This window comes from Streptomyces sp. NPDC048211, assembly GCF_043202315.1.
GTDB lineage: Bacteria > Actinomycetota > Actinomycetes > Streptomycetales > Streptomycetaceae > Streptomyces.
The window spans coordinates 1,073,552-1,129,743 of sequence record NZ_JBIDAD010000002.1 but is presented as its reverse complement, the minus strand read 5'-3'; the positions used below and the strand labels follow the sequence as shown (position 1 = coordinate 1,129,743).

Annotated in this window: 51 protein-coding genes (2 of these 51 running past the window's edge); 25 read left to right on the top strand and 26 right to left on the bottom strand. The window is 71.1% G+C overall.

Translation table 11 applies throughout. From position 1 onward, the window contains the following. The 7 genes from ACGFZA_RS11780 to ACGFZA_RS11750 all read right to left on the bottom strand — a co-directional run. On the bottom strand, nucleotides 1–359 hold the start of the coding sequence (locus ACGFZA_RS11780) for an MCE family protein (RefSeq protein ID WP_385280281.1). The gene continues 949 nt to the left of window position 1, outside the view; only the first 359 of its 1,308 coding nucleotides appear in the window; it begins with the start codon at nucleotides 357–359; its stop codon lies beyond the left edge, outside the window. After that, entirely contained in the window at nucleotides 359–1,162 is an 804-nt protein-coding gene (locus tag ACGFZA_RS11775) for an MlaE family ABC transporter permease (RefSeq protein ID WP_393678774.1), read from the bottom strand. The genes ACGFZA_RS11780 and ACGFZA_RS11775 overlap by 1 nt, the downstream gene beginning before the upstream one ends. A gap of 3 nt (nucleotides 1,163–1,165) precedes the next feature. Continuing rightward, nucleotides 1,166–2,032 (bottom strand): MlaE family ABC transporter permease, encoded by an 867-nt coding sequence (locus ACGFZA_RS11770; RefSeq protein WP_393678773.1) that lies wholly within the window; start codon nucleotides 2,030–2,032, stop codon nucleotides 1,166–1,168. Next, nucleotides 2,029–3,024, bottom strand: a complete 996-nt coding sequence (locus ACGFZA_RS11765; protein WP_385280272.1) for an ABC transporter ATP-binding protein — start codon at nucleotides 3,022–3,024, stop codon at nucleotides 2,029–2,031. The genes ACGFZA_RS11770 and ACGFZA_RS11765 overlap by 4 nt, the downstream gene beginning before the upstream one ends. A gap of 708 nt (nucleotides 3,025–3,732) precedes the next feature. Further along, nucleotides 3,733–4,689 (bottom strand): hypothetical protein, encoded by a 957-nt coding sequence (locus ACGFZA_RS11760; RefSeq protein WP_385280269.1) that lies wholly within the window; start codon nucleotides 4,687–4,689, stop codon nucleotides 3,733–3,735. Nucleotides 4,690–4,766: 77 nt separating this feature from the next. Further along, a complete protein-coding gene (locus tag ACGFZA_RS11755; RefSeq protein WP_385280266.1) occupies nucleotides 4,767–6,272 on the bottom strand; it encodes a DUF6801 domain-containing protein in 1,506 nt (501 codons plus the stop codon). Nucleotides 6,273–6,362: 90 nt separating this feature from the next. Further along, nucleotides 6,363–6,971 (bottom strand): hypothetical protein, encoded by a 609-nt coding sequence (locus tag ACGFZA_RS11750; RefSeq protein ID WP_385280263.1) that lies wholly within the window; start codon nucleotides 6,969–6,971, stop codon nucleotides 6,363–6,365. Nucleotides 6,972–7,976: 1,005 nt separating this feature from the next. Between ACGFZA_RS11750 and ACGFZA_RS11745 the strand changes: the two genes are divergently transcribed. From ACGFZA_RS11745 to ACGFZA_RS11730, 4 genes are all read left to right on the top strand, one after another. After that, nucleotides 7,977–9,194, top strand: coding sequence for a helix-turn-helix domain-containing protein (locus tag ACGFZA_RS11745; protein ID WP_385280260.1), 1,218 nt, complete (start codon nucleotides 7,977–7,979; stop codon nucleotides 9,192–9,194). Between the two features lie 217 nt (nucleotides 9,195–9,411). Then, the gene (locus ACGFZA_RS11740; protein WP_385280257.1) at nucleotides 9,412–9,675 is read left to right on the top strand and encodes a hypothetical protein; all 264 of its coding nucleotides are present in this window, start codon (nucleotides 9,412–9,414) and stop codon (nucleotides 9,673–9,675) included. 87 nt (nucleotides 9,676–9,762) lie between these two features. After that, nucleotides 9,763–10,236 carry an SCP2 sterol-binding domain-containing protein gene (locus ACGFZA_RS11735; protein WP_385280254.1) on the top strand — a complete coding sequence of 158 codons (474 nt, stop codon included), beginning with the start codon at nucleotides 9,763–9,765 and terminating at the stop codon, nucleotides 10,234–10,236. A gap of 5 nt (nucleotides 10,237–10,241) precedes the next feature. After that, entirely contained in the window at nucleotides 10,242–11,456 is a 1,215-nt protein-coding gene (locus ACGFZA_RS11730) for an acyl-CoA dehydrogenase family protein (RefSeq protein ID WP_219567128.1), read from the top strand. A 52-nt stretch (nucleotides 11,457–11,508) separates the two neighbouring features. Here the strand turns inward: ACGFZA_RS11730 and ACGFZA_RS11725 are convergent, their stop codons facing one another. Then, nucleotides 11,509–11,964, bottom strand: coding sequence for an SRPBCC family protein (locus tag ACGFZA_RS11725; RefSeq protein ID WP_393678772.1), 456 nt, complete (start codon nucleotides 11,962–11,964; stop codon nucleotides 11,509–11,511). A gap of 166 nt (nucleotides 11,965–12,130) precedes the next feature. Further along, a complete protein-coding gene (locus ACGFZA_RS11720) occupies nucleotides 12,131–13,384 on the bottom strand; it encodes a cytochrome P450 (RefSeq protein WP_393678771.1) in 1,254 nt (417 codons plus the stop codon). Between the two features lie 78 nt (nucleotides 13,385–13,462). Here ACGFZA_RS11720 and ACGFZA_RS11715 point away from each other — a divergent pair, with 78 nt between their 5' ends. Both ACGFZA_RS11715 and ACGFZA_RS11710 read left to right on the top strand, forming a co-directional pair. Next, nucleotides 13,463–14,290 (top strand): hypothetical protein, encoded by an 828-nt coding sequence (locus ACGFZA_RS11715; RefSeq protein ID WP_385280243.1) that lies wholly within the window; start codon nucleotides 13,463–13,465, stop codon nucleotides 14,288–14,290. A 55-nt stretch (nucleotides 14,291–14,345) separates the two neighbouring features. Continuing rightward, a complete protein-coding gene (locus ACGFZA_RS11710) occupies nucleotides 14,346–16,418 on the top strand; it encodes an MDR family MFS transporter (RefSeq protein WP_393678770.1) in 2,073 nt (690 codons plus the stop codon). Nucleotides 16,419–16,521: 103 nt separating this feature from the next. On the opposite strand, the gene ACGFZA_RS11705 is transcribed toward ACGFZA_RS11710, so the two are convergent. The 4 genes from ACGFZA_RS11705 to ACGFZA_RS11690 form a co-directional block, all read right to left on the bottom strand. Further along, nucleotides 16,522–16,962, bottom strand: a complete 441-nt coding sequence (locus tag ACGFZA_RS11705; RefSeq protein ID WP_385280240.1) for a YchJ family protein — start codon at nucleotides 16,960–16,962, stop codon at nucleotides 16,522–16,524. Between the two features lie 59 nt (nucleotides 16,963–17,021). Then, nucleotides 17,022–17,828: an SAM-dependent methyltransferase gene (locus ACGFZA_RS11700; RefSeq protein ID WP_393678769.1), complete on the bottom strand. Its 807-nt coding sequence runs from the start codon at nucleotides 17,826–17,828 to the stop codon at nucleotides 17,022–17,024. Nucleotides 17,829–17,940: 112 nt separating this feature from the next. Next, nucleotides 17,941–18,177, bottom strand: a complete 237-nt coding sequence (locus tag ACGFZA_RS11695; RefSeq protein WP_219567121.1) for a DUF397 domain-containing protein — start codon at nucleotides 18,175–18,177, stop codon at nucleotides 17,941–17,943. Continuing rightward, nucleotides 18,177–19,037 carry a helix-turn-helix domain-containing protein gene (locus ACGFZA_RS11690; RefSeq protein WP_385280233.1) on the bottom strand — a complete coding sequence of 287 codons (861 nt, stop codon included), beginning with the start codon at nucleotides 19,035–19,037 and terminating at the stop codon, nucleotides 18,177–18,179. The genes ACGFZA_RS11695 and ACGFZA_RS11690 overlap by 1 nt, the downstream gene beginning before the upstream one ends. Before the next feature lie 205 nt (nucleotides 19,038–19,242). On the opposite strand from ACGFZA_RS11690, the gene ACGFZA_RS11685 reads away from it, so the two are divergent. From ACGFZA_RS11685 to ACGFZA_RS11675, 3 genes are all read left to right on the top strand, one after another. Continuing rightward, nucleotides 19,243–19,701: an ATP-binding protein gene (locus ACGFZA_RS11685; protein ID WP_393678768.1), complete on the top strand. Its 459-nt coding sequence runs from the start codon at nucleotides 19,243–19,245 to the stop codon at nucleotides 19,699–19,701. Beyond that, entirely contained in the window at nucleotides 19,695–20,135 is a 441-nt protein-coding gene (locus ACGFZA_RS11680; RefSeq protein WP_393678767.1) for a hypothetical protein, read from the top strand. The genes ACGFZA_RS11685 and ACGFZA_RS11680 overlap by 7 nt, the downstream gene beginning before the upstream one ends. A 273-nt stretch (nucleotides 20,136–20,408) precedes the next feature. Further along, entirely contained in the window at nucleotides 20,409–24,086 is a 3,678-nt protein-coding gene (locus ACGFZA_RS11675; RefSeq protein WP_393678766.1) for a DUF4132 domain-containing protein, read from the top strand. Between the two features lie 278 nt (nucleotides 24,087–24,364). On the opposite strand, the gene ACGFZA_RS11670 is transcribed toward ACGFZA_RS11675, so the two are convergent. From ACGFZA_RS11670 to ACGFZA_RS11645, 6 genes are all read right to left on the bottom strand, one after another. Next, complete coding sequence (locus ACGFZA_RS11670) at nucleotides 24,365–25,705, bottom strand: 6-phospho-beta-glucosidase (RefSeq protein ID WP_393678765.1); 1,341 nt, start codon at nucleotides 25,703–25,705, stop codon at nucleotides 24,365–24,367. Between the two features lie 319 nt (nucleotides 25,706–26,024). Beyond that, the gene (locus tag ACGFZA_RS11665; protein WP_393678764.1) at nucleotides 26,025–27,602 is read right to left on the bottom strand and encodes a cytochrome P450; all 1,578 of its coding nucleotides are present in this window, start codon (nucleotides 27,600–27,602) and stop codon (nucleotides 26,025–26,027) included. A gap of 105 nt (nucleotides 27,603–27,707) precedes the next feature. Next, nucleotides 27,708–28,322: an ATP/GTP-binding protein gene (locus ACGFZA_RS11660; protein WP_385280216.1), complete on the bottom strand. Its 615-nt coding sequence runs from the start codon at nucleotides 28,320–28,322 to the stop codon at nucleotides 27,708–27,710. Beyond that, entirely contained in the window at nucleotides 28,303–28,674 is a 372-nt protein-coding gene (locus ACGFZA_RS11655) for a DUF742 domain-containing protein (protein WP_326740158.1), read from the bottom strand. The genes ACGFZA_RS11660 and ACGFZA_RS11655 overlap by 20 nt, the downstream gene beginning before the upstream one ends. Next, the gene (locus ACGFZA_RS11650) at nucleotides 28,671–29,078 is read right to left on the bottom strand and encodes a roadblock/LC7 domain-containing protein (RefSeq protein WP_385280212.1); all 408 of its coding nucleotides are present in this window, start codon (nucleotides 29,076–29,078) and stop codon (nucleotides 28,671–28,673) included. The genes ACGFZA_RS11655 and ACGFZA_RS11650 overlap by 4 nt, the downstream gene beginning before the upstream one ends. Then, entirely contained in the window at nucleotides 29,075–30,691 is a 1,617-nt protein-coding gene (locus ACGFZA_RS11645; protein ID WP_393678763.1) for a sensor histidine kinase, read from the bottom strand. The genes ACGFZA_RS11650 and ACGFZA_RS11645 overlap by 4 nt, the downstream gene beginning before the upstream one ends. A 493-nt stretch (nucleotides 30,692–31,184) precedes the next feature. Here ACGFZA_RS11645 and ACGFZA_RS11640 point away from each other — a divergent pair, with 493 nt between their 5' ends. Then, entirely contained in the window at nucleotides 31,185–31,943 is a 759-nt protein-coding gene (locus ACGFZA_RS11640) for an IclR family transcriptional regulator (protein ID WP_393678762.1), read from the top strand. Between the two features lie 97 nt (nucleotides 31,944–32,040). On the opposite strand, the gene ACGFZA_RS11635 is transcribed toward ACGFZA_RS11640, so the two are convergent. After that, entirely contained in the window at nucleotides 32,041–32,547 is a 507-nt protein-coding gene (locus ACGFZA_RS11635; protein WP_385280202.1) for a MarR family winged helix-turn-helix transcriptional regulator, read from the bottom strand. Continuing rightward, a complete protein-coding gene (locus ACGFZA_RS11630; protein WP_393678761.1) occupies nucleotides 32,544–34,220 on the bottom strand; it encodes an FUSC family protein in 1,677 nt (558 codons plus the stop codon). The genes ACGFZA_RS11635 and ACGFZA_RS11630 overlap by 4 nt, the downstream gene beginning before the upstream one ends. Before the next feature lie 142 nt (nucleotides 34,221–34,362). On the opposite strand from ACGFZA_RS11630, the gene ACGFZA_RS11625 reads away from it, so the two are divergent. Beyond that, nucleotides 34,363–35,127, top strand: coding sequence for a VOC family protein (locus tag ACGFZA_RS11625; protein WP_393678760.1), 765 nt, complete (start codon nucleotides 34,363–34,365; stop codon nucleotides 35,125–35,127). A gap of 43 nt (nucleotides 35,128–35,170) precedes the next feature. After that, the gene (locus ACGFZA_RS11620) at nucleotides 35,171–36,136 is read left to right on the top strand and encodes a phosphotransferase family protein (RefSeq protein ID WP_385280194.1); all 966 of its coding nucleotides are present in this window, start codon (nucleotides 35,171–35,173) and stop codon (nucleotides 36,134–36,136) included. A gap of 51 nt (nucleotides 36,137–36,187) precedes the next feature. Here the strand turns inward: ACGFZA_RS11620 and ACGFZA_RS11615 are convergent, their stop codons facing one another. Then, nucleotides 36,188–36,769: a helix-turn-helix domain-containing protein gene (locus ACGFZA_RS11615; protein ID WP_385280192.1), complete on the bottom strand. Its 582-nt coding sequence runs from the start codon at nucleotides 36,767–36,769 to the stop codon at nucleotides 36,188–36,190. 118 nt (nucleotides 36,770–36,887) lie between these two features. On the opposite strand from ACGFZA_RS11615, the gene ACGFZA_RS11610 reads away from it, so the two are divergent. Beyond that, nucleotides 36,888–38,012 carry an aryl-sulfate sulfotransferase gene (locus ACGFZA_RS11610; protein ID WP_385280189.1) on the top strand — a complete coding sequence of 375 codons (1,125 nt, stop codon included), beginning with the start codon at nucleotides 36,888–36,890 and terminating at the stop codon, nucleotides 38,010–38,012. 8 nt (nucleotides 38,013–38,020) lie between these two features. Further along, nucleotides 38,021–39,352, top strand: a complete 1,332-nt coding sequence (locus ACGFZA_RS11605) for a uracil-xanthine permease family protein (protein ID WP_393678759.1) — start codon at nucleotides 38,021–38,023, stop codon at nucleotides 39,350–39,352. 65 nt (nucleotides 39,353–39,417) lie between these two features. Here the strand turns inward: ACGFZA_RS11605 and ACGFZA_RS11600 are convergent, their stop codons facing one another. Further along, nucleotides 39,418–40,281 carry a phospholipid scramblase-related protein gene (locus tag ACGFZA_RS11600; protein ID WP_393678758.1) on the bottom strand — a complete coding sequence of 288 codons (864 nt, stop codon included), beginning with the start codon at nucleotides 40,279–40,281 and terminating at the stop codon, nucleotides 39,418–39,420. A 123-nt stretch (nucleotides 40,282–40,404) separates the two neighbouring features. On the opposite strand from ACGFZA_RS11600, the gene ACGFZA_RS11595 reads away from it, so the two are divergent. From ACGFZA_RS11595 to ACGFZA_RS11580, 4 genes are all read left to right on the top strand, one after another. Next, complete coding sequence (locus ACGFZA_RS11595; protein ID WP_385280180.1) at nucleotides 40,405–40,830, top strand: hypothetical protein; 426 nt, start codon at nucleotides 40,405–40,407, stop codon at nucleotides 40,828–40,830. Nucleotides 40,831–40,907: 77 nt separating this feature from the next. Next, nucleotides 40,908–41,558 (top strand): DUF3105 domain-containing protein, encoded by a 651-nt coding sequence (locus tag ACGFZA_RS11590; RefSeq protein WP_393678757.1) that lies wholly within the window; start codon nucleotides 40,908–40,910, stop codon nucleotides 41,556–41,558. Then, nucleotides 41,555–42,202, top strand: a complete 648-nt coding sequence (locus ACGFZA_RS11585) for a DUF305 domain-containing protein (RefSeq protein WP_393678756.1) — start codon at nucleotides 41,555–41,557, stop codon at nucleotides 42,200–42,202. The genes ACGFZA_RS11590 and ACGFZA_RS11585 overlap by 4 nt, the downstream gene beginning before the upstream one ends. A gap of 193 nt (nucleotides 42,203–42,395) precedes the next feature. Next, nucleotides 42,396–43,640, top strand: coding sequence for an ROK family protein (locus ACGFZA_RS11580; RefSeq protein ID WP_385280174.1), 1,245 nt, complete (start codon nucleotides 42,396–42,398; stop codon nucleotides 43,638–43,640). 82 nt (nucleotides 43,641–43,722) lie between these two features. On the opposite strand, the gene xylA is transcribed toward ACGFZA_RS11580, so the two are convergent. Beyond that, the gene (xylA, locus tag ACGFZA_RS11575) at nucleotides 43,723–44,892 is read right to left on the bottom strand and encodes a xylose isomerase (RefSeq protein WP_385280171.1); all 1,170 of its coding nucleotides are present in this window, start codon (nucleotides 44,890–44,892) and stop codon (nucleotides 43,723–43,725) included. A gap of 273 nt (nucleotides 44,893–45,165) precedes the next feature. On the opposite strand from xylA, the gene xylB reads away from it, so the two are divergent. From xylB to ACGFZA_RS11555, 4 genes are all read left to right on the top strand, one after another. After that, on the top strand, nucleotides 45,166–46,656 hold the full coding sequence (gene xylB / locus ACGFZA_RS11570) for a xylulokinase (RefSeq protein ID WP_393678755.1): 1,491 nt from the start codon (nucleotides 45,166–45,168) through the stop codon (nucleotides 46,654–46,656). A 93-nt stretch (nucleotides 46,657–46,749) separates the two neighbouring features. After that, a complete protein-coding gene (locus ACGFZA_RS11565) occupies nucleotides 46,750–48,024 on the top strand; it encodes a VWA domain-containing protein (RefSeq protein WP_393678754.1) in 1,275 nt (424 codons plus the stop codon). Continuing rightward, nucleotides 48,024–48,854 carry a hypothetical protein gene (locus tag ACGFZA_RS11560; protein WP_393678753.1) on the top strand — a complete coding sequence of 277 codons (831 nt, stop codon included), beginning with the start codon at nucleotides 48,024–48,026 and terminating at the stop codon, nucleotides 48,852–48,854. Before ACGFZA_RS11565 ends, ACGFZA_RS11560 begins: the two co-directional genes overlap by 1 nt. A gap of 199 nt (nucleotides 48,855–49,053) precedes the next feature. Then, a complete protein-coding gene (locus tag ACGFZA_RS11555; protein WP_393678752.1) occupies nucleotides 49,054–50,604 on the top strand; it encodes an aspartate:alanine exchanger family transporter in 1,551 nt (516 codons plus the stop codon). Here ACGFZA_RS11555 and ACGFZA_RS11550 read toward each other — a convergent pair. Continuing rightward, nucleotides 50,583–51,347 carry a GNAT family N-acetyltransferase gene (locus ACGFZA_RS11550; protein WP_393678902.1) on the bottom strand — a complete coding sequence of 255 codons (765 nt, stop codon included), beginning with the start codon at nucleotides 51,345–51,347 and terminating at the stop codon, nucleotides 50,583–50,585. The genes ACGFZA_RS11555 and ACGFZA_RS11550 overlap by 22 nt on opposite strands. A gap of 262 nt (nucleotides 51,348–51,609) precedes the next feature. Between ACGFZA_RS11550 and ACGFZA_RS11545 the strand changes: the two genes are divergently transcribed. The 3 genes from ACGFZA_RS11545 to ACGFZA_RS11535 all read left to right on the top strand — a co-directional run bounded on the left by ACGFZA_RS11545 (nucleotide 51,610) and on the right by ACGFZA_RS11535 (nucleotide 55,872). Further along, on the top strand, nucleotides 51,610–53,811 hold the full coding sequence (locus tag ACGFZA_RS11545; RefSeq protein ID WP_393678751.1) for an MMPL family transporter: 2,202 nt from the start codon (nucleotides 51,610–51,612) through the stop codon (nucleotides 53,809–53,811). A 117-nt stretch (nucleotides 53,812–53,928) separates the two neighbouring features. After that, a complete protein-coding gene (locus ACGFZA_RS11540) occupies nucleotides 53,929–55,155 on the top strand; it encodes a sensor histidine kinase (RefSeq protein WP_385280155.1) in 1,227 nt (408 codons plus the stop codon). Between the two features lie 33 nt (nucleotides 55,156–55,188). Next, a complete protein-coding gene (locus ACGFZA_RS11535; RefSeq protein WP_393678750.1) occupies nucleotides 55,189–55,872 on the top strand; it encodes a response regulator in 684 nt (227 codons plus the stop codon). Nucleotides 55,873–55,888: 16 nt separating this feature from the next. Here the strand turns inward: ACGFZA_RS11535 and ACGFZA_RS11530 are convergent, their stop codons facing one another. Further along, nucleotides 55,889–56,192, bottom strand: partial view of a GDSL-type esterase/lipase family protein gene (locus ACGFZA_RS11530; protein WP_393678749.1) — the final stretch only. It continues 881 nt past the right edge of the window; the window shows 304 of its 1,185 coding nt (coding positions 882–1,185); its start codon lies off the right edge, out of view; its stop codon occupies nucleotides 55,889–55,891.

Genomic DNA, 56,192 nt, shown 5'->3' with positions numbered 1-56,192 from the left:
ACGGCGGGCGGCACGAGGGCCACGAACCGTTCGCCGAACAGCGTGGTCGGCAGCATCTGGGCGGTGACGTCGGCCGGGATGCGGTCGAGCTTGTCCGGCTCGATCGCCAGCGTGAGGCGGGCGCCCTCGCCGTCGGCCGCGATGTCGCGGACCTGGCCGATGACGACACCGCGCAGCTTCACGTCGGCGTTGTCGTGCATCTCGTTGCCCACGCTCGACGTCCGTACGGTGACGGTCGCGTCGTGGACGAAGTCCTTCTCGTACACGGAGACCGACACCCAGATGAGGACGGCGGGTACGAGGAAGAAGGCGACCCCGGCGGTTCTGCGGCCGGCGGTCCTTGTGGTCCGGGAAGTCATCAGCCGGCCACCTTCACGGTCGTCGTGGCGCCCCAGATGGCGAGCGAGAGGAAGAAGTCGGTGACGCTGATCAGCACGATCGCGTTGCGCACCGAGCGGCCGACGGCCACGCCCACCCCGGCGGGTCCGCCGGTGGCGTGGTAGCCGTAGTAGCAGTGCGCGAGGATCACCATCACGCTGAAGATCAGCACTTTGAGCACCGACAGCAGGACGTCCTGCGGGGAGAGGAAGAGATTGAAGTAGTGGTCGTACGTGCCCGCCGACTGTCCGTTGAACAGGACGGTGACGTAGCGGGAGGCGACGTACGAGGAGAGCAGCCCGATCGCGTACAGCGGGACGATGGCGACGACCCCGGCGATGATGCGGGTGGTGACGAGGTAGGGCATGGAGCGCACGCCCATCGACTCCAGGCCGTCGATCTCCTCGTTGATCCGCATGGCGCCGAGCTGCGCGGTGAAACCGGCGCCGACGGTCGCGGAGAGCGCGAGGCCCGCGACGAGCGGGGCGATCTCACGGGTGTTGAAGTACGCGGAGATGAAGCCGGTGAAGGCGGCGGTGCCGATCTGGTTGAGGGCGGCGTACCCCTGGAGTCCGACGACCGTGCCGGTGGCCAGGGTCATCGCGATCATGACGCCGATGGTGCCGCCGACGACACCGAGGCCGCCGCTGCCGAAGGCCACCTCGGCGAGCAGGCGCTGCACCTCCTTGAGGTAGCGGCGCAGCGTCCGGGGAATCCAGACCAGGGCCCGTACGTAGAAGGCGAGTTGGTCACCTGATCGGTCGAGCCAGCTGAGTATCGGCATCGGTCAGCTCCCCTTCGCGGGGACGATCTGGAGGTAGATCGCCGTGAGGACCATGTTCACGAAGAACAGCAGCATGAAGGTGATGACGACGGACTGGTTGACCGCGTCGCCCACCCCCTTCGGACCACCGCGCGGGTTCAGTCCGCGGTAGGCGGCGACGATGCCGGCGATGAAGCCGAAGATCAGCGCCTTGATCTCGCTGACGTACAGGTCGGGCAGCTGGGCCAGGGCGGAGAAGCTGGAGAGATAGGCGCCCGGGGTGCCGTCCTGCATGATCACGTTGAAGAAGTAGCCGCCGAGCGTGCCGACGACGGAGACGAGGCCGTTCAGCAGGACGGCGACCAGCATGGTCGCCAGGACCCGCGGGACGACGAGGCGTTGCACGGGCGAGACGCCCATGACCTCCATCGCGTCGAGCTCCTCGCGGATCTTGCGCGATCCGAGGTCGGCGCAGATCGCCGAGCCCGCGGCGCCGGAGACCAGCAGCGCCACGATGATCGGACTGGCCTGCTGGATGACGGCGAGGACGCTGGCGCCGCCGGTGAAGGACTGGGCGCCGAGCTGCTGGGTGAGCGAGCCGACCTGAAGGGCGATGACCGCGCCGAACGGGATGGAGACGAGGGCGGCGGGCAGGATGGTGACGCTGGCGACGAACCAGAACTGCTCGATGAACTCCCGTACCTGGAAGGGCCGTCGGAAGGTCTCCCGGCACACGGTCCCGGCCAGCGCGAACAGCCGCCCGGTCTCGCGCAGCGGGGCCGTGAGCTTGCTGGGACGCGGCGCCTCGGGCGCCTTCCTCGGGACCTGGGCCGCAGCCGGGGGCCGGTCCTCCGGCGGCCCCGGGGGCATCACCGGCATGGGGGCCGTCACGGGCGCCCACCCCCCGCGGCCGGGCTGTAGCTGTTGAGGATGGCCGTACGGGCCGCCTCCGGCAGCTGCCCCATCATCGACATGACCCGCTCCCGGCGACGCAGGGCACCCTGGCGCACCGGCAGGCCCGGGGAGGGCTCCAGCTGCGGGACGACGGTGCGCGGGGCGTTGGCCGAACTGATGCCCCGCCCATAGCCGCCCCGCTCCTCGGCGGCGAGGGTGGCGGCGTCCTTCTCCTCGGACATGCCGATGGGGCCTTCGCAGCGTCCGGCGAGGAACTGGGAGACCACGGGCAGATCGCTGGTGAGCAGCACCTCGCGCGGTCCGAAGGTGACCAGGTTGCGGCAGAACAGCATCCCCATGTTGTCCGGGACCGTGGAGGCGATGTCGAGGTTGTGGGTGACGATGAGCATCGTCGCGTCGATCTGCGCGTTGAGGTCGACGAGCAGCTGCGAGATGTACGCGGTGCGGACCGGGTCGAGTCCCGAGTCCGGTTCGTCGCAGAGGATGATCTGCGGGTCCAGGACGAGGGCGCGGGCGAGGCCGGCGCGCTTGCGCATACCTCCCGAGATCTCGCCGGGCAGCTTGTCCTCGGCGCCCAGGAGGCCGACCACGTCGATCCGCTCCATGACGATGCGGCGGATCTCGGACTCCTTCTTGCGGGTGTGCTCCCGGAGCGGGAACGCGATGTTGTCGAAAAGCGACATCGAGCCGAAAAGCGCACCGTCCTGGAACATGAGGCCGAAGAGCTTTCGGGCTTCCATGATGTCCCGCTCGGAACCGTTCACCATGTCGACGCCATTGACGAGGACGCGGCCCTGTTCGGGCTTGAGCAGGCCGATGATGGATTTGAGGAAGACGGTCTTTCCGGTGCCGGAAGGACCGAGCATCACACTCACTTCGCCGGCGGGCAGGGTGAGGCTGACGTCTTGCCAGATGTTCTGCTTGCCGAAGGATTTCGTCAGGCCTTCCACGACTACTTCGATTCCCATCGGCCCTCCCTCGACGTATCGGTGAAAGAAGTCATCTGTCGGCGCTCCGGCTCTGAGAAATCCAATGGCGGCTCGTCACACATGCACCAGGAGGCGCACGTTATGTCCGCCGAAACCGCCAGGACAAGCCGTTGAACAGCGGAGATCGGCGAACCATGTACTCGATGTGGATCACTTGTCACCGAGTGACAAAACCGCTCACGGGCTTTGTCGCAATCTGCGCAAGATCTCCGGCGTGCGGATCGGGGCCCAAGTCCGTCAGGGGCTGGAGCCGTGGGGTCCCGACGGTGGGAGCGCCGCCCCAGGACAGAGGCTTCGGAGGCTGACACATTCCCGGTGCGGAATTCTGGCCAGGGGGGCATGGCCTGGACTCCGCAGGCATCGAACGAACAGCTTCGGATACATTTCCGCGCTGCTCACCTGGGACGCTACGGGTCAGTAACCTTTCTTCGCAATAGCGGTTCCCGAACTTTTTGCGCAGTGATTCGCGGGAAGGCGATTCTTGTCCCCGAGTGAGTATTCGGCGCGCGAAACCTATACGAACATGAGCCTTGCCGCCCGCACGCGGAACGGCCCCGTCATGCCCCGCGGCACGCCGAAGCCCGCCCCGACCAGGAGATCTCCCGGTCGGGGCGGGCTTCGGTCTGTGCAGCGGGGGCACGCACGGAGTGACAAGGACGGACGCGTCGCCCCGGCGGGCCGGCCGTGCTACTTCGCCGCGGAGTGCCAGTACTGGGAGAGCACCTTGCCCGCGTCGGGCAGGACGAGCCCGGGGGCGGTGAGCGCGGCGCTGTAGGTCGAGGCGTTGTTGAGCGTGAGGTGGTTGTCACCCGACAGGGACGGCAGCCCCTCCTTCAGGTTCACCGCCCAGCTGAGGACTCCGCCCAGACCGCAGCCCGTGGCCTTGGGCACGGCAAAGGTGGTGTCCTGCTGTGTGTTCCCCGTCAGGGCGAACCTCAGCATGGCGCCGCCGGTGGCGTTGCGCGTGCCGTCACCGTCGAAGCGCTGAATGGCGACGGCCGGCGCCGTGGCGTTCTGCGGGCGCAGAATCACGGGGGAGGACGTGCTCCCTATGTAGCAGTTGGAGCCGAGGAGCGAGTTCTCCAGATGGATGCGCACCGGCAGCTTCACGATCGGCTGACCGACGCTCAGACCTGCCGGGAGATTGAATTCCGTGGGCGCACCGGCTGACTCCACCGTCGCCGTCACCCTGTTCAGGCTGACGCTGGTTATCTGACCGCAGACCGCGCTGACGACGGGAATGTCACTGGGGCACATGAGACCCAGCAGCCCGCCGGGAATCTCCGTCGGCGCGCTCACGAGGGCCCCGCCCGCAGGGGGAATCACCTTGAAGGTCCCGGCCGCGGTGTCCTGGATGACGCCGAACTGCATGTCGTTGGAGCCGGTGGTCGCCTCCGTCGTGCCCAGTTTGAACTCACCGCTGGGTGAGTACGAGGAGACACAGGATGCGACGAAGTCCTGGCCGTCCGCCGCGAGCATGGCGGGATCGTCGACGGGACAGCGGGAGAAGGGCGCCCAGTCCCCGTTGAGGTTCGCGGCGGCTACGGCGGCGGAGGCGGGCAGCGGAGTCAGCGGAATCGCGACCACCGCAGCGGCGGCGGCAGCGAACAGTCCGTTACGCCACTTCTTCGGGACAGCTCTCATTACTCCCTCAATTCATGGTGGTCCGAGCGAATGTGATGATCTCGTGTCCGGATGGAGAGCGGCGGACGGCCGCGGCTTCAGCGTTGCGGCTTGGGAACCCGCACCGGCTGGCCGTCCTCCGTGCACACGTTCGGGTCGCCCTGCGCGGCCGCACAGGGCGCCGCCTGGATCTGTTTCACGTCACCGGGGACTCCGGAGATGGAGGCGGTGAACAGGTCGTCGAGGTCCTCGCCCACACCGCATCCCGAGAAGGGCGGAATGGTGACCTTGCCGGTGAGAGCGCCACCCGTGACCAGCGTGTAACCGGTCTGGACCCCGTCCTTCAGCAGCATCTCCCCCCGCAGCGGGAGCGCGAAGGGCTTCGCCGTACGGCAGTTGGGTCCCACGTCCAGCCGGACGCCGTTCACCTTCACGTCGTACAGCCGGAGCTGGAGCTGCATGTCGATGGTTGTCGTACCGACGCTGTTGCCGGGGCTGAGGATCGTCAGGTCGGAGTGGATGTTGGGCAGTGGCTGTCCGTCCGGGCCGGCCGCCGGAGGGATCTGGGTCATCTCCATGGTCGCGGTCGTCGGCATGAAGCCGAAGGTCAGGAACGTGCCGGTGGCGGGGGGCAGTTTCGGCTTTCCCTGATAGTCCAGGATCGCCGTCGACTCCTGGAACACATGCAGATGGCCGTCCTGGAACTTGATGGACGTCGCTCCCTGGTGGATCTGTGTACAGGCGACCGGGAACAGGGTGGCGCTGTTGAGCTTGGCGACGTTCGCGTACCCGGTGACATAGGCGTTGAGGCTGAACTGGTCCTCCGCGTCACCCACGCAGCGGGGCGCCTCACCGTCCTGGCGTGGCGCCTTCGACGGATCGCCCACCTCGGGCGTCGCACCGGCACTCCGGGCGCCGTCCGCGGTGGGTGCCTTCCCCTCCCGGGCCCCGGACGGCTCGGGCGAGGGCCAATCCGGTTCCCCGCCGACCGGCACCGCGGCAAGGGTCAGGTCCTGGTCCGGCGCAGGCGTACATGTCAGTTGCACGGCCAGCGGCTCGACCGAGGCGGTGTCCGGCTTCGGCGGAGTCAGCCGTGCGGTCAGCTTCGCCGCGGTGAAGGTGAGGTCACCGGAGGCTCCGGCGGTCACCGTGGGAACGTCACCCGTGGAGGCGAACGTGAGCTCCCCCGATTCCGGGACGGCCACCAGGTTCTCGGTGGTTCCGGCCCATGTGGCCACCGCGGACCGGTCGCCCTGGGCCACAGCCACGTTCAGCTCTGTCTCCACCTCGTAGCCGGCCGCTCCGCCGTCCGACAGATCGGCCAGCGCCTCCCCCGACAGGGTCATCTCGGTGCTCACGTCCGTGAGCTGGAGGGGTTGGCCGACCGTGCCCTTGTCCGGAACCGTCGCGGCCACACGCACCGCGACCTGTTGGGAGCCGGAAGGGAAGTCACAGCCGTACATCAGCTCGGCCCGGACCTCGCGGTCGCCGGCCGACGCCTGCGCGCCCGGAATGACTCCGGCCACGAGGACCGCGGCCAGAACGGCACCGCCCCGTGCTGCCAGGTGCCCACGGCTCCGCCCCGTCCTACCGAGCATCATCATCCCTCGCGATTCCCTTCTGTCGGGGCCGCAGGTCGCACGGCGGGACTCCCGCCGTGCGACCTGCCGAGCTCTCGGTTACCTGGCGGCTCGTCAGGTTCCGATGATGCTCGTGATTCCGGTGACGGAGTAGTCACCCGTGAAGGTCGGGTGGTCGCCGACGGCCACGATCCCGGCACATCCCGCGGTGGCGGTCGAGACGGTCAGCACGCGCGTGGAGTTGGAGACGGCGAGCTTCTTCGTGCTGTTGGTGAACTTGGCGTTGACCTCACCGGTGACGTTGAAGGTGCAGGTGAGGACGGTGAGCTTGGCCTGGATGTTCTTGATGTAGCCCGTCGTCACGCCGGAGGTGTAGTCCTGCGCCACGAGCTGCCAGGCCGGCGAGGTGGTGGCGACGGGCGTCACCGGACCGAGTGCGCTGGTGCAGGGGCTGGCCGTGGTACCGAAGGTGGCCGAGGTGATGGATCCGACCGTGGCGGGGTTGCCCGTCGCGCTGGCCGCGGAACCAGCCGCGCCTGCGGTGGGACACGTGAGCGGAAGGCCGTTCACCGACAGGACCGTGTTCGTCGACACGGCCGTGAAGGCCCCGCCCGTGACGGTCCACGTGGTGGCGGGAAAGGCCATCGCCTGGGTGGCGGTGAGTACGACAGCCGCAGAAGCGACGCCGGTTGCGACGGCGATCTTCTTGAGGGTATTACGCACAGTTAGTTCCTCCGATTCGACAATGCGGGTTGCACTGCTTGCGGGGACGCGCTTCACGGCTGCCCAACGGGCACGAAGCACGGCTACGAACCACTTCTCCGGGGGGAGACGTACACTCTCGGTCACATACAATCTGTGACAGGCCGTGACGTTACTTGCGGGAAACTTGGAGCACAATCCCGCCAGCCGAAATTGCTCGGACCGAGTTCTTTTCTCGTACCAGGCTTACTAACTACCCCAGGTCCACTTGTCACTTGCTGCGCAAAATCGCAGTCGGGCGAGAGGCACGGGAGAGGCGTCAGCAGCAGCGCCCGCACCGGTGACCCGTGACTCACCTGCGGCGGACTCGGCCGTTGGCGACCGCGGGGCGAACGCCCCCGCCAGGGGCGATCACCTGAAGCCCCTGTCGAGGCCCGGGTCCCGCCCCTTGTGGACGCCCCCTCAACGGAGCCCTCTCCGCCGCCGGGCGCCCGACACGGACGGCCGAATACCCGGCACGGAGCGAATTGGACTCCGTCACCGGATATCTCGACCGGACTCTCTGTCCTGTTTCGTGGACCGGACCTTGTCAGTTCCTGAGCAGGTGAATTCGCGCTGCCGTACACCCGATTCCGCCACCACGAACGGTTTCCCGCAGAAGCGGGAGATACGGCAGCCCGGACGTTTCCGGGTCGTCCACCGCGTGCCGGCGAGGGCGGCCTCGGCGAACGCCGCACGGCGCCCGGGCCCGAACGGGCGGACATCCGCTGCCGCCCCTCTCACCCGCGCAGGATCGAACGGCCGAAAATATTGTCCGGAAGTGAGCACTCCCGCCCTACCTGCACCGGAGCACCATGACAAGGCCACGATGTGTGGCCCTTGCACTTCGATCTTGCACAAATGGTGGGCATGGTCACTGACTTGGTCTATCTTCATCGCGAACTTGGTACGCACCTGTCGGTTCGTGGGAGCGCTTTCCCCCACTGCCTCACCCCCACCGGGCACCGGAGAGCGAGGGGACACGTCATGCCGAGAGTCATTTCGCCACTGGACACCGGGGACCCGCTGGGACCACTCCCCCAGGAATTCGCGGCCATCATGCGGCCCGAACTGCCGAGCCTGATCAAGGAGATAGGCGTCGAGGTCACCCGGGCCTATCCGGAGTACGCCCGCCTGCTCAGCGGCCCGAACGGCCAGGCCATTCGGGTCGGCGTCGAGCAGAGTCTCGCGTCGTTCGTGGATCTGGTCGCCGAGCCGTCCACCTCCACCTCGCTGCGCGACGACATGTGCCGCCGCTTCGGGCGGTTCGAGGCGTACGAGGGCCGCACCATGGAAACGCTCCAGGGCGCGTACCGGCTCGGCGCCCGGGTCGCACTGCGGCGAGCGAAGAAGGTCGGCCGGACCTACCACTTCTCCCCGACCCTGATGCTCAGCTTCGCCGACGCCCTCTTCACCTACATCGACGAACTCGAGTCCCTCTCACGTGAGGGGTTTCTCGAAGTGCAGTCCCAGAGCGGCCGACAGACCGAAGCCATGCGCCGACGCCTGCTGCATCTGATCCTGGCCGGACGTCCCGTGCCCCGTTCCGCCATCGCCGAACTGTGCGAGCAGACCGGGTGGACGCTCCCGGAGGAGGTCACCCTCGTCGCGGCGCGTGCCCCCGCGGGGCTCGACCGGGTCAGCGCCGACCGTGACATCCTGGTCGATCTCAGCGACCCCCAACCTCATTTACTCATCCCCGGGCCGCTCGACGACACACGAAGAGCCATGCTCGACCAGACGCTGCTCGGCACCCGCGCGGCGATCGGGCTGACCGTTCCCACCTCCCTGGCCGCGGACTCGATCCGCTGGGCCCGGCGGGTCCTCGAACTCGTCGACGCGGGCGTCATCGACGACGCGCCGGTCATCCTCTGCTCGGACCACCTCATCACCCTGTGGCTGCTCTCCGACCCGATCCTCCTCGACCAGCTCGCCCAGCGGGAACTCGCCCCCATCGCGGGCATCAGCACCACCCGGCGGGAACGGCTCATCGAGACGCTGCGCATCTGGCTCGACACCCGGGGCACGGCCGCCCACATGGGCGAACTGCTCGACGTCCACCCCCAGACGGTCCGTTATCGCATGCGTAACCTGGAGTCCATCTTCGGCGAGCAACTGAGTGACCCCGAGAGCCGGTTCTCCACCGAGGCGGTTCTGCGGGCGCTTCAGCTGCGGTCCCGCACCAGGGATTCCACCACCCCGTAGCCCACACAGAACGGCTTCCGGCCGGATCACGGCCTTCACGGCGCGTCAACTTACTTATGAGTAAAGGGAAATACCCGGTCACTCCCAAACGGTTGCCACACGGAGACGTTCTCAACGAGAAACCTGCAACTGCGTCCCGTACACATGGAGGAGTCGGCCGCCCACCCGGCGGCCGCGACGCCCCACCTCCTGGCCACCATTCGAGAGGGAACCCCCCATGACCGCCTCACACCTGCTCGTCCCCGTGCCGATCCCGGACCGCATCGCGGCGCTGATCGGCTCGTGCATCCCGCCGCACATCCTGGAGGCGGAGTTCGACGCCGAGTGCGCCGCGCGGGAGGTCCGCAGCTTCCGCGGCCCGCGGCTCGACATCGAGGACCAGGCCGACCGGGAGCAGGCCCTCTCCGAACTGGCCCGCGCCAACAAGGTGCTCGCCGCACACCATCCCCGACTGGCGGTGCGCCCCGGCAGCTCCTGGTGACTCCCTCGCCCCGCCTCCGTCTTGCGGAGGCGCCGCCCCGCGCTTACCTTACTCCGAAGTAAGTTTACTTCAGAGTAAGGAACTGGCGTGGCCGACAACAGCAGCGGCAACCTCACCGACGAACTGACCGCACTCGACTTCGCGGCCGTCTCCCCGCCGGAGTTCGCACGGATCGTGAAGGGCCTGTCCGCCAAGCAACTCGGCGAGGTCATGCACGGTGAACTGCGCACCCGGGTGCTCGGCGAGGTCTTCGGCCGGATGAAGCAGCAGTTCCGCCCGGAGGCGGCCGGGCAGCTCAAGGCACTGATCCGCTGGAAAATCACCGGTGACACCGACGAGGTGTACGAGACCGCGATCGACAACGGCGCCTGCACCGTCAGCGCGGGCCGCTCCGACGCCGAACCGCGCACCACGCTGGTGATGGCCGACGCGGAGTTCCTCAAGCTGGTCTCCGGCAACGGCAATCCCGTGACGATGTTCATGATGCGCAAGCTGAAGGTGGCCGGCGACGTCGGCCTCGCCTCGGGTCTCACGCGCTACTTCGACATCCCGAAGGCCTGAGGCCGATGAGCTACTTCTCCCTCGCGCTCACCGAGGAACAGCAGGACCTGCGTAACTGGGTGCACGGCTTCGCCGCCCAGGTGGTGCGCCCGGCGGCCGCCGAATGGGATGCCCGCGAGGAGACGCCCTGGCCGGTCATCCAGGAGGCGGCCCGGATCGGTCTCTACGGATTCGAGTCCCTCGCCGACATGTACGGCGACCCGTCGGGGCTCTCCCTCCAGATAGCCAACGAGGAGCTGTTCTGGGGCGACGCCGGAATCGGCATGGCGCTCTTCGGCACCTCCCTCGCCGTCGCCGGAATCTTCGCCTCCGGCACGCCGGACCAGCTCGCCGAGTGGGTGCCCCAGTGCTACGGCGACGAGGACGACCCGAAGGTGGCGGCGTTCTGCGTCTCCGAACCGCAGGCCGGCTCCGATGTCTCCGCGATGGCCACGAAGGCGCGTTACGACGAGGCCAAGGACGAGTGGGTGCTCTCCGGCCAGAAGGCGTGGATCACCAACGGGGGGATCGCCGAGATCCACGTGGTCGTCGCCTCGGTCGACCCGTCGCTCGGCGCACGGGGACAGGCCGCGTTCATCGTGCCGCCCGCCACGAAGGGTCTGGAGGCGAGCCGCACCATCAAGAAGCTGGGCCTGCGCGCCTCGCACACGGCGGATGTCTTCCTCGACGACGTACGCGTGCCGGGGCACTGTCTGCTCGGCGGAAAGGAGAAGCTGGACGCCCGGCTGGCCCGTGCCCGCGAGGGCGGCAACGCCAAGGGACAGGCGGCGATGGCGACCTTCGAGGTCAGCCGCCCGACCGTCGGCGCCCAGGCCCTGGGCATCGCGCGCGCGGCGTACGAGTACGCGCTGGAGTACGCCGGACAACGCGAGGCGTTCGGCCGCCCCATCATCGAGAACCAGTCGATCGCCTTCGCGCTGGCCGACATCCGTACCGAGATCGAGTCCGTCCGGCTGCTGATCTGGCAGGCGGCGTGGATGGCGCGCAACGACCGGACCTTCGACGCCGGCCAGGGCTCCATGTCCAAGCTGCGGGCGGGTGAACTCGCCGTGTCCGCCACGGAGAAGGCCGTCCAGATCCTCGGGGGCGCCGGATACAGCCGCGAGCATCCGGTGGAGCGGATGTACCGCGATGCAAAGATCTACACGATCTTCGAGGGAACCAGCGAGATCCAGCGCCTGGTCATCGCGCGGGCGATCTCGGGACGCCACATCCGCTGACCGGAGGCCGGCCCGCCCCGGTCTCCTTGTGCCGCGCGGCGGGAGGGGCGGCTCACGGGGCGACCGCCGCCTCCACCACGGCCTTGATGCGCTGCCCGAAGGCCGGGGCGTCCTTGCGGGCCGCGCTGCCCGCGAGGCCGACGAGGAGCTTGCCGACGCCGTGGCCCTCCAGGGTGTTGAAGAGGCGGACTTTCGTCGCGCCGCCGGCCGTGGGTTCGAGGTCGTAACCGCCGTCCGCCGCCGTGACGGCGTTCTTCGAACGCTCCTGCCAGCGGATCCGGTGCGGCGCCACCAGCTCGGTGATCTCGAACTCCCGCCGCGTCTTCATACCGGCGTCCTTCACCGTGCTGAGGAAGCGCGTGCCGACGGCGGTGGGACCGGGAGGCTGCTTCTCGATCCGCTGGACCCGCGGGCTGAACTCGGGATCGTGCGTCCCCTCGGCGAGGATGGCGAAGACGTCCTCGATCGGCCGGTCGATCTCCACCGTCGCGTCGAACCGCGTGGCCATGGCTGCTCCTCCTGATCAGCGTCGGCCCGCACCATGCCGGTCCGCACCGTACCGTGGCCCGATCGTAGGTCGGCCGGACGGATCCGGCCCGTCAGGGCCCGCGGGATCCCGGTGCGGGTCCTGCCCGCGCCGGGATCCGGCCCCGGGGCCGGATCCCGCCCTCGTCTCACCCCGCGACCGGGGTGAACCTCACCGGCAGCGACTGCGGCCCCCGGGTGAAGACGCCCCGCTCGGACGGGGTGAACCCGTCCGCGAGGCGTACGTCGGGCATCGCGTCGAGCAGCAGGTTCACCCCGGTCCGCACCTCGGCCCTGGCCAGCAGCGCGCCCACGCAGAAGTGACGGCCGAGGGCGAAGGCCAGATGGTCGGCGGCCGCGGAGAACGCCGAGGTACTGGTGAGGTCGGTGCGGAAGATGTCGAAACGGTCGGGGTCGCCGTACCGGGACGCGTCCCGGTTGGCCGAGCCGATCAGACAGGTGACGGTCGAGCCCGCGGGCACCCGGCCGCCGCCGAGCTCCACGTCGACGGCCGTCTGCCGCATGATCATGTGCACCGGCGGGGTGAGCCGCAGCGTCTCGGCGAAGGCCCGGTCGATGAGGGTGCGGTCCTCGCGGACGGCAGCGAGCTGCTCGGGGTGGGTCAGCAGGTTGGCGAAGATCGAGGCGATGGCCTTGTCGGTGGTCTCGCCGCCGGCGGCGAGCAGCAGGCTGCAGAACGCCTTGATGTCCTCGTCGCTCATCCGGACACCGTCGACCTCGGCGGCGCAGAGCGCGGAGAGCAGGTCGTCGCCGGGTGCCTTCCGCCGCTCCTGGATGACCGGGATCATGTACTCGGCGAATTCCTGCCGGGTCCGGTCTCCGGCCGCCGCCACCTCCGGGTCGCCCGCGAGGTTGCCGAGGAAGGCGATGACGGTGGTGTACCAGCCGTGGAAGCGGTCGTGGTCCGCCTTGTCGAGGCCGAGCATGTCGGCGATGACGAGGACGGGGAAGCGGGTCGCGAACGCGTCGACGAGGTCGGCCTCGCCGGTGTGCCGGAAGGTGTCGATCAGCTCGCGTGCGTTGCGTTCGATGACCGGGAGGAACTTCTCCTGGAGGTCGGTGCCCCGGAAGGCCGGGGCGACCAGGGCCCTGCGTACGGAGTGCTCGCGTCCGCTGAGCTGGAGGATGGTCCTGCCGTGGACGGGCTCGATCTGCCAGTCGTAGTTGTCGGTGGTGAACTCCCCGGCCTTGTCCTTGAAGACCCGCTCGACGTCCGCGTACCGGGAGACGATGTAACTGTTCGTGGCCTCGTGCCTGATCAGCGGGTGGCTCTCACGCATGATCCGGTAGGCCCCGTAGGGATCGGCGGCGAAGGCGGACGAGAGAATGTCGGGTACGGGCGGTGCTTGCGAGGCGAGTGACTCTTGTGGGGCAGATGTCATGACGCTCCAGGGTCGTTGACGGGCAACGCCGCCAAGGTAATTGACTTACCGTCCGACCTGACACCCCCAGGGGGAACCATGCCCGCCGGTCCGCGTCCGTCCGTTCTCTTCGTCACCGATCTCGCCTACGAGGCCCGCGGCCGCCGCTACTGCGACGAGGACATCCAGCTGACATCGCGGCTGCGCGAGGACTTCGACGTCGCTCTCTGTCACCCTCGCGACGCCGCCGCGCTGCTGGAGGGCTTCGACGCCGTCGTCGTGCGCAACAGCGGTCCGGTGTTGCACTACCAGGAGGCGTACGACGCGTTCTGCGCGCGGGCCCGGGAGCTGGGCACGCGGGTGTACAACCCGCTGACGGGCCGTGGCGACATGGCGGGCAAGCAGTATCTGGTCGACCTGAGCCGGGCCGGATACCCGGTGATCCCCACCGTGGACCGGGCGGCGGATCTGGGACTGCTGCCCGGGGCCGAGGGCTATGTGATCAAGCCGAAGCTGGGCGCCGACTCGGTGGGGCTGCAGTTCGTCCGTACCCCGGTCCTGTCTCCCGAGGCGGACGGCACACAGCTGGTCCAGCCGCGGATCGACTTCCGCTACGAGGTGTCCTTCTACTTCGTCGACCACGACTTCCAGTACGCGCTGAACGCGCCGCACCCGGAGCAGCGGTGGGTGCTGGAGCCGTACCGGGCGAGTGCGGCGGATCTGGCGTTCGCGCGTTCGTTCATCGACTGGAACACGCTCGACCACGGCATCCAGCGGGTCGACGCGTGCCGGACGGAGACGGGTGAGCTGCTGCTCGTCGAGCTGGAGGACCTCAATCCGTATCTCTCGCTGGACCGGGTGGGTGCCCCGGTGCGGGAGGCGTTCGTCGCGCGGATGAAGGCGTCGCTGAAGGATCTGCTGGGCTGACACGTCCGGCGGCCTCCCGCATGCGGGTGACATGGGGCGGTGTGAAGGTGCAAAGGTGACCACTGCCAGCGAGACCGCCCCCGCCGCGCAGGTTGCCGGCGCACCGCCTCTGCTCGATCCGCGCCGCCGGAACATCGTCTTCGCGACGATCGTTCTGGGCATTCTGCTGGCCGCCCTCGACCAGACGATCGTGGGCACCGCGCTGCCCACGATCGTCTCGGACCTCGGGGGCGCCGAGCACATGTCGTGGGTGGTGACGGCGTACCTGCTCGCGGAGACCGTGGCGACGGTGCTGGTCGGCAAGTTCGGCGACCTGTTCGGCCGGAAGATCGTCTTCCAGGTCTCGGCGATCATCTTCATCACGGGCTCGTTCCTCTGCGGGCTCGCGACGAACATGACGCTGCTGATCGTGTGGCGCGGTCTGCAGGGCATCGGCGCGGGCGGTCTGATGGTCACGTCGATGGCGCTGATCGCCGATGTGATCCCGCTGCGCGACCGCGGAAAGTACCAGGGGGCGATCGGCGCGGTCTTCGGCGTGTCGACCGTCATCGGACCGCTGCTCGGCGGCCTCTTCACCGACCATCTGACCTGGCGCTGGGCGTTCTACGTCAACGTGCCGATCGCGATCGTGGTGGTCATCGCGGCGGCCCGTACCATTCCGTCCGTGAAGGCGGCGGGACGTCCGGTGATCGACTACCTGGGCATCGCGATGGTCACGGTCGGGGCGAGCTCCCTGATCCTGGCGACGAGCTGGGGCGGCAACCAGTACGCCTGGGGCTCGTCCGTCATCATCGGTCTGTTCCTGCTCGGCCTGGTCGCCCTGGCGGCCTTCTGCCTCGTCGAGTTCCGGGCGAAGGAACCGATGCTGCCGATGCGGCTGTTCAGCAATCCGGTCTTCACGGTGTGCTCGATCCTCAGTTTCATCGTGGGCTTCGCGATGCTCGGCGCGATGATCTTCCTGCCGACGTATCTGCAGTACGTGGACGGGGACTCGGCGACGCTCTCGGGCGTCCGGACGCTGCCGATGGTCATCGGTCTGCTGGCAGCCTCGATCTTCAGCGGCAACGTGGTCAGCAAGACCGGCCGGTACCGGATCTTCCCCATCGTGGGCTCTCTGGTCATGGCGATCGGGCTGTTCCTGCTCTCCCGGATGGGTCCGGACAGCGGGGTGTGGCTGGAGTCGCTGTACATGCTGGTGCTCGGACTCGGCATCGGGCTGTCCATGCAGGTGCTGACGATCGCGGTACAGAACACCGTCGACTATGCGGACCTGGGTACGGCGACATCGGGCGTGACGTTCTTCCGTACGCTCGGCAGCTCCTTCGGCACCGCCGTGTTCGGCACGATCTACGCCAACTCGCTGGGCCCGAACCTACAGGAGGGGGTGGCGGCGGCCGTGCGGGCGGGCGGTGATCCGGCGGTGGTGGCGGCGGCGTCGCAGAGTCCGGAGCGGCTGCACGCCCTCCCCGGCGCCCAGTCGGCGCCGCTGGCCCAGGCCTATGCCGACACCCTGCACACGGTGTTCCTGTGGACGGTGCCGGTGGCGCTGATCGGGTTCGTCGTGGCGCTGTTCCTGAAGCAGGTGACGCTGCGGGACACGGCACGGGCCTCCTCGACCGACATGGGTGACGGGTTCGCCTCGCCGAGCGCCGGGGACTCGGCCCGGCTGCTGGAGTTCTCGGTGGCCAAGGTGCTGCGCCGGGTGGACCCGGACACGGCCCGGCGGATCGTGGCCTCGTCCGACACCCGGCTCGACATGGCGGGGGCCTGGGCGGTGATGCAGGTGGAGCTGTTCACCCGGATGGTCGGCCATGCGGGGCTCCGGCTGATCGCGGCCAGGCACCGGATCCCGCCGGAGGTCTTGGTGCCCGTCTTCGACCGGATGATCGAGGAGGGCTATCTCACCGGGGACGGCCATCTGTTCACGCACACCGAGGCGGGCAGCCGGGAGGCCGGGACCATCAACGACGCGTGGTCCCACTGGCTCACCGAGCAGCTCGGCGACCAGCAGGAGCAGGCGGACGACGCCCGGCTGCGCGCCGCGGTCGACGTCATCGCCAAGCGGCTGCTGGCTGAGGACCTGACGCAGGAGCTCGCGCCGGCGGCCCCGGCAGGAGCGCCGGTCTGAGGAGGGGGCCCGGGTCCGAGGCAACGGCCCGGTCCGAGACAGGGCCCCGGTCTGCCGGGCGGGCAGCCAGGGGGGGCCGGGCTGCCGGCTCGTCCTCGCCCCGTCAGTCGGCGAAGACGGCGGACTCGTAGACCCAGGCGCCCTCGTGCCGGACGAAGCGGCTCTTCTCATGCAGCGAATCACGGTGGCCACCGGCCGTGTAATGCGCCCGGAAGGTGACCGTGCCCGCGGTGTGGAAGGCGCTGCCCTCCGTCGTCTCCAGGATCTCCAGCCCCTGCCAGCGCTGTCCGGGGTCGAGGTCGAGGACCTCCGGGCGGTGGTCCGGGTGCCAGGTGCGCAGGAGGTACGCGATGTCCCGGACGACGAAGGCGGTGTACCGCGAACGCATCAGCGCCTCGCACGTCGGTGCCTGCGCCCCCGCGTGGAACCGCCCGCAGCACTCGCCGTAGGTGGCGGGCAGCCCGCACGGGCACGGCACGGCGGCCGTGACCTGAAAGGCGGGGGCGGCGGAGGGCCGTCGGGGGCGTGAGGTGCGTCGGGACATGGGTCCATTGTGGCCTGCGGCGGCACCGGTCCCCGACCGGGCCCGCACGGACCGCCGCGTCAGACCTTGCGGGCCACGCCCGCATAACCCGGGATCGGCTCGTCGCCCAGGACGTCGACGACCTCGCCGAGTTCCGGGTGCCAGTCGGCGGAGAGCGAGACACCGGGGTCGACGAGTTCGAGGCCGCCGAAGAACGCGGTGAGTTCGGCGCGGCTGCGCGGGCGCAGCGTCATGCCCCGGGCCCTGTACATGGCGGCGGCCTGGGCCGCGCCCTCCGGATCGAAGTCGCCGGTGGTCTGTGAGAGGACGAGGTAGCTGCCGGGGGCGAGCTGGTCCACCAGGCGGTCCACGAGTTCGGCGGCACCGTCCTCGTCGTCCAGGAAGTGCAGCAGCGCCAGCAGGGAAAGGGCGATCGGTCGGTCGAAGTCGAGGACTTTGCCGGCTGCTTCCAGGATGACCTCGGGCCTGCGCGCGTCGGCCTGGATGTACTCGGTGGCGCCTTCCGGCGTGGAGCACAGCAGGGCCGCTGCGTGGGCGAGGACGATCGGGTCGTTGTCGCAGTAGACGATGCGCGCGTCCGGTGCGGTCCGCTGGGCGACCTGGTGGAGGTTCGGCTCGGTCGGTATGCCGGCGCCGATGTCGAGGAACTGCCGGATGCCGTTCTCCGCGAGCCAGCGGGTCGCGCGGTGCATGAAGGCACGGTTGACGCGCGCCATGTCACGCCCGCGCGCGTCCACGGCCAGCAGTTGCCGGGCCATCTGCTCGTCGACCGGATAGTTGTCCTTGCCGCCGAGGAACCAGTCGTACATCCGCGCGGGATGCGGCTTGCTGGTGTCGATCTCGGCAGAGGGCTCGTGCCCGGTCATAGCGCGCTCCTTGGATCCGTGTCGGCGAACAGAGAACGAATGCGGGTACGCGGCGACCGGGAAGCGTCCGCGCGGGTTGGTGGGTGGGCCAGGTCAGTCAGGTCAGGTCAGGTCAGGTCAGAAGGAAGTCTGCCTGACCGGCCTTCGCCCCCTGTATGAAAGCGGCGATCTCGCGGTGGGAGTAGATCAGGGCCGGGCCGTCGGGGTCGGCGGACTGGCGCATGGCGATCCTTCCGTCGGAGAGCTTCATCGCCTCGACGCAGTTGCCGCCGTTGCCACCGCTCCACGGCTTGTACCAGCCCTCGGAGCCGAGATCAGCGGCCGGCATGCCGTTGTATATGGGGGTCATCACAGCTCCTTGCGGAAGTCCCGGAGGATTTCCTTCGTGCGTTGTGCAGTCGCGGCCTGGGCCGCCATGCGGTCCATGACCTCGAGGTACGAAGCCACCTCGGGACGCGCGTCGAAGTAGACGGCCCCGGTCAGGTACTCGCTGTAGACCATGTCGGGCAGTTCGGGAACGGCGAAGCGGAACAGGACGAACGGCCCGTAGGTGCCCGGGTGATGGCCGGTGGAGAACTCGGCGATCTGCAGGGTCACGTTGGGCATGTCGGTCGCTTCCAGCAGCCGGTCGGTCTGCGCGCGCATGGCGTCGGGGCTGCCCACCGGACGGCGCAGCACCGTCTCGTCCATCACCACCCACAGCCTCGGGGCGTCCGGGCGCGTCAGCAGGGACTGCCGCTCCATGCGCAGTGCCACATGGCGCTCGATGTCCTCCGGCCTGGTCTGGCCGACGGCTCCGGTGCGCATCACCGAGCGCGCGTAGTCCTCGGTCTGCAGGAGTCCGGGGACGAAGTGGGGCTCGTACATGCGCAGGAGGCTCGCGGCGCCCTCCAGGCTGACGTACATGCTGAACCAGTCGGGCAGCACGTCGTGGAACCGCTGCCACCAGCCCGGCTTGTTGGCCTCCTCGGTGAGGTCGACGAAGGCGTCGGCCTCCTCCTCGCCGATCCCGTAGGCCTTCAGGAGCGACTGCACATAGGGGACCTTGAGAGCGACCTCGGCGGTCTCCATCCTGCGGATCGTCGCCGGAGCGACGCGGAGCACCTTGGCTGCCTGGTCCCGGCTCAGGCCGACGCGCTCCCGCAGATCCTGCAGGCGCTTGCCGAGAACGACCTGACCCACGGTCGGGGCGGACCGCGGTTCGCTCACTTCAGACCTCCCCATGCGCTGTTTGGCATGAGTGTGCCATGTGCGTGCCACCAAAGACACAGCCACTCTGAATTTTTCAGAGTGCCCCTTGCCAAGTGTTCACGACAGGGGGACAGTTGGGGTGTGAACCAGTTCGGTCGTCATGCCCGCTCTCTTCCAGGAAGATCGCGAAGCGTGACACAGCCCCCACTGTGAGGATTCGGTCGTGGCACCTGGCAGTGCGCTCATCCCCCGGCTCATGGACCTCAGCCCCGGGACGGAAGCGCTCCGATACTGCTTCGCCCTGCCCGCGCACCCCGAGTCGGTCGCCGGGGCCAGACGGCTGACGCGCTCCCGGCTGGACGAGTGGCGGCTGACCGGCGACGCCCACGACGCGGCGGTCCTCATCGTGTCCGAACTGGTCACCAACGCGGTGGTGCACACCGCCAGCGCACGCGTGGTGTGCGAACTGCGCCGCCTGGAGAACCGGCTGCGCATAGCCGTGCAGGACCAAGGACACCAGCCCGGCGGGCCCCGACTGGGCGCCGGCGCCGACGACGAGCACGGACGCGGCCTGCTGCTCGTCGACACGATGTGCAGCGCCTGGGGGTCCCGCGACGCCGGGGACGGCTCGGGCCGCATCGTCTGGGCGGAACTGCCGCACGGCTCGGAGCACTCATGTTGAAGAACGCCATGTCCCATCTGCTCGGAGCCAGGCGCTCCCGCGAGCCGGGCCGCACCACCGGCATCGGCATGGTGCAACTGCCGCTGCCGACGGCCCTCACGGCGAGCCTGGGCTGCGACGCGGTGGGTGTGCCCGCGCGCTACGGCTTCCGGCTGATGTCGCATCTGCCGCGCACGGGCTGCGTCTTCGCGGACGCCGACCGCTGGTGGTGGATCGTCCCGGCCGGCTCCGACCTCGATCTGGACTGGCCGGGTCAGGCATCGTACGCGCGAGGGGCGTACGTCCCCGCGGTACGGCCCCGGCTGATCCACCAGCCCGACAGCCGCACACCGTACACGCCGCCCATTCCGCTGTTCCTCATGGTGTGCCAGGTGACGGGTGTGACCCCTTCGTGGGCGCCCGCGGGCGGCCCGCGCGTCGTCTCGGCCCCCTGACCCGTGGGGATGGGGCGGGCTGGACGACGCCCCGGCCGTCCCGGTGGAGCGGCTCCGCCGAGCCCGGGCGAGACGCCGGTGGCACCGTGCCCGGAGACTCCGGCGGCGCCGCCGTGCAGCTGCACGGCGGCGTGCACGCGGCGGCTGACCCGCTCTTTCCCTCCTCCCGGATCTCGGTCACTCTGCGTTGTCAGTGGTCGGTTCTAGTGTGGGAGCACTGATCGAAAAGCCCGTGACAGTACGGGTCGAACGGGCATGAAGGGGGGCGGACCTGTGCGTCGCTGGGAGTACGCCGAGGGCACTGCGTCGAAGTTCTGGGAGACCGTGGCGGACGGCGCCCTGGTGACGGTGCGGTACGGGCGCTGCGGGAGCGGGGGACGCACGCGGACGAAGGAGTACGCGTCCGCGGCCTCCGCGGACGCGCAGATGGCGAAGTCGATCGCCGAGAAGGAACGCAAGGGCTACCGCGAGGTGGGCGCTCCGGCGCCGACGGATCCGGTGAAGCCGGCGCCGGTTCCGGCGGGATCGGCCTCGGTCGCGTCGGGCCCCGTGGGGCCGGCGGATCGTTCGGGCGCACGGTCCGGGCCGGAGGCGGGTGAGAGGGGCGAGAATCCCGCGGCGCTGCCCGACGAGGACACGTTCGTGCTCCCGGCCGGCTGGCAGCGCGTTCTGCACCCCCGGCGCGGCGGGGTGGTGCGCACGCCCGCCAGGACCCAGCCGAAACAGCTGACGGCCGTCGAGGCCCGGACGGCCGAGGAGAAGGCGTGGATCCAGGAGTTCCTGGACGCGCCGGGCAGCGATGCGGGGCTCGTGGACCTGACGCGGCTGCACCTGGCCGGCAGCCATTCGCCGGCCGGGGCGGCCGCGGTGGCCTCGATCGTCGGACTCGTCTCGCCGCATGCCGGTTCCTGGGCCGACAGTTGGGTGCGGCTGCGCGGACTGCCGTTCGCCGCCCGTGCCGTGGTCGAACTGTTCCTGACCGAGGCCCACTGGATGCAGCGGGGCTCCAAGCGCTACGACCCGTGGCTCGAAGCACGCACCCACACCCCGCAGTCGTACTGGACGGAGACCTGCCGTCCGGCCGCCGACCGGGTGCGGTCGCTGCTCGCCGCGGCGGACGAGGAGACCTACCGGGCCACGGTCGAGGCGCTCTCCCGCTGTCGTACCGACTGCTACCGGCGGATCGTCACGGCCTATCTGGCACCGAGCGAGACCGACTGGGTCGCCGCGCTCTGCACGGATCCCGAAGTCGCCGCCGAGCAGGACAACGCGGTCCTCTCCCTGGTGTACTGCGCTCTCAACTCCGCGGAACAGGCCCGGGCCTTCGCGCACAGGCCCGTCATCGGACACAGCACCGCCCTGATCGCGACCGCGGCCGAGGGCATCGGCACCGCCGTCGTTCCGCTGCTCGCCCCGGACCTGCACCATGCCTACGCCCATGCGGACGGCGTGAAGCAGGTCTCCCACGCCCTCGTGGAGTTCCCGACGGACGAGGCGTTCCTCCTCCTGCTCGGCCACGCGGCCACCAAGCATGTCCGGCCCGCCCTCATGGAGGCCATGCACCGCTATCCGGTCCGGGCGCTCCGGCTGCTCGCCGCAGAGGTCCGCGACCTCGGCAGTACGGCGACGCGCATCTCCCGGCAGTTGCTCATGGGACATATCGCCGCCCACCGCGCGCTGGTGGAGAGGGTCCTGCCGACGCTCGACAGCAGCCTGGCGAACATCGTCGAACCGCTCCTCAACCCGTCGGACCGGATCGCCGACGCGCCCGCCGGCGCCCTGCCGGCCGTGCTGAAGGCCCCGCCGTGGACACGGCAGCGGAGCAGGGCGAAGCCCGTGGTCGTGACGGGCCTGGCCTCTGCCGCCGAGCCCGTGACGGAGTGGCTGCCCGGCGAACGGGATCAGTGGGCGGCCTCCACCAGCTGGTACACCCGTCAACACGGAGGCGGCGACTGGGAGAAAGACATCGCGGCGCTGCGTTACCGCCTCGACGCGCCGGACCTTCAGCCGGCGTGGATCTACGTCCACGGCCCCGAGGAGTTGGTCGTACCGCTGCTCGCCACCTGGGATCCGACCGATCTGTGGGACGGCTCGGACACGCTGAAGCCGATCGTCGCCCGTTTCGGACCTGCCGCCCTGCCGCTGCTCCTGCGGGTCGTTCCCCGTCAGCCGAGCTCCCTCGCGCAGTTGCTGCTGCCCTTCGTCGGCACGTCGGTGGCCCGGCACATGGCCGACTGGTCGGTACGGCTCAAGTCCACGGCCCCCCTCGCCCGTTCCTGGTTCGAGCGGCATGGTGTCCGGGCCGCTCCGCTGCTGGTGCCGGACGCCGTCGGCAGGCCCGGCAGGGCGCGGCACGCCGCCGAGCAGGCCCTGGTCCAGATCGCCGCGCTGCACGGGGATGCCGTGGTACGCCGTGCCGCCGAGGAGTACGGCGCGCAGGCGGCGGACACGGTGACCGGACTGCTGACGGCCGATCCGCTGGAGCGGGCACTGCCCGGCGTCATGCCACAGACGCCGGGGTGGGCGGATCCGGCGCTGCTGCCGCAGATCGCCGTCGCGTCGGGCGGCGCCCTGCCGCACGAGTCGGTGCGCCATCTGCTGACCATGCTGGCGATGTCCGGTCCCGGTGGACCGTATCCGGGTCTCGCGGAGGTCACGCGGACGGCGGATGCCGCCTCACTGGCCGAGTTCGCCTGGGCGCTCTTCGAGCAGTGGCGTCTGGCCTCCCTTCCCGCCAAGGAGTCGTGGGCGCTGTACGCCCTGGGCCGGCTGGGCGACGACGAGACGGTGCGCCGCCTGACACCGGTGATCCGGTCCTGGCCCGGCGAGGGTGCCCACCATCGCGCGGTCGAGGGCCTCGATGTGCTCGCGACGATCGGTAGCGACGTCGCGCTCCTGCATCTGCACGGCATCGCGCAGCGGGTGAAGTTCAAGGCCCTGAAGGCCCGGGCGACGGAGAAGATCGCCGAGGTGGCCGCCGGCCTGGGGCTCACCGGAGATCAGCTCTCCGACCGGCTGGTGCCCGACTTCGGTCTGGACAGGCACGGCACCACGGTCGTCGACTACGGCAGCCGGACGTTCACCGTGGGATTCGACGAGCAGCTGCGGCCGTACGTACAGGACGGTGACGGCAAGCGCCGCAAGGACCTGCCGAAGCCGGGCGCCCGGGACGACATGGAGCTCGCCCCGGCGGAGCGCAAGCGGTTCATGGCGCTGAAGAAGGACGTGCGGACGGTCGCCTCCGACCAGGTGCGGCGGCTGGAGGCCGCGATGGTGGCGGGCCGGTCCTGGACGGCGCAGGAGTTCGGCGAGTTGTTCGTCGGCCATCCGCTGCTGTGGCACCTGGTGCGACGCCTGGTGTGGCTGAGCGAGACGGACGGGCAGGCCACCGCGTTCCGCGTGGCGCAGGACCGTACGTGCGTCGATGCCGAGGACAAGGCCTTCGCGCTCTCCGGAGAAGCGACCGTGCGCCTGCCTCACCCCTTGCACCTGGGCGCGGAGTTGGCCGCCTGGACGTCGGTGTTCGCGGATGCCGGGATCCTCCAGCCCTTCCCTCAACTGAAGCGCACCGTGTTCACACCGACCGAGGAGGAGGCGGGCAGCCACCGTCTGACCCGCTTCGAGGGCCTCAAAGTACCGACGGGCAAGGTACTCGGTCTGGAGCGCCGCGGCTGGGAACGCGGGGTGCCGCAGGACGCCGGGGTGGAGCGGTGGATCTCCAAGCGGCTCGGCGACGAATGTTCCGTGGTCATCGCACTGGACACAGGCATCGCGGTCGGCGTGGTCGACCTGTTCCCCGACCAGACCCTGGAGACCGTCTGGCTCGACACACGGCCCGGCGACTACTGGGCGCGCCACAGCTACCGGCTCCGCTTCGGCGGACTGGACGCCGTCACCGTGTCCGAGCTGCTCGCCGACCTGGCCGAACTGACCGAAGGCGTCGCGTCATAACCGGACGGGACCACGCATCCACCGGGACGGTGGACGTGATGGGTGGGACGGACGGGACGGAGGAGACGGACGGGCCGGAGGAGACGGACGGACCTGACGGGAGGGGCGAGGGTTGGTAGCGCCCGCCCCTGGCCCCTCGGCCCCCTGGCCTAACCCCGGCAGCCGACACTCAGCCCCCGGCGCCACGTTCCGCCCCCGCCGCCCACGTCCTCCCCCGCCGCCACGTCCGCTCCCGGTGTCAGTGGTCGCGGCGTCGGACCGGGCCCCGGGCCCACGGCTCAGCGCAGATACGAGAGCTCGGGGTGGACCTTGGTGTAACCGTCGACCAGCCGGCGGGCGACGGTGACCGAGTCGACCAGCGGGTGCAGCGCGAAGGCCCGGACGGCGTCGGCGCGCGAGCCGCTCGCTGCCGCGTCGAGCACCGCGCGTTCCACGGCCTTGACCGCTGTGACCAGCCCGACGGCGTGGTACGGGAGTGGCTCGACGGCCACGGGGCGGGCACCGTTCGCATCGACGAGACACGGGGCCTCGATGACGGCGTCCGCGTCCAGCACCGAAAGGGTGGTGCGGTTGCGGACGTTGAGGATGAGGGATGTCTGTTCGTTCCGGGCAACGGCGCGCATGAGGGCGAGCGCGACCTGCTCGTAGCCGCCGGAATCCAGATCGCTCTCGTCGCGCTCACCGGCGCCCGCGACCTCCCGGTTCTCCGACATGTACGTCTCCTCGCGCTCGGCGCGGGTGCGGTCCCAGGTGGCGAGCGCGGGCGTCGCCGGGTCCTTCATCCGGCCGTAGAAGCCCTCCTGCTGTTCGCGCAGGAAAGCGCCCCGGGTCTGCTCCGCCTGCTGGTAGGCGTGGACGGCCTCACGGTTGAAGTAGTAGTAGTGCAGGTATTCGTTGGGGATCGCGCCCAGGGAGCGCAGCCAGTCGGTTCCGAAGAGCCGGCCCTCCTCGAACGAGCCGAGCAGCTCCGGGTCGGCCAGCAGGCGGGGAAGTTCGTCGCGGCCCTCCACGTACAGCCCGCGCACCCAGCCGAGGTGGTTGAGGCCGACGTAGTCGATCCGGGCCCGGTCGGGGTCGGCGCCGAGCACGCGGGCGATGCGTCGGCCGAGGCCGACGGGCGAGTCGCAGATCCCGATGACACGGTCGCCCAGGTGCTGGGACATCGCCTCGGTGACGAGGCCGGCGGGGTTGGTGAAGTTGATGACCCAGGCATGCGGGGCGAGCCGGGCGATACGGCGGGCCAGATCGACGGCGACCGGCACGGTGCGCAGCCCGTAGGCGATTCCGCCCGCCCCGACCGTCTCCTGGCCGAGCACACCCTCGTCGAGTGCCACCCGTTCGTCCGCGGCCCGGCCGGCGAGGCCGCCGACGCGGATCGCCGAGAAGACGAAGTCGGCGCCGCGCAGCGCGTCGTCCAGTTCGGTGGTCGCGACGACGGTGGGCGCGTCCGGGATTCCCTCGGCCTGCTCGGTGAGGACCCGAGCCACGGCGGTCAGCCGGTCGAGGTCCGTGTCGTAGAGGGTGACGGCCGAGACGCGGCCCTCGGCGTGGTCGGCGAGCAGCGCCCCGTACACCAGTGGTACCCGGAATCCGCCGCCGCCCAGAATTGTCAGCTTCACGCTTCCGCATGGTACGTGGGGCAACGGCGCGGGGCCCCGAGCGACCGGCCGGTGCGCGCTGACGGCCTGGTGAGCGAGAGCGCGAGTGCTCCCGACGCCCTGCGGCTTCGCCTCCGGCGTTGTCGTCGGTCAACGACGCTCCGCGTCGCTTCCCTCCGCCGCCCTGGATGCGAAGCCGCATGAGGCCGCTCGCCGGTCCACTCTCCCCTGCGCACCAGGTCGTTACCGCGGCGACGGCCCGGGGCGGCGGAACCCGAGGAGCCCGATGACGGGGCCCCCAGGGTTCCGTCACCGGGCCTTCACCGTCGGGCGCTGCCGGTCAGTGGCCGTTCCACCAGCGGGTCACGACGCGCCACAGCCTGGCCGGGGCGGCGGGCCTGCGCTGCTGCGGGATCATCCCGGCGGCGGAGACATCGCCCGCCCCGCCGTCGACGGATCCGTCGACGGCGGCGGTCGCCCCCGTCGGACTCGCGCCGGCCGGTGCGTGGGCCGGTGCCGACGGGGCGGTGGCGCGTACCGGGGTCGGCGCCGTGTGACGTACCGCGGACTGCACCTCCCAGTCCTGGCGCGACGGGTTCGGCCTGCCCATGGACGGCGGTTCCCGGTCGTCCTGCGGGGGGCGCGGCGCGAACTCGGCGGGGAGCTCCACCAGGTGGCGGCCCATGAAGTTGCCGACCCAGCGCAGTTCGCTCTCGTCGACGGCGAGTTCGAGGTCGGGCAGCCGCATCAGCAGGGCGTCGACTCCCACGTCCGCGATGGCGCGCCCGATGTCCTGGCCCGGGCACTCGTGGGGTCCGCCGCTGAACGCGAGGTGGGCGCGGTTGCCCTCCATGCCCGCGTTCAGGTCGGGGCGCACCACCGGGTCGGTGTTGGCCGGGGCGATGCCGATGATCAGCGCGTCGCCCGCCTTGATGCGCTGCCCGCCCAGCTCCGTGTCGCCCACCGCCCAGCGGCCGAAGACCGCGGTCAACGGCGGTTCGTCCCACAGGGTCTGCTCGACCGCCTCGGGGACGGTCATGTGGCCGCCGCTGAGCCGGGCCCGGAAGCGCGGGTCGGTGAGCACCATGCGGAGCACGTTGGCGATCAGGTTCGTGGTCGCTTCGTAGGCGGAGATCAGGATGACCCGCAGGTGCTCGGCCAGCTCCTTGTCGTTCATCTCGGCCGGGTGCTCGACGAGCCAGGTGGCGAAGTCGTCCGCGGGTTCACGGCGGCGCCGCTCGACGAGACGGTTCAGCGTCTCCAGCACGTAGGCGTTGCTCTCGACGGCGGTCGCGGTGCCCCGGGTCATGTCGCGGGCGGCCTGCACCATCCGGTCGTTGTACTCCTCGGGCATGCCGATGATCGCGCACAGCACCATCATGGGCAGCCGCTCGGCGAACTGGCTCACCAGGTCGGTGCGGCCCTCCCGGCAGAAGTCGTTGACGAGGCGGCTGCTGTAGCGGTTGACGTGACGCCGCACGCCGCGGGTGTCGATCCGGCTCATGGCGTCGGTGACGGCGCCGCGCTGTCGCTCGTGGGTGGCACCGTCGGCGAAGACGCAGACCGGCTGCCAGGTGAAGATCGGGGCCAGCGGGTGGTCGGGTGCGACGGTGCCGTCCTGGAGGGCCCGCCATCGGCGCGAGTCGCGGGAGAACTGCGAGGGCGTACGGGTCATGTACAGGTTCTCGCTGTGCCCGAGGACGAGCCAGGCGGGTACGTCGCCGTGCAGCAGCACGGGCGCCACCGAGCCGTGTTCGGCGCGCAGCTTCTCGTACAGGCCGTGCGGATCCTGTTCGGCCTCGGGGCCGTAGAGCCGTCGCAGGCCGCCGGGGCCGGTGCCGAGGCCGTGGGCCGGGCACCCGGGGGGCGGAACCGGCGCCGGGGCTTCGCCGGGCTCGTAGTGGAATGGGGTTGTCACGATCGCTCCAGGGATCAGGCTGCCAAGGGCCGGACGAATGGGGTACGCGGTGGGGGCGCGCGGACCGGTTGCGGGCTGGACGTGCGGGCAACGCGTGGGGCGACGTCAGCCGAGCGGGACGGCCAGGCCGTGCAGGTAACGCATCAGCGTCATGAGCACATCGCGGCTGGAGGCGCGCAGCCGGGCGTCGCAGTTGATCATCGGGACCTCGTCCGGCAGGTCCAGGGCGCTGCGCAGCGCCTCGACGGGGTGGCTCGGTGCACCGGGGAAGGTGTTGACGGCGACGACGAACGGCACTCCGCGTTCCTCCAGCCGCCCGATGACGTCGAAACTGACTTCGAGCCGGCGGGTGTCGATGAGGACGACGGCGCCGAGTGCGCCCTCGAACAGTCCGTTCCACAGGAACCAGAAGCGCTCCTGGCCGGGGGTGCCGAACAGATAGAGGATCAGCTCCTGGCTGATGCTGATCCGGCCGAAGTCCATGGCGACGGTGGTGGCGGTCTTGCTCTCCACCCCGAAGTTGTCGTCCACGCCCACGCCGGCCTGGGTCATGGTCTCTTCGGTGGTCAGCGGCCGGATCTCGCTGACCGAGCCGACCATGGTCGTCTTGCCGACCCCGAACCCGCCGACGATGACGACCTTCACCGCGGCGGTGGCCGTGGTGGGGAGGACGTCCTCGCTCCGGGGGCCCGTGATCGTGTCAGAGTTTCTGAAGTCCATGCATCACCGCTTCGAGGAGGGACCTGTCCGGGAGGGTCGCGCGGACGATCGGCGCGCGCGATTCGATCAGTTCCGTGGCGAGGAGTTCGGTGAGGAGCGAGGTCACCACACTGAAGGGCAGGCTGAGATAGGCGGAGATCTCGGCGACGGATAACGGTGCCTGGCAGAGCCGAAGGATCACGGCCTGCTCGGGCTGGACCGTCGGTTTGGGTTGCGACTTCGAGACCACCATCGTGACCAGGTCGAGTGCTGCCCGCTCGCTGCCGTCGGGATCGCCGGTGATGACGTACAGCCGTTCCGGATCGCTCAGTGCCGGATCGGCCTTGCGGCGTTCTCGTCGGGAAGAACTCATCCGGCCTGCCCGTCGTGTCGGGGCGGGCTCGTGAGGTGGGCGCCGATGCGTACGACCATGTCGCGCATCCGTGCTCCGACGAGTCCCGCGTCCACCGTTTCGCCGGCGAGGACCGCGAGGTAGGCGCCGGTCCCGGCGGCCATCAGATAGAAGAAGCCGCCGGTCACCTCGATGACGACGAGCCGCATCCGGCCGTCGCTGTACGGGATTTCCGAGGCGACCGCGGCGGCCAGGCTCTGCAGCCCGGCGCAGGCCGCCGCGAGCCGGTCGGCGACGTCGGGGTCGCCGCCGTGCCGGGCGATGCGCAGACCGTCCGCGGAGAGCACGACGATCTGGTGGATGTCGGGGACGTCGTCGGCAAGCTCTTTGAGCATCCAGTCCATGTTGCCCCGCTGCTGGATCACTTCAGGTCTCCCTTGTCCCACGCGTCGTCAGAGTTTTCGTCCGCTCCGGGCTCCTGCGGCACGCCGTTGGCGGCCTTGGTGAACGCCTCCAGCCAGATCCCGGGAGGCGGCTCCTTGCCGTTGCCCTGACCGTTGCCGTTGCCGTTGCCGTTGCCGTTGCTCCGGACCGGGCCGCCGTCGGTCGACTGGGCGGGAAGGTTGTGCGAACCCAGCGGCGCGCGGCCCCTGCTGCGGCGCTGCGGCAGTCCGCCCGAGGTCCACTCGGTGACCACCGGGGCGTTGTCCTCCACGGCGGCGGCCGGTGCGGCCGGGCGGGCGTCGGCTGCGACCGGCCCGGTGGACTGGCGGGAGGCGACGGGCTGCGGCTTGCGGTGGGCACTGCGGGTCGGGACGACGTGCTTCATGTCCGCGAGGTCGATGTCGCTGGTGGGCCGCGACGTGGCGCCGATGCCGTGGGCGATACCCGGAGCGGGTCCGGTGGTGATCATGGCGCGGGGCACGATGAGCACGGCCCGGACACCGCCGTACGCGGACTGCCGCAGCGACACCTGGAGGTCGTACATCCGCGACAGCCGGCCGACGACCGCCATGCCGAGGCGGGGCGACTCGCCGAGGTCGTTCATGCTGGAGCCGGCCTGGGCCCTGGCGAGCATGTTCTCGGCCCGGGCGCGGGCCTCCTCGCTGAGGCTGACACCGCCGTCCTCGATCTCGATGGCGATGCCGGTCTGGACCTCGACGGCGGTGACGTGCACGCGGGTCTGCGGCGGCGAGTACCGGGTGGCGTTGTCGAGGAGTTCGGCGCAGGCGTGGATGAGCGGTTCGACCGCGGTGCCGATGATGGCGACCTTGGCGATCGAGTGCAGATCGACGCGCGGGTACTCCAGGATGCGCGACATGGCGCCGCGCAGCACGCTGAACAGCGGTACGGGCTTGGGCCACTGACGGCTGGGGCGGGCCCCGCCGAGCACGGCGATGGAGTCGGCGAGCCGGCCGATCAGCGCGGTGCCGTGGTCGATGCGCAGGAGGTCGTCGAAGACGTCGGGGTTGCGCCCGTGGTGCTCCTCCATCTCCCGCAGTTCACTGGCCTGCCGGTGGACGATCGCCTGGACGCGGCGGGCGACGTTGACGAAGGCGCGCTGCGCGGAGTCACGCGTCGCCTCCTCGTTGTCGATGATGTCCAGCACGGTGTAGACGAGGGCGCGCTGTGAGTCCGGGAGATGGCGGTAGACGTCGTCTCCGTCGACGACGTCCCGGAGCACCTCGTCGGGCGAATTGCCCACGCGCAGCCGGTGGATCGCGGCGGGGAGGAGCTCCTTGCTGATCCGCACGGTCTCTTCGTCGTGACTGGCGATGCGCCGCTCCAGGGCGGTGACGCGCTGCTCGTAGTGGGCGCGCTGCCGCCGGATCGTGCGTGAGCGGCGGGAGAGTTCGGCGGTGAGTACGGCGACCACGACGGTGGCGAAGACGCCGCACCAGACGACTGGAATCCGCGCGGACTCGGTAACCAGCGCGACACCGGCGGCGGTTGCGCCGGCCATCACGACGACGGGCAGCAACACGGCCCGGACGACGGGTGTTTCTCGGTCGATCGGTGGTGATTCGACACGAACCATCTAAAACCTCTGGCGGTTGATTCGGGAGGTAATCAGGAGGTACGGCGCTTGCAGGGCAGTAGGGAACAAGCGCTCGAATTCATATCAACTCGACTTCACTGCGCGTGAGCTTAGTCAGATCGAAACAGCGCTTCGGCACATTCACCCAACCCCCTGCGCGAGCGCTTCCGCGGTAATACACTCACGAGTTTTTGCACGCACCGCCAACAAGCGTGCGCGGGGAGTGACGAGGCGGAACGATCCGAGGGAATCGCCTGCTGTCGTCCTCCACCGCGGGACGGTGACACCTGGGTCACCCGCTGCGTACGACCCATGGGCCTTCAAGAAGTACGGTGCACGGATTGGTTGCCGAGCGATCCCGCTTCAGGAAGATCCATTGTGTCCCACACAGAGGGACAAGGGCACATGTGATCGAAGTGGATCGAAAGGAGCAGATTCATGACCACCGCAAGGGTGCAGGGCAATTCGGGACACGAAGGGGAACAGACGTCTCATGGGGTCGGCGCGGGGCTACACCATCGAATCGCTCGACACCGGGCTCCGGTTGATGCGGTTGTTCCTCACGCATGACTCACTGACCGTCTCCGGGGCGGCCGAGCTGCTCTCGATCGGCCGGTCCACCGCCCACCGGGTCCTCAGCACCCTGGAGGCGCGCGGGTTCGCGATCCGGGAGGACTCGGGGCGGGGCTACTCGGCCGGACCCGAGCTAGTACGGCTGGGCCGTCCGGCCGGGTTCGGAGCCCCCGTCCGGGAGCGGGTCCGCGCGGTACTGGAGGACGCCGTCCTGCGCACGGGCGAGACCGTGCTGAGCAGCGCCCTGATCGGCGATCAGGTCATCGTCACGGACGGCCGGGAGTCCTGCCATCCGGTACGGGTGACGCTGGAGCGGGACCGCACCCGTCCCGCGCACGCCACCGCGGGCGGCAAGCTGCTGCTCGCCCGGATGACCACCGAACAGGTCTGCGCCCTGTACCCCCAGGAGCGCCTGGACGCGGTCACTCCCCGCACCATCGCCTCGCGGCCGGATCTCCTGGCCGAGCTGGCCCGGATCCGTGACCGCGGATACGCGCTCAGCCGCGGCGAGTCGGTGCAGGGGATGAACGCGGTCGCCGTGCCGCTGACCGGTTCCAGCCGGCGTGACCGGCTGGCTCTGGTGGCGTGCGCACCGGCCTGCCGCGGCGACGACGCCGCGCTGGAACGCCGCGCCGGGGAACTGCTCCGGTCCGCCGCACTGCTCGACGGCACCGGGTAGGCCCGACGGCGCGATGCGCATCGGACCATGCCGACGGGACCGGGTGAGGCCCGCGTCGCGCCGCCGGGCGCCCGGCACGCCCGGCCAGGCCCGGCGGTCAGCGGCGGGCGCCGCCGATGCGGCCCTCCAGCTGGACCAGCAGCTCGCCGAGCTGTGCGCCGAGCAGGTCGCGCGCCTCGGCGTCGAGTCCGGAGAGCAACGCGCGTTCGTACGCGAGCTGCTTGGGCAGCAGTCCGTCGACCAGTTCGCGACCCTCGTCGGTGAGGCGGACGAGCGCGACCCTGCGGTCCCGGGCATCTCCGCGGCGGTCGATGAGGCCGCTCTCCTGGAGGACCCGGAGGCGCTTGGTGACGGCGGCGCCGGAGGAGAACGTCTCCCTGGCCAGTTCGCCCGGGGTGAGTTCACGACCGGTCCGCCGCACTGCGCCCAGCAGGTCGAACTCGGCGCGGGTCAGCCCGGCGGCCCGCAGCGGTGCGTCCTCGGCCTGCTGGAGCAGGGCGGAGCAGCGGTTGATGCGGCCGATGAGCTCCATCGGCCCGGTGTCGAGTTCCGGGTTCACGGCCTGCCACTGGCGCACCACCGAGGCCACGATGTCGTCGGTCACACCACTCCGTTCTCCTGGGCCGGGACGATCGTCCCCTGCCGTGTCGCTGTCGCCGCGAGCGTACGGTGTGCGGCCTGCTCCGCCGCGAGCACCGCCTCCTGCGGCAGGGCGCGCTGCCACCATTCACCCGCTGCGGCGTCGTCCGCCTCGCGCAGTTCGACCAGGGATCCGGTGAGCCTGCGGCGGGCCGCGTCCAGGGCGGCGGGGGTCGGCGCGGGCGCGGCGAGGGTCTGTACGGCGTGGGCGCGGGCCTGCTCGGCGGCGGCGAGGGCCTGCTCGACGCGGCCGGCGGCGCGGCGGTTGGTGACGAGCACCGTGGCGAGGAACCCGACGGCGGCCCCGATGACGGTGTCCAGGACCCGGTCACCGATGAGTTCACCGGCCGGGTGGCTGCCGGCGTACTCCAGGACGAGCAGCGCCATCGGGGTGACGGCCACGGAGCCGAGCCAGTAGTTGCGGGTGATCAGGGCCTCAGCGGCGAACCCGAAGAAGAGGCAGAAGCCGATCAGGGCCAGCGGGTCCATCCGGGCGGCCGGGAGCACGGCGGCGAAGACCAGGACACCGAGGAGGTTTCCGAGGGTGCGTTGCAGCGTGCGGTTCCAGGAGAGCGTGACGTTGGCCTGGTAGAGCGAGGCGGCCGTCACGATCGCCCAGTAGGGGCGGCCGACGCCGACGGCCGAGCAGATGTATCCGGCCAGGGCGCAGCCGATCAGCGTGCGGGCCGCGACCGGGAGCAGCGGGGAGCCGGGGGCGAGGCGGTGCAGCAGGGTGCGCAGGGCTGCGCCGCGGGCGGCGCGTTCGGCGTCGACTCCGAAGAGTTCGGCGGCGGTTCCGGGGGCGGGTGCCGGGGTGGGGACGGGCCCGCGGGACCGCGTCCGCCGGGCCCATTCACGGAGCCGGTCGGCGTCCTCGGCCGTGTCCCGCGCACGCGTGGAGAGTGCGGTCTCGGCGTGGACGACGAGGCGTTCCAGTGCGCCGCGTACGGGGGTGGGGCGGCCGGCGGCGAGAAGCGTCTGCCAGGCCGCGTGCACGGCGGCGACGGCGGCGCGGCGGGTGCGGTCGCCGGGCTCGGCGACATGGGCGGCCGCGGCGTTCAGCGCGCGGGCCGTGGCCCGGCGCTCGGGTCCTTCCCGGCGGACCAGCGCGGGAGCGAGGGTGACCAGCCAGGACACGGCCCCGGCGCCGAGGGTCAGGGCGAGGTGGCCCGGCACCTGCCCGGTCTCCTGCGGAGTGAACAGGGCCGCGGAGCTGACGAAGGTGAAGATCACCGGTCCGGGAGGCCCGATGCGGGTGGCGTCGCAGAGCAGCTTCTGGCCGGCGGCCAGGAGTGCGCCGACGGCGATCAGGACCGCGGTCGAACCGCTCAGCGAGGCCGTGACCAGGGAGACCGCCAGGCCGACGAGCATGCCGAGGACGACTCCGGCGACGGTCCTGGCGCGGCGGGCGTACGGCAGGTTGTGGCCGTACAGGGCGCAGAGCGAGCCGGCCATCGTGTACATCACGAGGTCGAGACGGTCCAGGGAGTAGAGCACCAGGTTGGGGATCGCCGTGGCCACCACCACGCTGGTCGCGGGCTTGAACCACATGTCCGAGGGCCGGGCCAGGCGCAGCGGCGCCGCCAGCGGGATTCTGCGGACGGAGGGCTGCCGGGTCCGGATGCTTGTATTACTCACTCAAATACTTTAGCAGGTATTACACACGTGAAGAACTTCTCTCCGGAACGCGTCTCCCGATGGCCCGTCCCCGCGCACGGCCGTAGCGTTCAGCTGTGCCGGGAAGCCGCGCGCACATCCGCCCACGCACGGAGGAGTCCGAATGAAGCTCACCGCACCGGTGCCCGGTGGTCCCTGCTGGATCGAGCTGAGCACCTCCGACGTTCCGGCGGCAAAGTCGTTCTACACCGCCCTCTTCGGCTGGCGGTGCGAGACCGATCCGCGCGAGGAGGCGGGCGGCTACACCATGGCGCACCTGGGGGACGACCGGGTCGCGGCGCTCAGCCCCGTCTACCGGCCCGGGCAGCCGCCGGCCTGGACGGTCTCGTTCGCCGTCGAGGACGCGGACGCGGTGACCGAGAAGGCGAAGGCGGCCGGCGGCTCGCTGCTGGTCGGCCCGATGGACGTGTTCGAGGAGGGCAGGTTCGCGGTCCTCGCGGACCCGTCCGGTGCGGTGTTCTCTCTGTGGCAGGGCCGCGCCTTCGCCGGGGCCGACCTGTTCAACGCACCGGGCGCGCTGGGCTGGATCGAGCTCGCCGCCCGCGAGAGCGCGCCGGCGCTGGCCTTCTACACCGGCGTCTTCGGCTGGACGGTCACGGCCTCGGAGACGTACCCGCAGTGGGGTGTCGGCGGCGAGGACTTCGGCGGCCTGCTGACGATGGACGAGAACATCCCGCCCGAGGTGCCGCCGCACTGGCTGCCGTACATCGCCGTCGCCGACGTCGACGCGACCGCGGCGACCGCGCAGAGCGGGGGCGGCGACCTCCTGATGCCCCCGACGGACATCGCGCACAGCCGCAGCATCGCCGTGGTGCGCGACCCGCAGGGCGCCGTGTTCGGCATCTACCGGGCGGGTGACGAGGGCTGATCACCCGCTGGCTAACCTGCCCCTACGACAAGGGGAGGCAGCGATGGACGGCATCGGCACGGACGGCCCGGACCAGGGATGGGCGAAGACCCGCGCCTGGGTGGACAACGGACTGCCCGACGGGGTGCGCGTCGTCGCCGCCGAGCGGCTGCGCGGCGGCTGGACCTCGCAGATGCGACGACTGAGTATCGCCGGCGGCGAGGCTCCCGGGCGGCTGGTACTGCGCTCCTTCGTCAAGCCGTTCTTCGTCCGGCACGCGGAGGGGCTGCTCACACGCGAGGCCGACATCCTGACTCTGCTGGGCGGTACGGAGATACCGGCGGCGACCCTGCACGGGGTGGACGCGACGGCGACGCACTGCGATCACCCGTCGCTGCTGATGTCCCTGCTGCCCGGATCCGTGCGCCTGTCCGACGAGGGAGCCGGGCCCCGGGCCGAGCTGCTGGCCGGCCAGCTGGTCCGGATCCACCGGGTCCCGGTCACCGCGCAAACGCGCCCCCGTACCTACGAGGCATGGACGGCACCCGACCGGGTGCGCGTGCCCGAGGCCACCGCGCGGCCCGAGCTGTGGCGACGGGCCGTCGACGTCATCCGCCGCGACGCGCCGGAGTACCGCCCCCGGTTCCTGCACCGCGACTTCCATCCGGGCAACGTGCTGTTCGACGGGGAGGCCGACTCGCCGCGTATCACCGGCGTCGTCGACTGGGTGGAGACGTCGTGGGGGCCGGCGGACCTGGACGTGGCCCACTGCTCGACGGCGCTGGCCCTGCTGCACGGCCCCGGCTCCGGCATGGCGTTCGCCGACGCCTATCTCGCCGCTGGCGGGCTGCTGGCGGAGGAGCCCGGCGACCATCTCTACTGGCGCCTGCTGGACGCGCTCGCCTTCGCCCCCGACGCCGAGAAGGTGGCCGGCCCCTGGCGCGAACTGGGCCGGGACGACCTGACGCCCGGGCTGCTGACCCGGCGGCTGGAGGAGTACGTGCGGGAGCTGTTCCTCCGCTACGGCTGAGAGCCGCCCGCCCTGGAGCGTGGCGTCCCGCCGCCGGGCGGGACGCCGCCCTCAGCCGCTCTGTTCGTCCGTCACCTGGACGTGGTCCCCGATGCCGACCACGAGGACGCGCGTACCCGGTTCGATCGGACGCCAGCGGTGGACGAGGCCGCCCGCGCAGTAGAGCGTGTCACCCCGCTCCAGGCGGTAGAAGCTGCCGTCCGCCTCGACCTCCGCCGAGCCGTCGGCGACATAGAGGATCTCGTCGTTGCGGTGCCGGAACTCGCGGCCCCAGTCGTGGTCCCCCGTGAACTCCAGCGCGTGCAGCCGCTGGTGGCCGCGGACCAGCGGCCGCATCCGGCCGTCCCCCTCGCCCTCCGCACCCGTCTCGCGCACCGATGCGGAGCTTGCGCGCACCACGTCGACGGGGCGGGGCGCCTCGGCCGTGGACAGCAGCTGGACCGCGGTCGTGTCGAGCGCGTCGGCGATGCGCTGGAGCGATCCCATGCTCGGCCGGGAGCGGCCGTTCTCGATCTGACTGAGGAAGGGGGTGGAGAGCCCGGCCCGTCGCGCCACCTCCGCGAGGGTCAGCTCCAGGGCGCGGCGCCGTCGGCGAATCCCCGGGCCGACCAGGGGGCTGTCCGCCTCGCTCATCTCATCCACTCCGTGTCCCTGCGTGCCGCACGCCACAGGCGACGGGGCAGTGAGCAGCCTACCGGGCCGGTTAACCTCTTAAGTCCCACCTAATAAAGTTAACCGGGAGGACCGATCCATGCCCCTCGTGGACCAGAACCAGCGACGGCGACGCGGTACCGGGCTCATAGCCCTGGACGAGGACGCCAGTTACGGCGGTTACACCCTCTTCGCCCCGCTGACCGGTGGCGGCGAGGTGTACCTCATCGACATGCGCGGCGAGGTGGTCCACCGGTGGAACCTCCCGTACCGGCCCGGCCGGCACGCCCGGATCCTGCCCAACGGCAACCTCGCGTACAGCGGCGTCCTCCCGGACGAGCCCGCGCTCTTCCCCATGTGGCACAAGTACCGCGGCGGGATCATGCAGGAGATCACCCCGGACGGCACGGTCGTGCGCGAGCACCGCGACCGTTTCCAGCACCACGACGCGTACCACTACGGCGACGGCCGCCTGCTGTACGCGGCGCTGGAACCGCTGACCGGCGAGGCCGCGGCCGCCGTCAGGGGCGGGGTGCCCGGCTCGGAGCCCGACGGCACGGTCTGGGCGGACACCATCGTCGAGGTCGACGCCGAGGGCGAAACGGTGTGGGAGTGGAAGGTCTCCGAGCACCTCGACCGCGAGACCTTCCCGCTGCACCCCGACTACGCGCGCGAGCACTACCCGCTGATCAACAGCGTGCTGCCGACCAGCGACGGCAACATCCTGGCGAGCTTCCGCTCCGTATCGGCCGTGGTCGTCATCAGCCGGGAGACCGGCGAGATCATCTGGCGCAGCGAGCCGGGTTCCGTATCGCAGCAGCACTGCCCGACCGAGCTGGAGAACGGCAACTTCCTCGTCTTCGACAACGGGGTCTTCCGGCCGCACTGGGACGTGCCGTTCAGCCGGGTCATCGAGATCGAGCGGTCGAGTGGCACCATTGTCTGGGAGTACCACGACCCGGCCCGTGAGTCGTTCTTCGCCCCGTTCATGGGCAGTGCCCAGCGCCTGCCGAACGGGAACACGCTCGTCACGGACTCCCCCGCGGGACGCCTCTTCGAGGTGACCGACGAGGGTTATCTGTGCTGGGAGTACGTCGTGCCGTTCTTCGGCGGCTACCAGGAAGAAGAAGTGCGCAAGCTGTTCCCGTCCGAGCCCAACGCCGTGTTCCGCTCCTACCGCTACTCGGCCCGGGAGCTCCCCTGGCTCGACGTCCCGAAGGGCTGAGCCGGACCATGGCCTCCCCCGTCCCCGACACGGCCGCACCCGCCGTGCCGGCCCCGTCCGTCGCGCCGGTCGACGAGCGGCTCCCGCTCCCCCGGCTGGTCCCGCTCGCCTTCCAGCACCTGCTGGCCGGGGTGGCCGCCCCGGTCTCCTCGGTCATCCTGATCGGCACCACGCTGTCGCTGAGCGCGTCCCAGACCGCCTCGCTGCTCAGCGCCACGCTCGTGCTGTGCGGCATCGGCGCACTGCTCCAGTCGCTGGGCGTGAAGGCGCTGCGGATCGGCGCCCGGCTGCCGTTCCTGATGCTCCCGGGCGGCGCGGCGGTGGCGATCTTCCTCCAGGTCGCCAAGGAGCATGGACCGGCCACCGCGTCCGGTTCGGTGCTGATCGCGGCGGTCTTCCTGATCGCCGTGCTGCCGCTCTACGGGCGCCTCGTGCGGTTCTTCCCGCCCCTGGTCATGGGGACCACCGTGGTCCTGATCGGGATCAACATGATCAAGATCACCGCGCCGATGATCGCCTCGGGACCGGGGCTCGGCTTCGCCACACTCGGCATCACCGCCCTGTTCTTCCTGTTCATGCGCGGTGTCTGGCGGCAGATGTCGGTGCTCTTCGGCCTTGCGGGCGGCACGCTCGTGGCCGCGCTCAGCGGTACGGCGTTCCACATGGCGCACGGCAGCACGTTCGCGCTGCCCGACCCGTTCCCGTACGGCACACCGCACTTCGACCTGCTGGCCGCCGTGCCGCTGCTGGTCTTCGCCCTCGCCTCACTGGCGGAGGCGACCGGGCAGACGGTACTGAACAGCGAGGCGGTGGGGCGGACGCCGGACGCGGCCCGTGACGTGCCGCGGATCTCCCGCGCGGACGCCGTGACCTCGCTGGGAGCCGGCGTCTTCGGTACGTCGCTGATGGTGACCAGCGCCGAGAACATCGGGATCGTCCAGCTCACCCGGGTGCGCAGCCGGTTCGTCACGGCGGGGGCCGGGGTGCTGCTGATCCTGTGCGGCCTGATCACCCCGCTCACCCGGCTGCTGGCCGCGATCCCGGAGCCGGTGGTCGGCGCCGCGGGGCTGATCATCTACGCGGTGATCGCCACGATGGGCTTCGGCATGCTCAGCCGCGAGAACCTCGGCCACGGCACGAACGGCATCGTCGTCGCACTCGCCCTGTGCGTGGGCCTGCTGCCGGTGTTCGCCCCCGAGATGTACGCGGACCTGCCGGTGTGGGCGCGGACCGTCTTCGGCAGCGGCGTGGCCGCCGGAGCCCTGGCGGCCGTGATCCTCGCCGCGGTGTTCTCCAGGCTGGGACCTCCGGAGAGCGGGTCCGACCGTACGGCGCGGTGAACGCATGAGGACGCCCGCACCCTTCGGGGGGTGCGGGCGTCCTCTCTTACGCGGGTGCGGGGGGCTCAGCCGAAGCCGCGGGCGTCCTGCTTGAGTGCGGTGTCCACGGTCAGCGCCGTCGCCACGACGAGGCTCAGCAGCGGCTCGGGCAGCTGGTAGTGGATCTGCAGCACGTAGTTGTCCGCCGTCGTGAACAGCGTCTTCGCGAGGCCTTCCCAGGTCTTGGTGATCCGGGCGATCTCGGCGTCGTTGTGGTCGACGATCGCGAAGTTCCAGGCGCGCCAGTTCTCGGCCTTGATCGCACCGATCTGCTGACCGTCGACCATGATCGCGAAGTTGATCTTGCCGATGGCGTTCTGCTGGACGATCTCACCGACCGGCTGCCCGTCGGGGCGCTGCACGATGACCTTGGACTTGATGAACTTCGCCGGACGGGTCAGCAGCAGCTGCGGCTGGCCGTACGCGTCGCGGATCTCCAGCCGGTGGGTCAGGTACTGGTCGATGCTGGTCAGGAAGCGCAGCACCTTGCGCAGGGCGCTCTGGCCGACCTGCACGACCGAGCCGACGGTGTTGCCGTGCTGGTCGAAGACGCTGTACTCGTTCGTCACCTCGATCAGCTTGGCCTTCTGGTTCACGACCAGGACCTGCTGGTTGAAGAGCGAACCCGCGCCGGGGGCGCCGCCCTGCTGCTGGGGCACGCCCTGCTGCGGCACCGCGGGCTGCTGCGGGGCCGCCGCCGCCTGCTGCTGGTACGACTGCCGGGGAGCCGCCTGCTGCTGCGGCGCCTGGGCGGAGGCCTGCGCCTGCTGCTGCCCATCGGCCGGATTCGTGTGCTCGGTCCACTGGGTACCGTCCCAGTACCGCAGCAGCTGGGGCGCGCCATGCGGATCCGGATACCAGCCCGCAGATACGTTCGAGTGCGTTGTCACCGGGGCACACTATCCCGACGCGCCCGCGGGGGAACCCTTCCCCCCGGGATCCACAGCTTCACCGACGGCAGGCATTCCGGTCGCGCACTCATTGAAACTTCACAGACCACGTACGATGCCGAGGTGAACTGGCTGAGCGCATACACGGACCGGCGGCGTGCCCGCGCGTCCGTGGTGCTCGGCTGGGTACTCGTCCTGATCGCCGTGGCCTCGTGCTGCTCGCCGGCCGCGGAGCGGTCCGCCTCCGCACACCACGGCCCGCCCGCCCCGGCTGCGGCCCCCCGGATCACCCTCGCCGCTCATGTGCCCGCGGTGGTGGCCGTGGTGGCCGATGCCCCCGGCGACCGCTGGCCGGGGAGTTCCTGCCACGGCGCGTCCGAGCACTCGGCGCCCGTCGTCCTGCCCGACCGGCCCGGCCCGGCGTCGGTCCCGTCGGCGACCTCGGTGCCCGCCTCGTCCCAGCTCACGGGCGGCGCCGCCATCCGCGGCCCGTCGAACGACGCCGTGCGCGACGTCGACCATCTGCGCCTCCAGGTTCAACGGATCTAGGCCGCGGCCGTTTCCCGACGTCCGGGAACGCCGCATGCCCGCGCCATCCATCCGTGTCACGAACCGAAGGACCCGTCATGGCCTCCGCCAAGAAGCAGAACAGCCCTGCCGCCGCCCGCCGCGCCAAGCTGGACGAGGCCCGCCGCAAGGAGCGGGCCCGTGAGCGCCGCAGCCGCCTCATCACCATCGGAGCGGCCGTCGCGGTCGTGGCCGGTCTGGTCGTCGGCGGTGGCTACCTGATGAACGCCGCCGACGAGCAGGACAAGGCCGAGACGGCCGCCAAGGCCTCGCCCGTCGAGGGAGAGAAGAGCTGGGACAAGCTCACGCAGAACCATGTCGAGAAGAAGGTCGACTACCCGATGAACCCGCCGGTCGGCGGCGATCACAACCCGGTGTGGATGAACTGCGACGCGGATGTCTACACCGAGGAGATACCGAAGGAGAACGCGGTCCACTCGCTGGAGCACGGTGCCGTCTGGGTCACGTACACGAGCAAGGCGAGCCCGGCCGACGTCAAGAAGCTCGAAAAGAAGGTCTCGGCCACCCCGTACTCCCTGATGAGCCCGGTGGAGGACCAGGAGTCCCCGCTGATGCTCAGCGCCTGGGGCAAGCAGCTGGCCGTGAAGAGCGCCGCCGACGCCCGCGTCGCGCAGTTCTTCACGAAGTACGTCCAGGGCCCGCAGACCCCGGAGCCGGGCGCCGCCTGCTCCGGCGGGATCGCCAAGTGACGTCCGCGGCCCGCGCGTCACGGCCGATGGTGCTGGCCGGCGGAGCGGTTCTGCTGCTGGCGCTCGTTCTGGTCACGCTGATGCTCGTCCGTCCCTCCTCCTCGGCCCCCGCCGCCGCCGTATCCACGGCCGCGCCCGCCGATACCTCGGCGGACGTCGGATTCGCGCGCGATATGGCGGTCCACCATCAGCAGGCGGTCGAGATGTCGTTCATCGTCCGGGACCGCACCTCCGACGTCGCGGTGCGCCGGCTCGCGTACGACATCATCAACACCCAGGCCAACCAGCGCGGCATGATGCTGGGCTGGCTGGAGGTCTGGGGGCGCGCGAAGAGCTCCCCCGGGGCGCCCATGGCGTGGATGGGCCATACCGTCACCCCGCGCGGTGACGGCGCGCTGATGCCCGGAATGGCGACCGACGCGGAACTCGACGCGCTGCGGGCGGCGAAGGGCAGGGACGCCGAGGTGCGCTTCCTGAAGCTCATGACCGCGCACCACCGGGCCGGGGCGGAGATGGCCCAGGCGGCCGCCACCGCCGCGGGCACCGCCGAGATCCGGAACCTGGCCTCGGGCATGGTCCTGGGCCAGCAGTCGGAGATCGCTCTCATGGCGGACATGCTCAAGGAGCGCGGGGCCACGGCCTGAGCGCTTCCGGGTCCCGTTCCTCCCCGTGCGCGGGGCGGAACGGGACCCGGCCCGGTCCTGGACCGGGGTCTTTCGTTCGGATCAGGCCGGACCCCGCGAGCCCGGCATGATCCACACGAGAGGACCCAAGGGCCCCGGGCCTCCCTCATCACGCCCGTACTGACGTACGGCATCGCATAGGCTCGGGACCGATATGAAGAGCAACCTCACGCCGCTGGGGCCCAAGGCCGACAAGGACACCGTCCGGCGCAGCAACCTCAGCCTCGTGCTGCGGGCCGTCCGTGACGAGGGCGAGGGTGAGGCGACCCGGGCCGGGGTCGCCGCGCGGGTGGGTCTGACCCGGGCCGCCGTGTCCTCGCTCGTCGAGCAGCTGATCGACAGCGGGTTCCTCACCGAGTCGGGCAAGACGTTCAGCGGCCAGGCGGGCCGGCCCGGAACCGCGCTCAAGACGGCCCGCACCGGACCGGCCGGGCTCGGCGTCGAGGTCAACATCGACTACGTGTCGGTGTGTGTCGTCGATCTGGCCGGAACCGGCCGGGTCCGGCTCACCGAGCATCTCGACAACCGGGGCGCGCCGCCCGCCGAGGTGCTGGCGCGGGCGGCCAGGATCGCCGCGCGGACCCTGGAGTCGGCGCGTGAGCAGGAGCTGTTCCCGGTCGGTGTCGCTCTGGCGCTGCCCGGTCTGGTCTCCGGCGGCTCGGTGCGGCAGGCCCCGAACCTGGGCTGGAACCAGGTGCCCGCCGAGGAGCTCTTCGCCGCCTCGCTGGCCGCCGAGCGCCCCGGGCACGAGGCGCTGACGGTGAGTTCGGAGAACGAGGCGAACCTCGCGGCGCTGGCCGAGCTGTGGTTCGGCGGGCTGGGGCGGATCCGGAGCTTCCTCTATCTGACCGGCGAGATCGGCGTCGGCGGCGCCCTGGTGATCAACGGCGAGCTGCTGCGCGGCGCGCACGGGTTCGCCGGGGAGATCGGGCACGTGGTCGTCGACTCGCGGGGGCCGCAGTGCCGGTGCGGGTCGCGCGGCTGCCTGGAGCAGTACGCGGGACAGGCGGCGCTGCTGCGGTCGGCGGGGATCGACGAGAGCGGCAGCGGGATCGGGGTCGCCGAACTGGAGCGGCGTACCCGGGCCGGGGACGAGCGGGCGGTGGCAGCGGTCGCCGAGGCGGGCCGGCAGCTGGGGCGTGTCCTGTCGGGGGCGGTCAATCTGCTGGACCCCGACGCGGTGGTACTCGGCGGGATCTACCGGAACCTGATGCCGTGGCTGGCGCCGTCGGCCGACGAGGAGCTGACGAACCGGGTGGTCTCCGGGCTGTGGTCACCGGGCAGCGCCCGGCTGCGCGCCTCCTCCGTCGCCGGTGACGCCGCCCGGGGTGCGGCGGGGCTGGTGATGACGGACGTGCTGGCCGACCCGGTGGCGTACGCGGGGCGGACACCGGCCTGATCGGCCCCCGGCCCGGGAGACGCCGGAGGGGGACGGACGCGCGGTGCGCGTCCCTCCCCCTCCCGTCATGACCGGGTCCGGGTCAGCGGACGCCGAGCAGGTGGTCCATCGCCAGCTGGTCCAGCGCCTCGAACGCCATGCCGCGCTCCGCCGCCGCGGTCACGTCGAAGTCCTCGTAGGCCGAGCGGTCGGCCAGCAGACCCGCCACGCCGTCCTCGGCGGTGCGCTGAGCCAGCTCGTCCAGGCGGGACGCGCGCAGCGCCTCCTGGACCGCCGGGTCGGCGCGGAAGGCGGCGGCGCGCTCCTTGAGGATCAGGTAGTTGCGCATGCAGCCCGCGGCGGAGGCCCAGACGCCGTCGTAGTCCTCGGTCCGCGGCGGCTTGAAGTCGAAGTGGCGCGGGCCCGCGTAGTCCGAGTTCTCCAGCAGGTCGACGAGCCAGAAGGCCTGGCGCAGGTCGCCGGCGCCGAAGCGGAGGTCCTGGTCGTACTTGATGCCGGACTGCCCGTTGAGGTCGATGTGGAAGAGCTTGCCCGCCCACAGGGCCTGCGCGATGCCGTGCGCGAAGTTCAGCCCGGCCATCTGCTCGTGGCCGACCTCGGGGTTGACGCCCACCATCTCGGGGCGCTCCAGGCGCTCGATGAAGGCGAGGGCGTGACCGATGGTGGGGAGCAGGATGTCGCCGCGCGGCTCGTTCGGCTTGGGCTCGATGGCGAACTTGAGGTCGTAGCCCTGCTCGGTGACGTAGTCGCCCAGCAGGTCGAAGGCCTCCTTCATCCGGTCGAGCGCGACGCGGATGTCCTTGGCCGCGCCCGACTCGGAGCCCTCGCGGCCGCCCCAGGCGACGTAGGTGGTGGCGCCGAGCTCGACGGCGAGGTCGATGTTGCGCAGCGTCTTGCGCAGGGCATAGCGGCGGACGTCGCGGTCGTTGGCGGTGAACGCGCCGTCCTTGAACACGGGGTGGGTGAAGAGGTTCGTCGTGGCCATCGGCACGACGAGTCCGGCCGCGTCGAGCGACTGCCGGAACCGCTTCACGATGCCTTCGCGCTCGGCGTCCGTCGAGCCGAACGGGATCAGGTCGTCGTCGTGGAAGGTGACGCCGTACGCGCCGAGCTCCGCGAGCCGCTGCACGGAGTCGACCGGGTCGATCGCCTCCCGGGTGGCGTCGCCGAACGGGTCGCGGCCCTGCCAGCCCACGGTCCACAGGCCGAAGGTGAACTTGTCCTGCGGGGTGGGCGTGAAGCGTTCCGTCATGGTCCAGCCGCCTTCGGTGCCGTGGGTCCGCAGCCGGTCGAGCGGCCGAACCTCAATTTGTTCAGTGTCATGACTAATCATGCACGGACCACCCCCGCGACGTAACCCCTCGTCCGAGGAAATCCGGAAATCGGGAGCACCCCCTGTTCCGGAGGAGTTCCATCGCGTAATTTGTTCACCGTACGATCAAATCCCGTCGGCGCATGAGCCCGCAGCGCGATGGCCCGCCGCCCGGGACCCCTGGACCAGTGAAACCAGAGAATGAGGTCAGCCATGCCGCCGCATGAGGTCGTCATCGGTGTGGACAGCTCCACCCAGTCCACGAAGGCCGCGTTCGTCGACACCGCCACCGGCCGGCTGCTCGCCGTCGGCCGTGCTCCGCATGTCGTCACGGGCGAGGGCGGGGCCCGCGAGACGGATCCCGAGGTGTGGTGGCAGGCGCTGCGCGACGCGGTCGCCGCCGGGCTGAAGGAGTCAGGCGTCGCCGCCGCGGACATCACCGGGATCGCCGTCGCCGGACAGCAGCACGGGCTGGTCGTCCTCGACGGCGCGGGCCGCCCGCTGCGCCCGGCCCTCCTCTGGAACGACACCCGCTCCGCCCCGCAGGCCGCCGCGCTCACCGCGGCCCTGGGCGGGGCCGGCGCCTGGACCGCGCGCACCGGTTCGGTGCCGGTGGCCTCGATGACGGCCTCGAAGTGGCAGTGGCTGCGGGAGAACGAACCGGAGACCGCCGCCGCGACCGCCGCGATCCGGCTCCCCCACGACTTCCTGACCGAGCGGCTGTCCGGCCGCGCCGTCACCGACCCGGGCGACGCGTCCGGCACCTGCTGGTACTCCACCGCCACCGACGCCTACGACCCGGAGCTCCTCGAACTGCTCTCCATCGATCCGGCCATGCTGCCGGAGGTGGCGACGAGCGGGGCGGCGCGCGCCGGTTCGCTGACGCCGGAGGCCGCGGCAGCACTCGGGCTGCCCGCCGGTATCGCCGTCGCCGCGGGCACCGGGGACAACATGAGCGCCGCCGTCGGCCTCGGGCTCGGCGGCGCCGGGCTCCTCGACCATCCGGTCCTCAGCCTGGGCACCTCGGGCACGGTCTTCACCGCCTCCCGGGCCCGGCCGGCCTCCCCCGCACTCGCCGGTTTCGCCGCGGCGGACGGTACGTACCTCCCGCTGGCCTGCACCCTCAACTGCACGCTCGCCGTGGACAAGGTGGCCGCGCTGCTGGGCCTGGACCGCAATGACGCCGCACCCGGCGGCGAAGCCGTGCTCCTGCCGTACCTGGACGGTGAGCGCACCCCCGACCTGCCCTCGGCCGCCGGCCTCCTCACCGGCCTGCGCCACGACACCACCCCGCAGCAGCTCCTGGGCGCCGCCTACGAGGGCGCGGTCGTCACCGTGCTGCGCGCGCTCGACGAACTGCTGAGGGCGTGCGGGCTCGACCCCGAGGACCCCGAGGTGGCGGGCCGGCCGCTCCGGCTGATCGGCGGCGGCGCCCAGGGGCGCGTCTGGGTGGAGACCGTGCGCCGCCTCTCCGGACGGCCGGTGACCGTGCCCACCGGCGGCGAGCTGGTCGCCCTGGGTGCGGCCGCGCTCGCCGCGGGGGCGGCCACGGGTGCGGACCCCGTGGCGATCGCCACCGGCTGGGACACGGGCGAAGAGGTGCACCTGGCCGCGGTCGAAAGGGATCTGACGACCTGGGAGCGAGTCGGTTCGGTGCTGGAACGGGCGGCCGGCCCCCTGCTGGGAGCAGACCGGTCGATCTGACTGTCTGTCATGTCCCGTCGCACGCCGCACACAAGCGCGTGCGACGGGCACCGGCGTTTTGGATAGCGAACTGATGTTCACTACTATCCGGCGATGATCATAAGAAGAAGGCTGACGGTCGGGGTGGGCATTCTGCTCGCCACCCTGACCGCCGGGCTCGGCTCGGCTCTCCCCGCCTCGGCCGATGAACCCCCCACCCAAGCCTCCCCCAAGGTCGAGCTGGTGCTCGACGTCAGTGGCTCCATGCGGACCCGTGACATCGACGGCCAGTCCCGGATGAGCGCGGCGAAGCAGGCGTTCAACGAGGTCCTGGACGCGGTGCCCGAGCAGGTACAGCTCGGCATCCGGACCCTCGGCGCCGACTACCCGGGCGACGACCGGAAGGTCGGCTGCAAGGACACCAAGCAGCTCTATCCGGTCGGCCCGCTGGACCGCACCGAGGCCAAGACCGCGGTCGCCACGCTGGCGCCCACCGGCTGGACCCCGATCGGACCGGCGCTGCTGGGCGCCGCCGACGATCTGGAGGGCGGCGACACCACCCGCCGGATCGTGCTGATCAGCGACGGCGAGGACACCTGCGGTCCGCTCGACCCGTGCGAGGTCGCCCGCGACATCGCGGCGCGCGGAATCCACCTGGTCATCGACACCCTCGGCCTGGTGCCGAACGCGAAGATCCGCCAGCAGCTCACCTGCATCGCGGAGGCCACCGGCGGCACGTACACCGCCGTCCAGCACACCGATGAACTCTCCGGCCGCGTCAAGCAGTTGGTGGACCGGGCGGCCGAACCCGTCGTCACCCCGGTCGAGACGAAGGGCACGGACAGCTGCACCGACGCTCCGAAGATCGGCCCGGGTCTCTACACCGACCGCGAGAAGTTCGCCGAGCACCGCTGGTACCGGGTCGACGTGCTGCCCGGCCAGGAACTGCGCGCCTCGGTCAGCGTGTTCGCCGACCGGGCCGTCAACAACGACTACGGCATGCTGCTGCGTGCCGTGACCGTGCACGGCCGCGAGATCGTCAGAGGCGCGGAGTCCGGCACCGGACGCACCGACGCGATCTCCTCCGGACTCCGCTACCCGAAGCCGGAGCAGGACACGGACGGGGATGTGAAGCCGGCCGCGGAGACCGTCTGTCTCCAGGTCTCCAACTCCTTCTCGGCCCTCGCCTCGGTGAAGACCGCTCCCGGCATGCCGGTCGAGCTGACGGTCGACCTGGTGGACGCCCCCGACGCGGCGGCCGACGCCGCGGCGTTCGGCCTCGGCCGTGGCTGGTGGCTGCTGGGCGTGCTCGTCCTGACCGGACTGATCGCGGGTCTGCTGACCGGCTGGATCTCGCGCTGGCGCTTCGCCGTCTGGAGGACCCACTGATGTTCCGTACGAGACGCGTGCTCGCGGGCGCGCTGCTGACCGGTCTCGCCCTGCTGACCGGGGCGGGTGCCGCCGCCGCGGACGACCCGTCGGCAAGCCCGAGCCCGAGCGGGTCCGCCGACGGATCCGGCCCCACGGAGGCGGGCACCACCTTCCGTACCGCCACCGCGCTCCAGCAGGACCAGCTCGCCACGGCGGGCGCCTCCACCGGGGACTACCTGTACTGGGTCTTCCCCGCCGACGCCGGACAGCGGGCCACCGTGCGGGCGAAGGTCACCCTGCCGGAGAGCACCGCCCGGCACGGCGCCTCGACCTGGCAGGTCGATGTGTACGACGGACTGCGCCGCCGTCAGGCCTGTATGTACGGGAAGCAGACCGGCAAGGTCGCGGCCGACGCCGCCTCGGTCGAGCTCACCTGCGTCCTGCGTACCGTCAGGGCCTGGTCCGAACCGTGGGCGAACGACCCGCTGCCCGGCAGCTACTACGTCCGCCTGACGGTCGTCGACCTGCCGTCGGCGGACCTCGGACTGCCGGTGCGGACAGAGGTCCGGGTCACCGCGGCCGACAAGGGCGGTGCCGCCGACGTGGACGGCAGCCTCTCCAAGCCGCTGGTCCCCGGCGTGTCCACGGTCGAGCAGGCCGCCGACGGGGCGTCGGCGGCCCCGGTCGCCCTGGCCGGCGAGCCGGAGGACGGCTGGTCCTCCGGCTGGTGGACCGACCGCTGGCTGTGGACGGCCGGCGGTGGAGTGCTGGGCGCGTTCGCGGCCGTCTTCGGCTACTCACTGACGCGCGGCAGCGGCCGCCCGTCCCGGGTCCCGCCGGGCGCCTGACGGGACGCCGCCGCCGTACGGACCGGATCACCGGCCCGTCCGGCGGCGCGCGGCGCCCGCCCGCCTCACCGATCCACCGTCATGTGCTCCCGAGTGGCAGCCTCCCACCGCCTCGAAGATCATGACCCGGTCAGGCTCAGCCCGCTCCTCGCCATGGGAGGCCCGCCCCGTGTGGCAGTTCTTCGCGGACAATCCCTGGGTGGCCGTGTTCGCCGTCATCACCGTCGGCGCCCTGCTCGGAATGGTCCGCTTCGGCCCGGTGAAACTCGGCGCGGCCGGTGTCCTGTTCGTCGGCCTGCTGGTCGGGGCGCTCGACAAGGACATCGCACCCGCCGTTCCCGCCGGCGTATCGGCGCTGGGTCTGGCCCTGTACGTGTACACCGTGGGTCTGGAGTCGGGACCCGCCTTCTTCCGCGAACTGCGCGGTCAGCTGCCGGTGATGGCCGGTGCGGTGGTGGCGCTCGCGCTCACCGCGGTCGTGGTCGGCTATGTGGGACACAGCGGATTCGGGATCAGCGGACCGTTCCTGGCCGGCGGATACGCGGGAATCGGCACGACCACGCCGGGCCTCGCCGCCGCGCAGGAGGCCTCGGCCGATCCGGCACAGCCCGCGGTCGGGTACGCGATCGGCTATCCGCTCGCCGTGGTCATCACCATCCTGTTCGTCTCCGCCATCGCCGCCCGCCGTCGCTGGGTGGCACGCCGCGACCCCGACTCCGGGCTGCCGCCCGTCCTCGTCACCCGTACGGTCCAGGTGGATCACGACACGGCGTGGGACGAGGTACCGGGCGTCGCGGACCACCGGGTGCTCGCCAGCGAGTACCGCCCCGAGGGCGGCGACGTACAGGTGGCACGCGGGCTGGGGCGCCTGCGCGCCGGCGACACGGTCGTGCTGGTCGGCGGCGAGGACGACGTACGCACCGCCACCGAACGGCTGGGCGCGACCGCCCCCGTCCATCTCCTCGACAACCGGCGGACGGTCGACTACCGCCGGGTCCTGCTCACCAACCCGGCCCTGGCGGGCCACACGATCGCGGAACTCGGTCTCGGCGAGCGGTTCGGGGCGGCGGTCAGCCGGGTCCGTCGCGGCGATACCGACATGCTCGCCCACGACGACCTCGTGCTCCAGCTGGACGACCGGGTGCGCGTGGTGATGCCGCGCGAACGGATCACCGAGGTCTCCACGTACCTCGGTGACACGGAGACCAGGGTCAGCGAGGTGAGCGCGGTGAGCCTGGGGCTCGGGCTCACCCTCGGCTTCCTGATCGCCATCCCCTCCGTCACCTTCGGCTCCACCACCCTCGCCCTCGGAACGGGCGCCGGACCGCTGGTGATGGGCATGGTCCTGGGCTGGCGCCGACGCACCGGCCCGCTGGTGTGGACGCTGCCGACCCGGGCCAACCTCACGCTGCGCCAGCTCGGGCTGCTGCTCTTCCTCGCGGTCGTCGGCCTGACGTCCGGCTACTCCTTCCGCCAGAACGCGTTCTCCCTCTTCGGCCTGAAGCTGGTGGCCGTCCTGGTGATCGGGGCAGTGGTCAGCTACACCTTGATGGTGCTGATCGCGAAGGCGCTCGGACAGAGCCGGGAACGGACGATGGGCCTGCTGTCGGGGTATGTCGGCAACCCGGCGATCACCGCGTACGCCAACAGCCGGGTCAGCGACAGCCGCGTCAACAACGGCTACTCGACCCTGTTCGCGCTGGCCATCCTCGTCAAGATCGTCTGCATTCAGCTGATCGTCGGGCTCTGAGTCCCGCGGACGCTCAACTGGGCTCCCAGCTCCCTGAAACCCAGAGCCCCGGCCACGCGGCGCGACGCCGCAGGCCTCGCCCGCCACTGCGGCAGGAGACCGGCGGCGAGGGCGTGCGCGGTCGCGGCGGAGGCCACCTGCCCGGCCAGACCGCGGCCTCGCGCCCGGGGTGCCGTCAGTACGCACAAGTGCGCTGTGTTCCCCGGCCAGTTCCCGTATCCCGCCGCCGCGACCACCGCCGCTCCGTCCCGTACGACGAACCCCGGCGAGGTGATCCCGTCGAGGCCGCACTCCCCCGCGTCCTCCTCGCTCACCGAAGCGAGCAGCCGGTGGAGATCTCCATGGCCTGCGGGCAGGCGCTCGGCCTCGGCGGCTCCCGGTGCCGTGGGGTGGAAGTCGTCGGCGGACAGATAGGCGAGGGTGGCGGGCCCGAGCACCTCGGCGACCCGCCACACCCGGGCGACCGCCCCGGGGTCGGTGAGCGACGGGGTCGGGACACCGGCCAGGGCGCGGCGGACGGCGTGCGCCACGTCGTCCGTGGGGGCGGTGACGAGAGCCGCGTCCCCGAGGAGCACGGTGCCCACCCAGCCCGGCGGGGCCAGGGCGGACGCGGGGGCCGTGACCACCGTGGGCCCTCCTCCGGACGCGAACGAGACGGGCACCCCGGCCAGCGACTCCCAGAGGTGTCGGGCCCGTGCCATGAGGGGGTCTGTTCCGGTGTCGGCGTCGCTGTCGGTGCACATGGCCGGATCCTGCCATCGGGCGACGTCGGACTCCTCCTGATTTTCCGGGACGGCGCCCGGGTGGTGCACCGGGGAATCCGCGGACACCGGCCCATTCCACCGGCACGTCCCGCCGGCTCCGTCCTGCCGCAGGGGCACGAACCTGCCGCCGCTCCTACTGCGTATTGAGTAGACGGATTGTCCGCAGCCGCATGACGCCCGGAGGGGGTCCGGCCCGCGAGCCTTGAGGAGTTCCCGAGATCAGATGCGGAGTTCCTCTTCCATGGCGACTTTCTTGTACCGACTGGGCCGGGCGGCCTTCGGGCGGCGCCGATACGTAATTCTGCTGTGGCTGGCCGTCCTGGCGGCGATCGGCTTCGCCGCGGTCAGCGCACCCGCGGCCCCCGACGACTCCTCCTCGATGCCCGGGACCGAGTCCCAGCGGGCGTTCGACCTCATGGACGAGCGGTTCCCCGGCGCGGAGGCGGACGGGGCAGGCGCCCAGATCGTGTTCGTCGCCCCGGACGGCCGGAAGGTCACCGCTCCCGGCTACCGGCAGGCCATCGACGACGCGGTGGCCTCGATCGGCACGGACGCCCAGGTCGCCGGCGCCCCCAGTCCGTTCGACGCGCAGACCGTGAGCAAGGACGGCTCGACGGCGTACACGAGCGTCACGTACAAGGTGGCCGCCGCCGATCTCTCGGACGCCGGCCGGCAGCAGTTGCAGGACGCCATGGACCGGGCCGAGGACGCCGGTCTGACGGTGGAGGCGCGCGGGACCGCCGTGTCGGGCTCCATCGGGGCGGGCGGGGTCGGTGAGGCCGCGGGTGTTGTGGTCGCCGCACTGGTGCTGCTGATCACCTTCGGTTCGCTGGCCGCCGCCGGGGTTCCGCTGCTCACCGCCGTCCTCGGCGTCGGCGTCACCCTGGCCTCGATCATGGCCCTGGGCAGCGCGCTCGGTCTGTCCTCGTCGACCGGTTCGCTGGCGAACATGCTGGGGCTCGCGGTCGGGATCGACTACGCGGTCTTCGTCGTCGCCCGCTACCGGGAGGAGCGTGCCAAGGGGCACGACGCCCAGGAGGCGGCCGGTCTGGCCGTCGGCACCGCCGGGTCCGCCGTCGTCTTCGCCGGTCTGACCGTGGTGATCGCGCTGGCGGGGCTCTGCGTCGCCGGTGTCCCGTCGCTGACGAGCATGGGCCTGGCCGCCGCGGGCGGCGTGCTCGTCGCCGTACTGATCGCGCTGACCCTGGTCCCCGCGCTGCTCGGCTTCTGGCCGAACGCCGTACTGGCCCGCCGGGAGCGCAGGGGCAGGAGGAAGGCCGGACCGGCAGGGCGCCTCGGCGCGGCCTGGGCGCGGTTCGTGCTGCGCCGGCCCCTGGCCGTAATGATCCTGTCCGTCGTGGGGCTCGGGGTGCTCGCCGTACCGGCCCTGGATCTGCAGCTGGGCATGCCCGGCGACGAGGCCAAGGCCACCTCGACCACCGAACGCCGTGCCTATGACGATCTGGCCGACGCCTTCGGGCCAGGCTTCAACGGTCCGCTGACCCTCGTGGTCGACGCCTCGCACGCCGCCGACCCGAAGGGCGCGGTCGGCGAGATCTCCGGGCGGATCGCCGCAACCGAGGGCGTCGTCTCCGTCTCCCCGGCCGGCTTCAACCAGGCGGGCGACACGGCGATCCTGTCCGTCACCCCGTCCACGTCACCGACCAGCGAGCAGACCAAGAAGCTCGTGGGCACCATCCGCGAAGACCGCCCGGAGACCGAGTCCGGTACCGACGCGACGTTCGAGGTCACCGGCAGCACGGCGGCGAACATCGACATGGCGCAGAAGATGAGCGACGCGCTCCTGCCCTATCTGGTGGTCGTGGTGGGTCTGGCCGTCCTGCTCCTGACCGTGGTCTTCCGGTCGGTCCTGGTGCCGGTCAAGGCCGCCGCCGGATTCCTGCTCTCCGTGCTCGCCTCGCTCGGCGCCGTCGTCGCGGTCTTCCAGTGGGGCTGGGCCGCCGAACTGCTCGGGGTGCGGCAGACCGGGCCGATCATGAGCATGATGCCGATCTTCCTGGTGGGCATCGTCTTCGGGCTCGCCATGGACTACGAGGTCTTCCTCGTCTCGCGGATCCGGGAGGCGTACGTCCACGGGGAGCGGTCCGGTCAGGCGATCGTCAGCGGGTTCCGGCACAGTTCCCGGGTCGTCGTGGCGGCCGCGCTGATCATGACGTCGGTGTTCGCCGGCTTCGTCACCGCCGACGAGTCCATGATCAAGACGATCGGCTTCGGTCTGGCCATCGCGGTCCTGTTCGACGCCGTCGTCGTCCGCATGGCCCTGGTGCCCGCCGTCCTCGCGCTGCTCGGGGACCGGGCCTGGTGGCTGCCGCGCCCACTGGCCCGGCTGCTGCCGCGGGTCGACATCGAGGGCGAGGCCCTCACGCGCCGGCCGGCCGTCCCGCCCGCCGGGACCGACGACCGCGCCCCGGCAGGCGTCTGAGCGCCGGACGCCCACCCGGCAGGGGCCGCCCGCGTCGCGTGACACGGGCGGCCCCTGCCCACGCGGAGACGGACCGTCCCGCACGATGGACCCCGAGTCCCACCCATCGGAGACCTGATGCCCCACGCCCTCGCCCGCCGGCTGCGCGAGCACCCGCGGTTCGTCGACGCCCTCGTGATCCCCACGGCGTTCGCCTCCGCCGTCTTCGCCAGCGCGGTAGGCACCTGGGGAACCACCGCCGAGTACGTCGACTGGCGTCCCGGGGTGGTCCTCTCCGCCATCGCCTGTACGGCCCTGTGGTGGCACCGCAGCCATCCCCGTACCGTCGTCGTGATCACCGCGGTGTGTGCGAGCGCGGCCACCGGTGTCGGGTATCTCGGGACCCCGCTGCTGCTCGCCCCCGCCATGGTCGCGCTCTACTGGCTGGCCACCGAGACCGACCGGAGGACCGCGGGGCTCTACAGTCTCGCCGCCATCGCCCTCCTGCTCCCTACGGCGCTGATCACCGGCCGGTACTCCGTGCTCGTCCTGGCCACGCTCAACCCGGCCGTCTCCCTGCTGCTGCCCGTCGCCTGGGGCTCGGCGGCCCGGCTGCGCCGCGCCTACCTGGAGTCGCTGCGCACCCGCGCCGAGCACGCCGAACGCACCCGCGAGGACGAGGCCCGCCACCGCGTGGCCGAGGAGCGCGTCCGGATCGCCCGCGAGCTCCACGACGTCGTCGCCCACCACCTGGCCCTCGCCAACGCACAGGCGGGAACCGCCGCCCATCTGGTGCGCCGCAACCCCGCGCAGGCCGAACAGCTCATCACCGAGCTGGCCGGTACGACCTCGTCCGCCCTGCGCGAGCTCAAGGCGACCGTCGGACTCCTCCGCAGCCCCGACGATCCCGATTCCCCGCTCGAACCCGCGCCCGGACTCGCCCGGCTGCCCGAGCTGATCGCCACGCACGAGGCCGCCGGGCTGGCGGTCACCGTGACCACCACCGGCGACGCGGTGCCGCTCGCCGCGGGCGTGGACCTGACGGCGTACCGCATCGTCCAGGAAGCGCTCACCAACGTCACCAAGCACGCCGCCACGACCGCCGCACAGGTGACCCTCGCCTACGCGGGCAACCTGCTGACGATCACCGTCAGCGACGAGGGCGGCGGCCCTTCGGGCTCGGCCCCGGCCGCAGGGGGCGGCGGTTTCGGCCTGATCGGCATGCGCGAGCGGGCCAGGTCGACCGGCGGCGACTTCCGGGCGGGCCGGCGATCCGACGGCGGCTACACCGTCACCGCCGAACTGCCCCTTCACCTCCGATCTTCGAAGGACCCCCGAAGCACCCTCGAAGGACCCCGTCCCTGATGCTCCCGCGCTCCGATCCCCGAAGGACCCCTGATGCCCCTCCGTGTCCTGCTCGCCGACGACCAGGCCCTGCTGCGCGCCACGTTCCGCATGCTGATCGACTCCTGCGACGACATGGAGGTCGTCGGTGAAGCGGCCGACGGCGGGCAGGCCGTCGAACTCACCCGCGCGCTCCGCCCCGACCTCGTCGTCATGGACATCCGGATGCCCGGCACCGACGGTCTGGAGGCCACCACCGTCATCTGCGGCGACCCGGAGCTGTCGGCGACCCGGATCCTGATCCTGACGACGTTCGAGACCGATGAGTACGTCGCCCGGGCCCTGCGCGCCGGGGCGAGCGGGTTCCTCGGCAAGGACGTCTCGGCGGACGCGCTCCTGGAGGGCATCCGGACCGTGGTCTCCGGCGAGGCGCTGCTGTCGCCCGCGGCCACCCGGCTGCTCGTGACGCGCTTCGTCGCCACGCCCGAGCCCGAGAACAGCGGGGTGCTGCCGGCCCGGCTGGCCGCGCTCACCCCGCGCGAACGGGAGGTTACGGCGCTGGCCGCCAATGGCAGGTCCAACGCCGAGATCGCCGACTCGCTCTTCCTCAGCCCCCTCACCGTGCGCACCCACATCCAGCGCGCCATGAACAAGCTGGACGCCCGTGACCGCGCCCAGCTCGTCGTCATCGCCTACCGGTCCGGCCTTGTGCGGCCCGATCCCCCGTCGGCGGGCTGAGCGGCCGTCCCGCCGCTCAGGCGGCGCCGTCCGCGAACGCCCCGCCGGCTGCGAAGGCCAGCCCGGCGAAACGGTCACCGATACGGCGATGGGTGGCGGCGTCCGGGTGGAGCTGGTCCGGCAGCGGCAGTTCGGCGAAGTCCTTCTCGCCGTAGAGGCTGCGGCCGTCGAGGTAGTGGAGGTTCGGGTCGTCGGCCGAGCGCTGCGTCACGAGGCGGCTCAGTTCGTCCCGGATGACGTTGAGCGTCAGCTTTCCGGCGGCACGTTCGGCCGGATCGCCCATCGCCGTGAACCGGAGCCTGCCCTCGTCGAGGTTGCTG

Excerpts from the sequence above, each read along its gene's own strand:
- ACGFZA_RS11775 (WP_393678774.1), bottom strand. The coding sequence starts at position 1,162 with ATGCCGATACTCAGCTGGCTCGACCGATCAGGTGACCAACTCGCCTTC.
- ACGFZA_RS11765 (WP_385280272.1), bottom strand. The coding sequence starts at position 3,024 with ATGGGAATCGAAGTAGTCGTGGAAGGCCTGACGAAATCCTTCGGCAAG.
- ACGFZA_RS11760 (WP_385280269.1), bottom strand. The coding sequence starts at position 4,689 with ATGAGAGCTGTCCCGAAGAAGTGGCGTAACGGACTGTTCGCTGCCGCC.
- ACGFZA_RS11755 (WP_385280266.1), bottom strand. The coding sequence starts at position 6,272 with ATGATGATGCTCGGTAGGACGGGGCGGAGCCGTGGGCACCTGGCAGCA.
- ACGFZA_RS11745 (WP_385280260.1), top strand. The coding sequence starts at position 7,977 with ATGCCGAGAGTCATTTCGCCACTGGACACCGGGGACCCGCTGGGACCA.
- ACGFZA_RS11740 (WP_385280257.1), top strand. The coding sequence starts at position 9,412 with ATGACCGCCTCACACCTGCTCGTCCCCGTGCCGATCCCGGACCGCATC.
- ACGFZA_RS11730 (WP_219567128.1), top strand. The coding sequence starts at position 10,242 with ATGAGCTACTTCTCCCTCGCGCTCACCGAGGAACAGCAGGACCTGCGT.
- ACGFZA_RS11725 (WP_393678772.1), bottom strand. The coding sequence starts at position 11,964 with ATGGCCACGCGGTTCGACGCGACGGTGGAGATCGACCGGCCGATCGAG.
- ACGFZA_RS11720 (WP_393678771.1), bottom strand. The coding sequence starts at position 13,384 with ATGACATCTGCCCCACAAGAGTCACTCGCCTCGCAAGCACCGCCCGTA.
- ACGFZA_RS11715 (WP_385280243.1), top strand. The coding sequence starts at position 13,463 with ATGCCCGCCGGTCCGCGTCCGTCCGTTCTCTTCGTCACCGATCTCGCC.
- ACGFZA_RS11705 (WP_385280240.1), bottom strand. The coding sequence starts at position 16,962 with ATGTCCCGACGCACCTCACGCCCCCGACGGCCCTCCGCCGCCCCCGCC.
- ACGFZA_RS11700 (WP_393678769.1), bottom strand. The coding sequence starts at position 17,828 with ATGACCGGGCACGAGCCCTCTGCCGAGATCGACACCAGCAAGCCGCAT.
- ACGFZA_RS11695 (WP_219567121.1), bottom strand. The coding sequence starts at position 18,177 with ATGACCCCCATATACAACGGCATGCCGGCCGCTGATCTCGGCTCCGAG.
- ACGFZA_RS11680 (WP_393678767.1), top strand. The coding sequence starts at position 19,695 with ATGTTGAAGAACGCCATGTCCCATCTGCTCGGAGCCAGGCGCTCCCGC.
- ACGFZA_RS11660 (WP_385280216.1), bottom strand. The coding sequence starts at position 28,322 with ATGGACTTCAGAAACTCTGACACGATCACGGGCCCCCGGAGCGAGGAC.
- ACGFZA_RS11655 (WP_326740158.1), bottom strand. The coding sequence starts at position 28,674 with ATGAGTTCTTCCCGACGAGAACGCCGCAAGGCCGATCCGGCACTGAGC.
- ACGFZA_RS11645 (WP_393678763.1), bottom strand. The coding sequence starts at position 30,691 with ATGGTTCGTGTCGAATCACCACCGATCGACCGAGAAACACCCGTCGTC.
- ACGFZA_RS11640 (WP_393678762.1), top strand. The coding sequence starts at position 31,185 with ATGGGGTCGGCGCGGGGCTACACCATCGAATCGCTCGACACCGGGCTC.
- ACGFZA_RS11625 (WP_393678760.1), top strand. The coding sequence starts at position 34,363 with ATGAAGCTCACCGCACCGGTGCCCGGTGGTCCCTGCTGGATCGAGCTG.
- ACGFZA_RS11620 (WP_385280194.1), top strand. The coding sequence starts at position 35,171 with ATGGACGGCATCGGCACGGACGGCCCGGACCAGGGATGGGCGAAGACC.
- ACGFZA_RS11615 (WP_385280192.1), bottom strand. The coding sequence starts at position 36,769 with ATGAGCGAGGCGGACAGCCCCCTGGTCGGCCCGGGGATTCGCCGACGG.
- ACGFZA_RS11610 (WP_385280189.1), top strand. The coding sequence starts at position 36,888 with ATGCCCCTCGTGGACCAGAACCAGCGACGGCGACGCGGTACCGGGCTC.
- ACGFZA_RS11605 (WP_393678759.1), top strand. The coding sequence starts at position 38,021 with ATGGCCTCCCCCGTCCCCGACACGGCCGCACCCGCCGTGCCGGCCCCG.
- ACGFZA_RS11590 (WP_393678757.1), top strand. The coding sequence starts at position 40,908 with ATGGCCTCCGCCAAGAAGCAGAACAGCCCTGCCGCCGCCCGCCGCGCC.
- ACGFZA_RS11580 (WP_385280174.1), top strand. The coding sequence starts at position 42,396 with ATGAAGAGCAACCTCACGCCGCTGGGGCCCAAGGCCGACAAGGACACC.
- xylA (WP_385280171.1), bottom strand. The coding sequence starts at position 44,892 with ATGACGGAACGCTTCACGCCCACCCCGCAGGACAAGTTCACCTTCGGC.
- xylB (WP_393678755.1), top strand. The coding sequence starts at position 45,166 with ATGCCGCCGCATGAGGTCGTCATCGGTGTGGACAGCTCCACCCAGTCC.
- ACGFZA_RS11565 (WP_393678754.1), top strand. The coding sequence starts at position 46,750 with ATGATCATAAGAAGAAGGCTGACGGTCGGGGTGGGCATTCTGCTCGCC.
- ACGFZA_RS11560 (WP_393678753.1), top strand. The coding sequence starts at position 48,024 with ATGTTCCGTACGAGACGCGTGCTCGCGGGCGCGCTGCTGACCGGTCTC.
- ACGFZA_RS11550 (WP_393678902.1), bottom strand. The coding sequence starts at position 51,347 with ATGTGCACCGACAGCGACGCCGACACCGGAACAGACCCCCTCATGGCA.
- ACGFZA_RS11545 (WP_393678751.1), top strand. The coding sequence starts at position 51,610 with ATGGCGACTTTCTTGTACCGACTGGGCCGGGCGGCCTTCGGGCGGCGC.
- ACGFZA_RS11540 (WP_385280155.1), top strand. The coding sequence starts at position 53,929 with ATGCCCCACGCCCTCGCCCGCCGGCTGCGCGAGCACCCGCGGTTCGTC.
- ACGFZA_RS11535 (WP_393678750.1), top strand. The coding sequence starts at position 55,189 with ATGCCCCTCCGTGTCCTGCTCGCCGACGACCAGGCCCTGCTGCGCGCC.